Origin of the sequence: Nostoc sp. S13 (genome assembly GCF_029379315.1) — a bacterium.
GTDB lineage: Bacteria > Cyanobacteriota > Cyanobacteriia > Cyanobacteriales > Nostocaceae > Nostoc.
This window is the reverse complement of the sequence record NZ_JAQYWQ010000016.1, coordinates 31098-80664: the sequence shown is the minus strand read 5'-3', so window position 1 is coordinate 80664 and position 49567 is coordinate 31098. Positions and strand designations below refer to the sequence as shown.

Annotated in this window: 47 protein-coding genes and 4 pseudogenes; 23 read left to right on the top strand and 28 right to left on the bottom strand. The window is 40.9% G+C overall.

Features of this window, described 5'->3' with window-relative positions:
- Positions 1–560 precede the first annotated feature (560 nt).
- The 7 genes from PUQ00_RS08300 (at position 561) to PUQ00_RS08270 (ending at position 7214) form a co-directional block, all read left to right on the top strand.
- Entirely contained in the window at positions 561–1163 is a 603-nt protein-coding gene (locus PUQ00_RS08300; protein WP_300415032.1) for a superoxide dismutase, read from the top strand.
- A 365-nt stretch (positions 1164–1528) separates the two neighbouring features.
- Positions 1529–1864, top strand: a complete 336-nt coding sequence (locus PUQ00_RS08295; RefSeq protein WP_300415030.1) for a hypothetical protein — start codon at positions 1529–1531, stop codon at positions 1862–1864.
- 424 nt (positions 1865–2288) lie between these two features.
- Positions 2289–2516 carry a hypothetical protein gene (locus tag PUQ00_RS08290; RefSeq protein ID WP_300415027.1) on the top strand — a complete coding sequence of 76 codons (228 nt, stop codon included), beginning with the start codon at positions 2289–2291 and terminating at the stop codon, positions 2514–2516.
- Positions 2517–2578: 62 nt separating this feature from the next.
- Positions 2579–3715, top strand: a complete 1137-nt coding sequence (locus PUQ00_RS08285; RefSeq protein ID WP_300415025.1) for an AIR synthase related protein — start codon at positions 2579–2581, stop codon at positions 3713–3715.
- 491 nt (positions 3716–4206) lie between these two features.
- Positions 4207–4893, top strand: coding sequence for a PHP domain-containing protein (locus PUQ00_RS08280; protein ID WP_300415022.1), 687 nt, complete (start codon positions 4207–4209; stop codon positions 4891–4893).
- Between the two features lie 165 nt (positions 4894–5058).
- Positions 5059–5637, top strand: a complete 579-nt coding sequence (locus tag PUQ00_RS08275) for a PEP-CTERM sorting domain-containing protein (protein ID WP_300415019.1) — start codon at positions 5059–5061, stop codon at positions 5635–5637.
- Positions 5638–6233: 596 nt separating this feature from the next.
- The gene (locus PUQ00_RS08270; protein WP_300415017.1) at positions 6234–7214 is read left to right on the top strand and encodes a 2-dehydropantoate 2-reductase; all 981 of its coding nucleotides are present in this window, start codon (positions 6234–6236) and stop codon (positions 7212–7214) included.
- A gap of 169 nt (positions 7215–7383) precedes the next feature.
- Here the strand turns inward: PUQ00_RS08270 and PUQ00_RS08265 are convergent.
- The 11 genes and pseudogenes from PUQ00_RS08265 to PUQ00_RS08215 all read right to left on the bottom strand — a co-directional run bounded on the left by PUQ00_RS08265 (position 7384) and on the right by PUQ00_RS08215 (position 16657).
- A pseudogene (locus tag PUQ00_RS08265) lies at positions 7384–7986 on the bottom strand (hypothetical protein).
- A 27-nt stretch (positions 7987–8013) separates the two neighbouring features.
- Positions 8014–9087: an Mrp/NBP35 family ATP-binding protein gene (locus PUQ00_RS08260; protein WP_300415014.1), complete on the bottom strand. Its 1074-nt coding sequence runs from the start codon at positions 9085–9087 to the stop codon at positions 8014–8016.
- Between the two features lie 131 nt (positions 9088–9218).
- Positions 9219–9980 carry a DUF4058 family protein gene (locus PUQ00_RS08255; protein ID WP_300415011.1) on the bottom strand — a complete coding sequence of 254 codons (762 nt, stop codon included), beginning with the start codon at positions 9978–9980 and terminating at the stop codon, positions 9219–9221.
- Between the two features lie 15 nt (positions 9981–9995).
- Positions 9996–10973 carry a HEAT repeat domain-containing protein gene (locus PUQ00_RS08250; protein ID WP_300415009.1) on the bottom strand — a complete coding sequence of 326 codons (978 nt, stop codon included), beginning with the start codon at positions 10971–10973 and terminating at the stop codon, positions 9996–9998.
- 173 nt (positions 10974–11146) lie between these two features.
- Positions 11147–11374, bottom strand: coding sequence for a ferredoxin family protein (locus tag PUQ00_RS08245; RefSeq protein ID WP_053455107.1), 228 nt, complete (start codon positions 11372–11374; stop codon positions 11147–11149).
- A 23-nt stretch (positions 11375–11397) separates the two neighbouring features.
- A complete protein-coding gene (locus PUQ00_RS08240; RefSeq protein ID WP_300415038.1) occupies positions 11398–11874 on the bottom strand; it encodes a GNAT family N-acetyltransferase in 477 nt (158 codons plus the stop codon).
- A 41-nt stretch (positions 11875–11915) separates the two neighbouring features.
- Positions 11916–12377 (bottom strand): GNAT family N-acetyltransferase, encoded by a 462-nt coding sequence (locus tag PUQ00_RS08235; protein ID WP_300415003.1) that lies wholly within the window; start codon positions 12375–12377, stop codon positions 11916–11918.
- Positions 12378–12396: 19 nt separating this feature from the next.
- Entirely contained in the window at positions 12397–13197 is an 801-nt protein-coding gene (locus PUQ00_RS08230) for a class I SAM-dependent methyltransferase (RefSeq protein WP_300415001.1), read from the bottom strand.
- A 59-nt stretch (positions 13198–13256) separates the two neighbouring features.
- Positions 13257–13952, bottom strand: a complete 696-nt coding sequence (locus PUQ00_RS08225; RefSeq protein ID WP_300414999.1) for an HAD-IA family hydrolase — start codon at positions 13950–13952, stop codon at positions 13257–13259.
- A 142-nt stretch (positions 13953–14094) separates the two neighbouring features.
- Positions 14095–15804, bottom strand: coding sequence for a fumarate reductase/succinate dehydrogenase flavoprotein subunit (locus tag PUQ00_RS08220; RefSeq protein WP_300414997.1), 1710 nt, complete (start codon positions 15802–15804; stop codon positions 14095–14097).
- Between the two features lie 214 nt (positions 15805–16018).
- Positions 16019–16657, bottom strand: coding sequence for an NUDIX domain-containing protein (locus tag PUQ00_RS08215; RefSeq protein WP_300414995.1), 639 nt, complete (start codon positions 16655–16657; stop codon positions 16019–16021).
- Between PUQ00_RS08215 and PUQ00_RS08210 the strand changes: the two genes are divergently transcribed.
- On the top strand, positions 16617–17195 hold the full coding sequence (locus PUQ00_RS08210) for an NAD(P)H-dependent oxidoreductase (protein ID WP_300414994.1): 579 nt from the start codon (positions 16617–16619) through the stop codon (positions 17193–17195). The two genes, PUQ00_RS08215 and PUQ00_RS08210, sit on opposite strands and share 41 nt — an antisense overlap.
- An 87-nt stretch (positions 17196–17282) precedes the next feature.
- Here PUQ00_RS08210 and PUQ00_RS08205 read toward each other — a convergent pair whose 3' ends face one another.
- Positions 17283–18248, bottom strand: a complete 966-nt coding sequence (locus PUQ00_RS08205; protein WP_300414992.1) for an acetamidase/formamidase family protein — start codon at positions 18246–18248, stop codon at positions 17283–17285.
- A 431-nt stretch (positions 18249–18679) separates the two neighbouring features.
- Positions 18680–20908, bottom strand: coding sequence for an EAL domain-containing protein (locus tag PUQ00_RS08200; RefSeq protein WP_300414991.1), 2229 nt, complete (start codon positions 20906–20908; stop codon positions 18680–18682).
- A 778-nt stretch (positions 20909–21686) separates the two neighbouring features.
- Here PUQ00_RS08200 and PUQ00_RS08195 point away from each other — a divergent pair.
- A complete protein-coding gene (locus tag PUQ00_RS08195) occupies positions 21687–22046 on the top strand; it encodes a hypothetical protein (RefSeq protein ID WP_300414989.1) in 360 nt (119 codons plus the stop codon).
- A 180-nt stretch (positions 22047–22226) separates the two neighbouring features.
- Here PUQ00_RS08195 and PUQ00_RS08190 read toward each other — a convergent pair whose 3' ends face one another.
- Together PUQ00_RS08190 and PUQ00_RS08185 are read right to left on the bottom strand one after the other, a co-directional pair.
- Positions 22227–23153, bottom strand: coding sequence for a phosphodiester glycosidase family protein (locus PUQ00_RS08190; protein WP_300414987.1), 927 nt, complete (start codon positions 23151–23153; stop codon positions 22227–22229).
- Positions 23154–23403: 250 nt separating this feature from the next.
- Positions 23404–24681, bottom strand: a complete 1278-nt coding sequence (locus PUQ00_RS08185) for a DUF4912 domain-containing protein (RefSeq protein WP_300414985.1) — start codon at positions 24679–24681, stop codon at positions 23404–23406.
- 514 nt (positions 24682–25195) lie between these two features.
- On the opposite strand from PUQ00_RS08185, the gene PUQ00_RS08180 reads away from it, so the two are divergent.
- A complete protein-coding gene (locus PUQ00_RS08180) occupies positions 25196–25357 on the top strand; it encodes a hypothetical protein (protein WP_300414983.1) in 162 nt (53 codons plus the stop codon).
- Between the two features lie 175 nt (positions 25358–25532).
- Here the strand turns inward: PUQ00_RS08180 and PUQ00_RS08175 are convergent, their stop codons facing one another.
- The gene (locus PUQ00_RS08175; protein ID WP_300414981.1) at positions 25533–26807 is read right to left on the bottom strand and encodes a type IV pilus twitching motility protein PilT; all 1275 of its coding nucleotides are present in this window, start codon (positions 26805–26807) and stop codon (positions 25533–25535) included.
- Between the two features lie 729 nt (positions 26808–27536).
- On the opposite strand from PUQ00_RS08175, the gene PUQ00_RS08170 reads away from it, so the two are divergent.
- Positions 27537–27908 carry a hypothetical protein gene (locus PUQ00_RS08170; RefSeq protein ID WP_300414979.1) on the top strand — a complete coding sequence of 124 codons (372 nt, stop codon included), beginning with the start codon at positions 27537–27539 and terminating at the stop codon, positions 27906–27908.
- Between the two features lie 267 nt (positions 27909–28175).
- Positions 28176–29306: a UDP-N-acetylglucosamine 2-epimerase (non-hydrolyzing) gene (wecB, locus tag PUQ00_RS08165; RefSeq protein WP_300414977.1), complete on the top strand. Its 1131-nt coding sequence runs from the start codon at positions 28176–28178 to the stop codon at positions 29304–29306.
- Between the two features lie 294 nt (positions 29307–29600).
- Here the strand turns inward: wecB and PUQ00_RS08160 are convergent, their stop codons facing one another.
- From PUQ00_RS08160 to PUQ00_RS08145, 4 genes and pseudogenes are all read right to left on the bottom strand, one after another.
- A complete protein-coding gene (locus tag PUQ00_RS08160) occupies positions 29601–30254 on the bottom strand; it encodes a peptidoglycan-binding domain-containing protein (RefSeq protein WP_300414975.1) in 654 nt (217 codons plus the stop codon).
- A gap of 418 nt (positions 30255–30672) precedes the next feature.
- The gene (locus PUQ00_RS08155) at positions 30673–31083 is read right to left on the bottom strand and encodes a response regulator (RefSeq protein WP_300414973.1); all 411 of its coding nucleotides are present in this window, start codon (positions 31081–31083) and stop codon (positions 30673–30675) included.
- A 174-nt stretch (positions 31084–31257) separates the two neighbouring features.
- The gene (locus tag PUQ00_RS08150) at positions 31258–31968 is read right to left on the bottom strand and encodes a Crp/Fnr family transcriptional regulator (RefSeq protein ID WP_300414971.1); all 711 of its coding nucleotides are present in this window, start codon (positions 31966–31968) and stop codon (positions 31258–31260) included.
- Between the two features lie 85 nt (positions 31969–32053).
- Positions 32054–32795 (bottom strand): annotated as a pseudogene (locus PUQ00_RS08145) (Crp/Fnr family transcriptional regulator).
- 577 nt (positions 32796–33372) lie between these two features.
- On the opposite strand from PUQ00_RS08145, the gene PUQ00_RS08140 reads away from it, so the two are divergent.
- Positions 33373–34494, top strand: a complete 1122-nt coding sequence (locus tag PUQ00_RS08140) for a metallophosphoesterase (protein ID WP_300414969.1) — start codon at positions 33373–33375, stop codon at positions 34492–34494.
- A gap of 125 nt (positions 34495–34619) precedes the next feature.
- On the opposite strand, the gene PUQ00_RS08135 is transcribed toward PUQ00_RS08140, so the two are convergent.
- Positions 34620–35051 carry a nucleoside deaminase gene (locus PUQ00_RS08135; RefSeq protein ID WP_300414967.1) on the bottom strand — a complete coding sequence of 144 codons (432 nt, stop codon included), beginning with the start codon at positions 35049–35051 and terminating at the stop codon, positions 34620–34622.
- Between the two features lie 15 nt (positions 35052–35066).
- Here PUQ00_RS08135 and PUQ00_RS08130 point away from each other — a divergent pair, with 15 nt between their 5' ends.
- Positions 35067–35990, top strand: a complete 924-nt coding sequence (locus PUQ00_RS08130; protein ID WP_300414965.1) for a nucleoside hydrolase — start codon at positions 35067–35069, stop codon at positions 35988–35990.
- A 113-nt stretch (positions 35991–36103) separates the two neighbouring features.
- Positions 36104–36568 carry a DUF3375 family protein gene (locus PUQ00_RS08125; protein ID WP_300414963.1) on the top strand — a complete coding sequence of 155 codons (465 nt, stop codon included), beginning with the start codon at positions 36104–36106 and terminating at the stop codon, positions 36566–36568.
- On the opposite strand, the gene PUQ00_RS08120 is transcribed toward PUQ00_RS08125, so the two are convergent.
- A protein-coding gene (locus tag PUQ00_RS08120; protein ID WP_300414961.1) for an IS5 family transposase occupies positions 36532–37373 on the bottom strand; the annotation gives its coding sequence in 2 pieces (ribosomal slippage) (positions 36532–36989 and positions 36989–37373; 843 coding nt in all). The genes PUQ00_RS08125 and PUQ00_RS08120 overlap by 37 nt on opposite strands.
- Positions 37374–37375: 2 nt before the next feature.
- Here PUQ00_RS08120 and PUQ00_RS08115 point away from each other — a divergent pair.
- Together PUQ00_RS08115 and PUQ00_RS08110 are read left to right on the top strand one after the other, a co-directional pair.
- Positions 37376–38926, top strand: coding sequence for an SbcC/MukB-like Walker B domain-containing protein (locus tag PUQ00_RS08115; RefSeq protein ID WP_300414959.1), 1551 nt, complete (start codon positions 37376–37378; stop codon positions 38924–38926).
- A complete protein-coding gene (locus PUQ00_RS08110; protein ID WP_300414957.1) occupies positions 38919–40097 on the top strand; it encodes a DUF3322 and DUF2220 domain-containing protein in 1179 nt (392 codons plus the stop codon). Before PUQ00_RS08115 ends, PUQ00_RS08110 begins: the two co-directional genes overlap by 8 nt.
- 51 nt (positions 40098–40148) lie before the next feature.
- Here PUQ00_RS08110 and PUQ00_RS08105 read toward each other — a convergent pair.
- The 6 genes and pseudogenes from PUQ00_RS08105 to PUQ00_RS08080 form a co-directional block, all read right to left on the bottom strand.
- Positions 40149–40322, bottom strand: a pseudogene (locus tag PUQ00_RS08105) (NUDIX hydrolase); the annotation flags it as partial.
- Positions 40323–40437: 115 nt separating this feature from the next.
- The gene (locus PUQ00_RS08100; RefSeq protein ID WP_300414955.1) at positions 40438–40725 is read right to left on the bottom strand and encodes a hypothetical protein; all 288 of its coding nucleotides are present in this window, start codon (positions 40723–40725) and stop codon (positions 40438–40440) included.
- Between the two features lie 192 nt (positions 40726–40917).
- A complete protein-coding gene (chlG, locus tag PUQ00_RS08095) occupies positions 40918–41964 on the bottom strand; it encodes a chlorophyll synthase ChlG (protein ID WP_300414953.1) in 1047 nt (348 codons plus the stop codon).
- On the bottom strand, positions 41930–42094 hold the full coding sequence (locus PUQ00_RS08090) for a hypothetical protein (RefSeq protein ID WP_300414951.1): 165 nt from the start codon (positions 42092–42094) through the stop codon (positions 41930–41932). Before PUQ00_RS08090 ends, chlG begins: the two co-directional genes overlap by 35 nt.
- A 136-nt stretch (positions 42095–42230) precedes the next feature.
- Positions 42231–43331, bottom strand: coding sequence for an ArsA family ATPase (locus tag PUQ00_RS08085; RefSeq protein ID WP_300414949.1), 1101 nt, complete (start codon positions 43329–43331; stop codon positions 42231–42233).
- 120 nt (positions 43332–43451) lie between these two features.
- Positions 43452–43640, bottom strand: a complete 189-nt coding sequence (locus PUQ00_RS08080; protein ID WP_300414947.1) for a DUF2862 domain-containing protein — start codon at positions 43638–43640, stop codon at positions 43452–43454.
- Positions 43641–43797: 157 nt separating this feature from the next.
- On the opposite strand from PUQ00_RS08080, the gene PUQ00_RS08075 reads away from it, so the two are divergent.
- The 6 genes and pseudogenes from PUQ00_RS08075 to PUQ00_RS08050 all read left to right on the top strand — a co-directional run.
- Positions 43798–44568: a Uma2 family endonuclease gene (locus PUQ00_RS08075; protein WP_300414945.1), complete on the top strand. Its 771-nt coding sequence runs from the start codon at positions 43798–43800 to the stop codon at positions 44566–44568.
- Positions 44569–44585: 17 nt separating this feature from the next.
- Positions 44586–45320: pseudogene (locus PUQ00_RS08070) on the top strand (Uma2 family endonuclease).
- A gap of 240 nt (positions 45321–45560) precedes the next feature.
- Positions 45561–46406: an ABC transporter permease gene (locus PUQ00_RS08065; RefSeq protein ID WP_300415036.1), complete on the top strand. Its 846-nt coding sequence runs from the start codon at positions 45561–45563 to the stop codon at positions 46404–46406.
- Between the two features lie 76 nt (positions 46407–46482).
- Entirely contained in the window at positions 46483–47874 is a 1392-nt protein-coding gene (locus PUQ00_RS08060) for an ABC transporter ATP-binding protein (protein WP_300414943.1), read from the top strand.
- A gap of 152 nt (positions 47875–48026) precedes the next feature.
- Complete coding sequence (locus PUQ00_RS08055) at positions 48027–48548, top strand: class I SAM-dependent methyltransferase (RefSeq protein ID WP_300414941.1); 522 nt, start codon at positions 48027–48029, stop codon at positions 48546–48548.
- 22 nt (positions 48549–48570) lie between these two features.
- Positions 48571–49567: class I SAM-dependent methyltransferase (locus PUQ00_RS08050; protein ID WP_300414939.1), on the top strand; the 997-nt coding region annotated here is incomplete at its 3' end.

The following is a 49567-nucleotide window of genomic DNA, read 5'->3' as shown; positions in this document are numbered from 1 at the left end:
ATTAAATATGCGTTATCTAGAACCCTTGTAGAGACGCGAAATTTCGCGTCTCTACATTCTTTTTCGGAGATGTCTTATGAAAATCAAGTGTTGTATTAAAAATATTAGATTATTTAAATATAAAATCATCTCGCTTCCGACTGATTTATCAGATCGCAATTAATCCTACTAAAGGTAGAAGTATGAAAGCTTTAATTGCTAAATGCTAATTAATTATCGGTCTCTGGCGATGGGATATTAGCCAGGTTTATTCATAGTCATTAATTAATTACGATTTTACTTATCATTTAAGGATTTTTTTCTATCTTCACTTAATCTTGACTTTAGTAGTAGAATGACGATGTTAAGTTTTATGTTCGATCATTAATTAAATAGGACTTACGCAAAACTAGACGCTAGGGGCAATTCATGAATTGCCCCTAGCTGAAAATCAGGATTTCGGCTATTGTTTGCGTAAGTCATGATTAAAGACATAAAACTGCCAGAAACAAAAGCTGTTAATTTCCTAAGCTTCTGCAATAGTCTAATACTGGAAACCGATAAAGAGAGGATTTCACACAATGGCATTTGTACAAGAACCACTACCCTTTGAAAAGAATGCTCTAGAGCCATATGGCATGAAAGCTGAGACTTTCGAGTATCACTATGGCAAGCATCACAAAGCTTATGTAGACAACCTGAACAAGCTCACTGAAGGTACTGAACTTGCCGATAAGTCTCTAGAAGAAGTGATCAAAATTTCCTTCAAAGATTCCTCTAAGGCGGGAATATTTAACAACGCTGCTCAAGTTTGGAACCACACCTTCTTTTGGAATTCCTTGAAACCCGCAGGTGGCGGCGCACCCACTGGTGAAGTGGCAGCCAAAATTAATAAAGATTTTGGTAGCTTCGATAAATTCAAGGAAGAGTTCTCTAACGCCGCCGCAACTCAATTCGGGAGCGGATGGTCTTGGTTGATTGATGATGGTGGTACGCTGAAGGTGATTAAGACACCAAATGCAGAGAACCCTCTAGCTCATGGCCAGAAGGCACTCTTAACTTTGGATGTTTGGGAACACGCCTACTACATTGACTACAAAAATGCTCGTCCAGCGTTCATCAAGAATTTCCTAGAACAGTTGGTGAATTGGGACTTTGTTGCTGAAAATTTGGCTAAAGCTTAATTAATTGACAGTTTTGAACTGGCTGCGATGCCTTTTGGCAAGCTGCTTCTCTACGAGAGGCTGCGCCAATGCGTCTACGTGGCTTGTGCCAGATATGTAAAGTAAAAACAATCAGTTAATTGACTAATCTTGTTAGCAGTCACGAACTAGTATCGTGGCTGTTTTTGGTTGGCTGTTGAGGGGATGGGGGAGATTAGGGAGCAGAATCTAACTTTTCTGAGAATTGCGATTCATTATGACTGAGATAATGCTGTTGATTTTGTGTCACGAATCGTAAAAGAGCATTTGGAGCGCAACTGGGACATACTCTATTTATCCTAGTTTATATCTGAAAATTTTCAAAACTGGACTTAGGAGTAAAAACAATGGTGCAAGCTGTACAACAAGAACTGACACTAGAACAGGTAAATAAAGCTATTGAGGCAATCCTCAATGTTTTGGATGTTCCCGAACCCGGAAATGATTTACACGCCAAGGCTTTATCTGCCTTTGTAAATGGCGATTACCAAACTGTAAAGCGGTTAGCCTCGACCAATTTATCTGATTGTTATGTTAAAGCACTGGGTTATTTAGGTGGGGCATTGAAGCTAACGCCAAACACTGACACAATTCTGGCAGAGTCGGCACGGGCAGCAGCTGATTTTGCACGAGAGAGAACATTACGTAAACTTGGGGATGCGTTGGCGAAAGCCTTGTCGTAGACATCGCAGCTGCACTCAACTAATAATTTTTTTTAGAGGAAATGCAGAGGCACAGAGAAGCCAGTGCGTTGGGGGGGTTCCCACGGCAGTCACTCATGGGGGAAACCCCCTGTTCCCGCGCTGCCTCCCCGTTGTAGCAACTGGCGCGGTGCAGAGAGAAAAAACGAGATTTTTCGAGTCACCTTGAAAGGGCTAGTACTAAGATAGTAAATGTCCGTTCGCTGATTGCGATCTGACTTTTCTTTCTTACTGACGATAGAATTGGTGTTTCAGGCTTTCCTAGAATAGCGTCGGCGTAGCCCGTCGTAGACATCGCCACTTAATAGTTCATCTGAACTATGATTTCCAAATAAAAAAGGAGATGAAAAATTGTCTAGGAAAGTTGAAACCCTTATTATATATAGGTTTTATTAAATTAGAGCAAATGTCAAAAAATGAGCGAACGCACACTAGTAAAGAACTAGCGCAATACATCGAAGCAACGAATAGCATCACTAAACCTTGGCTATTAGTACAACTGCGCCTCAAAAAATTGCAAGAGCGTCGAGCCACCCTTACAAACGATGTCTACACCAAAGAATTAGAAGATATTTACCAAGACTTGATGAATTTGGGGGAATGGTGGCGTGGTATTGAAGATGAGGTATTTTAAAGTCAGGAGTTATGAGTTTTCCTAACTTCTAACTTTTGGCTTTTAACTTAAAACACAACCTGATGGCTCAAGCTCTCGATCAAGTCGATTACGATACTCTCGATGCCGCAAAGCGACGCTTCATTGCTGCCGCAAAACGCACACTTGGCTTTGCAAGCGCTTATGGTATCGTGCCCGCGTCGGGTCTCGGAGCAAGCGCTAACGCTTTCAGCTTCAACCTCGCTCCGTTTTTAGAGGTGGGGGCTAAAGAACTTTCTATGACACTTGTCCCCGAAGGACTAGGCACGGCAGATGATACCCGGCCTGATGACCTTTGTGAAGAGGAGCTTCGACGATTCTGGTGGAACATTGGTATCAAGATTATCTCATGTCTTACGAACGACGCGGCAACTTCTGGTATGCAGACTATACTTCTGGGTCTTTATCTGCCGTCGAGTACTCCTGAAACAATCTTTACCCCCGCTTTCCTAGATGGGTTTCTGGATGGAGTGGTTGAGGGGTGCAAACGAGTGGGATGCGTCTATCTCTCAGGGGAAACTCCTCAATTAAAAACTAAGATGATTTCAGGTCGGCTCGACATCGCTGGCTCGGTTTTTGGGGTTATGCCCGTTGGTGTCGCTCCTATTGATAGTTCGCGTCTGGATGCCGGAAATACCATTGTTCTCGTCGAGAGTTCGGGGCCGCACGAGAACGGCTTTACCCCAATGCGAAAACTTGCCGAGTCGCTCCCTGATGGCTATAGAACAAAACTTCCGAGTGGGCAGGAGTTATGGGAAGCGATGAATGCCGCGTCGCATCTCTACACGCCGCTTGTGCAGGCGGTACTTAGTGAGGGAATTCGTCCCACTGCGATGGAGAACATTACCGGACATGGATGGCAAAAGCTGATGCGGTCGGTGAAGCCGCTCCGCTATGTGATCGAAACGATGCTGCCAGTGCCGGAGATATTTACATTTGTCGAGGGTCATCTTGAGGGCGGGGCAATGACGATGCTTTCCGTGTTTAATTACGGTGCAGGATTTGCATTCTATACCGAGTCGGAGCAGGATGCAAAAAGGATCGTTCTGCTGGCAAGAGAACAGGGGCTTTCGGCTGTGATTGCAGGAAGGGTTGAAACGTCCCTTACCCGCGAGGTAGTGGTAACACCGCTTGGAATCACCTTGAAGGGAGATTCTTTTGGAATTGCGCGAGGGGTATAGTGATTTACGAGCGTAGGCATAGCCCGTCGTAGACATCGCCAGTTTTCTTGGAGCTATTTTAGACTCGCAGGATTTTCTTGCTTATGTGATGGCTGCGACGGGCTACGCTAAAGTAATTACTGATTAGATAAAGGTAGTGAAATTACTGAGATAAATAATATTTTTTACACACAATATAGAATTGCATTTTCGGCTGATTCGAGATAATTACTTTATTAAACCTTTAGTATTTAAGTAATTTGACACAGATGCTATCGGCGTATTTTTGACAATCTGGATGCAACATTTATTACTACTTAAATAGAAAGTAGTCTAGATTACTCATGCCTACTTAGGTTAAGATTTGCTAACCTAGTCTTAACATATTGAAAAATTTGCTGAGAAAGCTGAGAAAGTTGCAGCCAACACTAATTTTTATTGTTGGGTCTTTCTTATCTGTAGATGTAGCGTTTTAGTGTGTTAAAAATATACATTTTTGTTCAGAGGGGGTTATGGTTGTAAATTTGGCCCAAACTACTGCTTCGGCAGAACTTTTGAAGCAAGTATTCCATAACATTGATGCACATAGTTGTCCAAGGTTATTCAACTTTCACATGCACACTGTTTACTCGGATGGGAGGTTGCAGCCGAGTGGATTGATGGAGCAGGCGATCGCTATTGGACTAAAAGGGTTAGCGATCACCGATCATCATGGTATTATCGGCTATCAAGCATCACTTGCTTGGTTAGAAGATTGGAAGTGGAATAATCCTGGTGCAAGCACTCCTCACCTCTGGAGTGGCGTAGAAATCAATGCCAACCTTTTGGATATAGAAGTTCACATTTTGGCTTACGCTTTTGGAACAGAACACCCTAGTATGAAACCCTATCTGCTAAGAAGGGCGACTACAGGCCAAGAATATCAGGCAAGTAACGTGATTGCCGCCATTCATGAAGCTGGGGGATTGGCAGTTTTGGCTCATCCAGCTCGTTACAAGCGATCGCATTTCGACTTAATTCCAGCTGCGTCCCAAAAGGGTATTGATGGCGTGGAAACTTTCTACGCCTATAATAACCCTACCCCCTGGAAACCCAGCACCTTGGAATCAGAACAAGTGCAAAAGTTAGCTGATGAATATTTTCTTTTCAATACCTGTGGTACTGATACCCACGGTTTGAGCCTGCTACAACGTTTGTAAAGCAATACCTTGTCCTAAAGGACACGCTACGCGAATGCAAATTTCCGAGGCTTGGGAATCGGGTTTAAGCTGGTCTTAAAGGTCAAACAAGATTAAAAATCCCTTGGCTAAATTAATTGACCGGAAGCGGAGCGTCTCCGGCTCCGCAAAATTCTTATAGGCTGATTGTCTCCTTGGCAGCTTTTTCCTTACGTTCCGTATAATACATGGGAAGCCTCGACAAGAACCGCGATCGCACTCACAACTTCCATGAAAAATCTAGCTCTACTATCTGCGATAGTCCTCGCTACCACATTTGGATTAATTTTCGGTATAATGCCAGCCGCCTCTGCTTTAAGTTGGAACTGGAGTTATTCTGCTACTGGCATTGCGGCAAACGGTACTTTCACTACTAATGACACGCCTAACGATTTGGGTTTTTACCAGATTTCTGGAATTACTGGTACACGAAATGGCGAAATAATTACTGGTTTGCAAGCCGCCGGGACTCCAATACCGGGAAACGAACCTTTTGATATTGATAATTTAATTAGTATTAATACTCAGCAGCTAACGGGTAATGGTTTTGGTTATTCCACTTCGGGAGGAAATTATTCTAGCCTATACTTCGCTAGTTTTTTGCAGACACCAGGTTATTTAGAGGTTTTTTCTGCGCCGCCAATCACACCAGGTTTTGAAAATTTGGGATTGGAAGATAGTGAGTTACCCATTAGTTTTTCTGCAACCATAATTCACCGTTCCTGAATCCACCCCTAGCCTTAGCTTATTCGTCTTCGGCACTGTCAGCGCATCTTCAGTACTCAAACGTAACAAGCTATCCAAACTCACTCACAAGAAGCTCGAAAAAATTTCCTAAAACCATCATTGAAGAAGAATTCAGAAGTCAGAATACATTCGTCAGAATGTAATCAGTGGGGGATTCAGACCCGCCACTTTCTTGTTTTGTGGGGGTGCAAAAACGCCGTTTATTCATCCACCAGTCGCACAAAATACCCAAGTGAATTCTGGTGACTGGCACCTTTATTCTGTTTGATAAAAACTCTCCTTCATTGACTCTATTAAAGGGGTTAATTTTTCTGATTTAATCCAGTCAATCAGTTCGACTTTACCGCTACTGCATACTTGTAAAAAGTATAGCCTACCTGGATTGATAGTAGCTGCCTCAAAATCTGTTTATCAACACCTGCTAGAAGCGATGCAAAGCGTAGCTGTTTGAGTTCAGAAGTGCTGAACCGTTAATAAGAAGTAGTATTGATCAATCTTCCCACTCTCAGCCGAGGCACTCACTACTCGGAACTGAACTGGATACCGTCTTCCACGACTCATATTCTTTTGAGAAAATGAAAATCTGTATTGTTGGCGCGGGTGCGATTGGTGGATATTTAGGGGCAAAACTGGCACTGGCAGGTGAAGCAGTGACGCTGATTGCGCGTGGTTCTCATTTAGAAGCAATTCAAACAAATGGGCTGAAGTTGCTCATGGCAGACGGTTCTAGCCAAATTGCTACTCCATGTTTGGCAACTAGCGATATCCAGTCGGCGGGGCGACAAGATATAGTAATTTTAACTGTCAAGGCTCACAGTGTGCCGGCGATCGCACCTTTTCTCCCTGCACTCTATAATGCTCACACGATGGTGGTGACAGCCCAAAATGGCGTTCCTTGGTGGTACTTTCGTCAGCATGGCGGTGAGTATGAAGGTACACGCATTCAATCTGTTGACCCAGATGGGATTATTGAAGCTAGTATCGGTGCTGAACGTGCCATCGGTTGTGTTGTTTACCCAGCAACTGAAATAGTTGAACCAGGTGTAATTAAACATATTGAAGGCGATCGCTTTACTCTCGGTGAAATCGACGGTAGTAAAACAGAACGCCTCCAATTATTAGCACAGACTTTAAAACAGGCAGGATTCAAAGCACCAATCCGCAATCAAATTCGCACGGAAATTTGGATCAAGTTGTGGGGTAATGTAGCATTTAATCCCATTAGCGCCCTGACTGGTGCTACTCTAGAGGATATTTGTCGCTATCCCCTGACTCGTGAATTAGCGCGGCAAATGATGACTGAAACTCAGGCGATCGCTGAAAACTTGGGTATAAAGTTTGGCATCACTTTGGAACAGCGAATTAATGGGGCAGAAAACGTTGGTGCCCATAAAACCTCAATGCTACAAGATATTGAAGCCGGACGCGCTACGGAGATAGACGCGATCGTTGGCGCGGTAGCAGAATTGGGAAAACTCACTCAAATTCCCACACCTTATATTGATGCTATTTATGCCAGCGTCAAGCTGTTGGAGGCAAATAAAATAAACATTTGATTTGATTCACCCTATCAATTCACCCCAAACTTTATAAATTACTTTCTGCTCTTTATGTCATTGCGAATGGAGCGATGTCTACGACGGGCTAACGCCTACGCAATGACTGTAAATATTTTTATTCATTTACTTACAAATTTGATGTTTTCCTATTCTCCTGTCTTAACGATCAGCTCTCCTGCGCCATCCAAACGAGAAAACCCAAGATTTGCTCAACCGGAGGGAGCGGGTAATCTGTAAGGTCAATGGTTACACATTGCTCTTCCAACTTCAGAAACCGCCAAACCGTCCCACTACTCACCGTTCCGTAAATCGTCGAGATAGGCTGTTGCTTTTGTTAATTAAAGCGTTGAGCTGCAACCATTTCGGCGAGGCATTGCCCTAGCGCTGGTTTCAGGTCTTCCTTTTTGGCTTCCACCAGGATAACCACAGGGGCTTTGATAAATAGCTGCTCTGGGGAACGACTAATGAGAAAGTCAACAAAGCCAGTCAGTTCAGCCTCCGGTTCTACATTGAATTCCTCGCCAGAGAAAACGCTAATCTGTCCTTTGAGTTGGCGTTTGACTTCCAGTAACACAGGATTAATGATCCCCTCAGAACGGGCTTTCTCGCTACTCACCGCGATGGCCCAGGGAATCGTTTCTTTAAGAATATCCTGAAGCAAAGGAGTAGGAGTAATCGAGGGAATTTCTGGCAGGAAGCGGCTTCCTTCAACTATTGTAAGTTGGAAATCCTCTACAGCTTTTTGAAGAGTAAATTTACTATAAGGCATAGATTTATAATTTAAATTCAAAAAATTCTAGGTTGAAAAAGTTGCATTAAGCGCAGTGGCAATTTGGACAAAAACCTCACTTGCAGGCGAAGTGCGATGTCCAGGTTTAGCTACACCTGCGGTGATTGCAATCGGATTTCCACTATCACCACCGTTACATATATCGGGATCAATAGGAATTTGTCCCAACAGTGGCACTTGTAATTCTGCTGCCAGTTGTTCGCCACCACCACTGCCAAAAATGGGCGTGCGTGCGCCACAATCACCACAGATTAAATAGCTCATATTTTCAATGATACCAAGGACGGGAATACCCACTTGGCGAAACATATATATATTGCGTCGTACATCTGCGATCGCTACTTGCTGAGGAGTTGTTACTAGAATAACTCCACAAACAGGGCTTTCTTGGATAATTGTTATTTGAGCATCACCTGTACCCGGAGGTAAATCTATTAATAAATAATCCAATTCGCCCCATTCCACATCTTGCAAAAATTGAGTGATAATTTTATGCAACACAGGGCCACGCCATGCCAAAGGACGATTTTCTTCTACAAGTAAACCAACTGACATCAGTTTTATTCCCTGAACTTCTAAAGGTAAAAACTTATCACCTGTAGGAGTAGGAATTACTTGAATATCAGCTTGTCCTAAACCCAGCATTTGCGGCAGATTAGGGCCATAAACATCAGCATCTAGTAGCCCAACCTTTGCACCTTGTAATCTTAAAGCTGCGGCTATATTTACGGCTGTTGTTGATTTCCCCACGCCACCTTTTCCACTAGAAACTGCTAGGGTTGTTTTAACACCAGGAATTGTACAAATTTGAATATAAGTTTTTTTACACCAAGTTAGAAATGATAATTTAGATTGGATCTCCGTCTGTAATTGGTGCTGATGGGAACCGATATATAAACGCAAGTAAACATAGTCATCAACTATGCGTAGATTTCGCACCATTCCCAAACTAACGATGTCATTTTTTAAGGTAGGTTCGATAACCTCTTTGAGGAGTTGGACTACCTCTTGCTGATGAGGATTAGTATCTGGTTTTTCTTGATCTTCTGGATGCTGAAAGGGAGATTGGTGGTCAGACATAGTTAGGAGAAGCTTAGTTATCAGAAATTTGTCAATTGCAGCAGGATAAAAGCGATCGCTCTCATTTAAGTAATTACGAATTACGTAGCTTGCTTCTCGCCTTTGGTGAGTATTATCAATTACAAATTAATTTAAATCCGCTCCAAAATTTCTCTCACCCAAGCTTCTTCCTGTGGCGAACGCACTATTTTTAAAGGTTGTGAATAATCAATTGCTAAGTCAAATCTAGCACGTTCGGAAACTTCATTTAGTAACCTTTGCAAGTCAACTATTGGCTCAGGTTCCCCCTCACGCAAAGGCACTGGAAAAACAGGAATTGGGTTTTTTAAGTCGAAGGTATATAAATCTGCATCAGGTCTGTTGTAGCTGCGACTGACCAAGATACTATAATCTGTGGCGATCGCTCCTAGAATAGGCATTGACTCTCCTTGTCTCAACAGGTCAATTTCTACCAAATTCGTTGCAGAAGCCAAAATTTTCTGTCGTTTGTTCTCGTAAGCGGCTCTACCTTCTTTTGAGCGTTTATTTTTAGGGGAAAGTATTTCTATCACAGCAACTACTTCTTTACTTTGAGTTGTTCGCACCTCTAAAAATCGCTCAGTTATTTGTTCAGGTATGGGAACTTTCACTTTAGTGGGTTCGGTAAGTTTTGCAGCAGTTAAAGTTGTGCTGTTATCTGTAGTTTTACGCTTGGCAACTGCTACATCAGCAATTCCCACAAGTAAAATATCATCTACACTAGTGTAAACTCGCTCTTCTATGGAAACCCGGTATTTAGGCGCGATTTGAGGAGTCAGGTCATCAGCGATTGCTACAATTAAACGATTGTGAACTTGATGCCAAAGTTCCGGCTGTTCCAAATACGGGTTCATTCCAGAAAATGGATTTCCCATTGCGCTTTCCCTTAGCTATTTCTCCTCGATTGAGACTATTGTATCTGTTTTAATCTTCTGAATTGCCCGTTGTGCTTGGATGGACACTTCTTTGTCAGGGTCATCTAAGGCTTGTTGCAAAGGGTTAATAACGTCGGGATGAGCTAAATTACCAAGTGCGATCGCAGCTTCTTTTCGTACATCTGCATATTCATCTGTTAATGCTTGAATTAATCTCGGCATAACTTGAATATCTGGAGTTTTTTGCAACGCTTGTGCTGCTGATTTCCGCACTTGCCAGTGTTCATCATTTAAAGCGATTTCTAATGCTGAAATTGCTTGATAATTTTCATGAATAGCCAGAGATTTGGCTGCATTACGGCGAACTTGCCAGTCACTATCATTTGTGAGTGCTTGACAAAGTATTGTAATCACTTCTGTATCTTGTAAATGTTCTAAAGTTAAAGCAGCAGCACGACGTACACTTGCTTCTTGATCAAAGATTAAATTTAAAGCTTGTGGACATTTTTCTAGTTGATTGATATATCGCAGTGTCGTAACGGCTGTTTCTCTTAACTCAGGATTTTCTGATTCTAAAAAGGGTAAAATATCGGGTAATGATTGAATGTCATGTATCTTCCGCAAAAGCACCAAAATATTTAATTTAAGATTTAGATCATTCTTTTCTAGTTTATCTAGTAAAAGTAACAATTCATCTTGTGTAATTAACTCGTTTAATGCTGATACAGCTTCAGTGCGAATATCTGCATCTGCTGAACTCAGACATTCAATTAAAGCCGGAATTGCAACAGGATTGGCAATTTCCCAAAGGGCAGCGATCGCTATTTTTTTAACAGTAGTATTTTCATCTTTCAAAGCGATGATTAAAGCATCTATTGTTTCTTCATCGCCTAGATGCTGCAAGGTTTTGACAGCTACTATCCGGTCGTTTATATCAGGCGATCGCAACATTTCTAGCCATTGATTTAATTCTAGATTATTATTTGTAGACATTTTGAATCCTAATACAAATGGTTAATTATTTTAATACTGATTTCCAGTAGTAGTGATTGCAATCTAACGAAAATTTTTGCGGCATGATGACAAAGATTCAGATAAACTTAATTAATGGCAAAGCTTGCAAGCTAAAATCGTTTTTTTTATAGCAAGTCAATAAGCTTATACAACTACCGCAATAAAAAGGGAATCTGGACAGTAATGGCATTCGTTGGACATTCTTTTTCACAAGGCAGACAAAACCAACACTCATCATATTTCATGTAGGCTTTGCCTGTTTCTGGATTTTTTGCCAACACATCCAAAGGGCAAACTTCAATACAGGCTGTGCATTTTTCTAAACATTTCGATTCATCAACGATAACAGGAACATCTACTCTTTGATTGATTAAAGCCATAAAATTGCTCCTTTCTTTTATAATTAAAATGTTAAACGGTAAAATAAATGGGGTAAACCTGCGTGGATAATCTCACGCTCGTATTGAAACCCCAACTTTTCCATAACTCTCTGTGATGCTTTGTTAGTCGTCAGAGTAAAGCAAACTATCTCTGGTAACTTCAGCATTTCAAAACCAATTTTCAATATTTCCTCACCCATTTCTGTCGCTAAACCTTTAGCCCAGAATTTAGCTATTAGAGCATAAGCTAATTCTACTTCTTCATTGCCTTCTACATCAGTATTGCGAAGTCCAGCACGACCAACAAAGTGATGATTAACTTTATCTCGAAACACCCATAAACCAAATCCATAACGCTGCCAATAATTTAAGTTATTTAGGATAAAAAGCCGTGTTTCTTCATCAGAACGAATCCCACCTAAAGTTGCCATAACTTGTTTATTTTGATGCATCCGATAAAGTTCATTCAAATGTTTAAATTGCAGGCGTTCGGCAAACAGGCGATGAGTTGTAAATGTATCAATTCACTGCATATTTTTCACTAAATCAATTTTTTATAAAAAGTTAATGATTGTTTGATATTGGTATAGCCAATTTTTTCATAAAACAAGTGAGCCTCTTTACGTTTAATATTAAAATGTAACAGAATACTATCACATCCAGCCAGAGAAGCCCATTGCTCAATTTGCTGCATTAAACAACGTCCAATTCCACTATGACGATAATCTTTATCTACAACTAAAGCTAAAATAATTGCTGAAGTTGGTATAAGTATTAAGTCAGAAATATGAGCGTGCACCCAACCAATTACATATTCATTTTCGAGAGTTGCAACATACACAATGTGAGAATTACTATTTTGAATTTTAGTAAGACGTTGCTCTATTTGTTGATTTGTTACAGTATATCCAAGTTCTTCGCAAAGAATAGCTATTCTCGCTGCATCTTTAATCTCTGCCTGTTTAATTTTAAATTGCTCACTAATAGCGACTTTATTCGTCATAATTTTAAATTCCAATTATTTAGTTATCCAGCGTTGCACGGATAAAACGATAGCCTATATCAATCTCTGTCAAATTGTGAATATCGCCATATTTTTTTTCCCATTCTCCACTACTTAAATCTGCTGTAAGTAACTGTAATCCTTGCTCAATTAAATCTGGATTAGCTAAAGCAAAAGATGATATACCCGCACGTACTTCAGGATTAAGATACATTTCTGGTCGTTTCCAAGCTGCTGCGGCGAATAAATCAGATAAGTCATGGGGTAATAAAAAAGGTATGGCTTCAACTCGTCTTTTAGTATTCTTCTGAATTAAATTAATCAGTTCGTTAAGTGATAAAAGTCGTAAAGAATCTTCCCACAAAAACGGAAAATAATCATAAAGCCATATCCTTTTAGCTAATCTAATATCAAAAGTTAGCAAAATTATTGTTCCATCTCTGATTATTCTGTGCATTTCTTGAAACGCTTTTTCGAGATCAGAAAAGTGATGAATTGTCAAGATACTTACAACGGCATCAACAGACTTATCTGGTAGAGGTAAATTTTCTGCATAGCCAGAAAACCACTTAACTTGTGGATGCTCTACTGCTTGCTTTTGCATCACTAGAGAAGGTTCAATAGCATTAATAAGAAATCCTTGTTTAGCTAGCTCTATAGTGTAACCACCAGTACCAGCCCCAATATCAGCGATAATGCTACCTTTGGGTAAATTGAGTAAATCAATTAATGTATTGACAATGCGAATATCAGGAATGCGAGTTTTTGAATATTGTTGACCAATTGAATTATAAATAGGCATATTTATGATTAAATCCATCAAAATAATTTAAAACAAACCATTAAGCTTTAACTTGAAATGAATCAATCAAAAATCTGTTAGTTAACCAACTCTAGCAACTTCAAGAGTTCACTTATTATAAATTTGGGTTGCACTTCTTGTGGTAAATTTTGGCTTTTTCTGTTGTAATAGCAAAAATCCATTTTGACTTGTGTTGCTCCCGCATAGTCGTGCTTTAGAGAATCTCCAACATAAAGGACTTGTGCTGGTGTTAAATTTAACCTAAGTAAGGCATGATGAAATATTTCAGGAGATGGTTTAGCAAAACCAATTGCTTCAGAAACTACAACTTCCTCAAAAAAATGCTCAATTCTGACAGCTTGCATTCTCGGTAGTTGTGCTGATACCAAACCGTTCGTGATGACAGCCAAACGATAACTGCGTGCGAGAGCAGTTAGTACTTCATTTACATCAGGTTCCATGACAGCAGAATGATTAAAAATATGCCAAAAACTTTGACTAAGATTGCTGATTTTATCTGTTTGTATATCTAATTGAGCAAGTGTACTTCGGTAAGACATCTGTATCAACTCATCAGGAGAAAAAGTTTCTCGCTGTCTCCAATACTTGGAATTATAAGTTTCATATACTTGAAGAAAACTAGTTTCACTTATTCCATGTAAGTCTAAATAAATTCCACAAGCTTCCAGCGCTCCAAGAATAGCTTGGCGTTCACATAGCTCAAAATTCAATAATGTGTTATCGAGATCAAAAATTATGGCGGCATAACTCATTTTTTACGTTAGCCTCAAGTTATGATTTTACACATCAATCCAATACAGAATGCACAAAAGTATCCATTCTTTCGCTCTCATTCTTGGGTTTTTCATAGGTTCGTTATTCACTAATTTAATATAAAACTTTTAAAACGTTGTTTTACTTCACTGTGACAGTGTAGACTTCTTTGACTACATCTACTTCCACAATGTAAGGATCTACAGGGCGCTTAAACAATACCATGTCATCTAATTCATTTTTCTTTAGATTGACATGACAAAACCATTCATCATCATTCTTTTCTGGATAATCTAAGCGGTAATGATAAAGACCCCAACGAGTTTCTTGACGATATAATGATGCTCTAGCTGCCATTTCTGCACAGTCTCGAATAAAGTGAACTTCTAAACTACGCATCAATTCATGGGGGTCACGAGCGCCCATTAAATCTAATGTTTCTTGATATTGGACAAAATGTTTTAAACCAATCTCGATTTTATTACCTGATTTTGGTGGTTGCAGATAATCATTAACTAAGCGTCTTAATTTGTATTCTACCTGAGTGTGAGGTACACCATTTTGGCGAGTTAAAGGTGCATAAATTCTGGCTTTTTCAGCTTCTAAAAAATCCGTATCTGGTTCGATAAAATCTAAATTCTGGATATATTCAATGGCATGAGTTCCGGCTATGCGACCGAAAACAAATGCCCCAATCATGTAATTATGGGGAACGCTGGCCATGTCTCCGGCTGCATATAAACCTGTGACGGTTGTTTGAGCGTTTTCATTTACCCACACACCAGAGGCACTATGACCACTACATAAGCCAATTTCTGAAATGTGCATCTCTACGCCGTGAGTCCGATAATCTTCATTTCTGCCTTGATGAAAACGTTCTCTACTTGGTCGTTCATTCGCCCACAAAATAGATTCAATCTCAGCAATTGTATCTTCATCAAGATGGGTCATTTTGAGTTGGACTGGCCCTTTTCCAGAATTTAATTCTTTCCAGATTTCCAACATCATTTGACCACTCCAATAGTCACAACTAATGAAGCGATTTCCTTCGGCGTTAGCTGTATGTGCGCCAAAAGGCCCAGCAACATAGGCACAGGCGGGGCCGTTGTAATCTTTGATTAAAGGATTAACTTGAAAACATTCAATATTGCTGAGTTCTGCTCCTGCATGATAAGCCATTGAATAGCCATCTCCAGCATTGGTAGGATTTTCATAAGTGCCGTAGAGATAGCCAGAAGCAGGTAATCCTAATCTGCCACAAGCACCTGTACACAAGATGACTGCTTTCGCTTGAATGACAATATAATCTCCATTTCTGACATCAAATCCCACCGCCCCAATAGCACGTCCTTCTTTGACTAATACACGGGTTGCCATGACGCGATTTGTGACTTTGACTTTGTGGCGTTTAACTTGTCGGGTGAGGATAGGTTTGAGGTCTTTACCTTCTGGCATGGGTAAGACATATTTACCCACACGATGCACTTGTTTTAAGTCATAGTTACCTTGGGCATCTTTTTGAAATTTTACACCCCAGCTTTCTAATTCTTGGATGACTTCGTAACCTAATTTGCCTGTTTGATAAACGGCTTTTTGGTTAACAATGCCATCGTTAGCAAGAGTGATTTCGCGCACGTATTGTTCTGGTGTGGAATGGCCGGGAATGACTGCGGTATTCACTCCATCCATACCCATTGCGATCGCACCACTGCGACGTATGTTAGCCTTTTCTAAAATCAGTACATCTGCATCAGGATTCGCTTGTTTTGCCTTGATACCTGCCATTGTTCCTGCGGTACCACCGCCAATGACAAGTACATCTGTTTTGAACCACTGGGTATTGATATTCATATATAAAGTATTTTTTATAGGTTTGTACACTAAATACGGTAAACTTAGCAAGTTACAGTATTTTATCATTTTTAGCGATTTCCAACAAATGAATTATCCAATCTTGTAGGGTATTTTTTTATTTGGAAGTCCTTTATGGGATGAAAAAAAAGGCGTAGAGGCGCACATCTGTACGCCTCTACAGTGTGTTGCTTGAAATCTGAACGCCAGATTTTTAGAACAACAGAAATTCGCCGCTTTTCTTGTATTCCTGAAACTTTTTCAAAACAGGGTGGTCATTTGGCATTAGCGCAGGTAAGTCCGCCAAATCAAAAAATTCCAGCGCCAGCGATTCTCCATCTAAGCAAGCGAGGCTGCCTTCCCATTCAACAGCTCGCAAAATCAAAATGAAGTTTTGCACGCGATCGCCATTGGGATAGGTTACAGTTTCAAAGGCTGGGTTAGAAGAAAACCCCACAGCTTCAAAGCGCTTAACCGTTAAACCAGTTTCTTCAAAAACCTCTCGTGCTGAACATTCTTCGGCAGATTCGCCGACCTCTGGACAGCCACCAGGTAGCCCCCAAAGTTTGAAATCACTTCGCTTTTGCAACAGAATGCGCCCCAAGTTATCCTCGATAATCACGCGTGCGCCAAATAACAGAAGTAAACGCTCACCTACAACTTGTCGTAACTTGCCCAGATAAGAGTCTGACCAATTTGCCATAATCTTTAAAGAAAGTTTGTAAAGAAAATCTAAAGGTAGCAAATAGCGATCGCCTGAAAACAGGATAATGCAGCTGAACTGGCCAATCCTTCCCATTAAACCTAGAACTATGGCATCTACACCCAAAATCCTCGCCTTTGCTGGTAGCACTCGTATTGATTCTTACAACAAAAAATTGGTAAAAATCGCGGCGGCTGGTGCTAAAGCAGCAGGTGTAGAAGTGACTTATATAGACCTACGCGATTTGCCCCTACCTCTGTTTGATGAAGATTTGGAAGCTCAAGAAGGTCTACCTGCCAACGCCCGGACTTTCAAGGACTTGATGATTTCTCATCAAGGATTGCTGATTGCTTCGCCTGAATATAACAGTTCACTGACAGCAGTTTTGAAGAACGCCATTGACTGGGCATCCCGTCCATCTCCAAATGAAGCACCATTGGCTGCTTTTGCAGGTAAGGTTGCTACTATTATGAGCGCTTCCCCAGGCGCTCTTGGTGGTTTGCGGGGGTTGGTTCACCTGCGGTCTATCTTGGGAAACATCAAAGTTTTGGTACTTCCTGACCAGGTAGCCGTACCCAAAGCTTACGAAGCCTTTAATGGCGATGGCACATTAAAAGATCCTAAACAGCAAGAATCTATTCAAAAGTTAGGCGATGGCTTAACAAAGATATTGCTGAAGCTTAATTAAACTCTTCAATTTGATAGTAAATAACGAATACCCATGATTAACACAAAAATGCTATACAGCTTTTTCATTAACTCGCTGCTAATAAACTTATAAATTAATATTATTGGACAAAATTGATTTAGGTAGCATTCCATGCACACCTTTTTGGGGACTGTTAACAACTTGAGTTATGTGAAAATTCACAGCTAAACTACACAATACATAAGCATCTTCTGGCGACAAATTTATGAAACGTTCCAGAAAATCAATCATGTTTTTTAAAGCTAGTTCTAAAGCTTCATCTAAAGTTTGAGCAAAGCCCATTGTGATGATATGAGTTGGAGTTTCGGCAATTGGTGTTGTCAGCTGTAAATCCTTGCGAAGTTTGAGGGTAATTCTACCGTTCATGGAAGTTTCAATGGCGGTGACATTTACTTCACCATCTCCCTGTGCAGAATGCCCATCACCAAGAGAAAATAATGCACCTGGTACGAAAATTGGCAAAAATAACCGAGAACCAGCTTGTAATTCCCGATTGTCGATATTACCGCCGTAAGAACCTGGTGGGACAGAAGTTCGAGAGTTTTCTGGAGTAGCGACACCAAGAATCCCAAAAAACGGTTTGAGGGGAATTTTTATGCCAGCACCCGCCGGAAATTCCGCGATATTGTTTGCTAAATCTAGAGGAATGAATCTCAAAGCAGGTTGAGGAAACTGATGTGGTAAAGCTCCCCAACCTGTACGAATGGCATTGAAGCCTACAGCTAAACGAGGTGCGATCGCATCTAATTGTACTTCTAAAACATCCCCTGGTTCGGCATCGCGCACATAAATTGGCCCTGTGAGTAAATGCGGCCCCGTAGCAATTTTGCGTTCTGGTAGAAGATTTTGGCAGATGTCGAGAAATTCTGGTGTGAGAAACTCAGGTGGTGCTTTGTCATAAACGTAGTAACCAGTATAAGTTTCTACGTCAACGGTATCGCCAGAGTCAATAATCAGTGCTGGTTCTAGTAGATGGGAGAAACCACCTAAATGCACAGTTTCTTTTGAGGCTTTTAAAATATAGTGAGTCATTGCTGTTGTGTTTTTACTTGCGTGCAATACAGGGGCAAATCGCATCGGCGGGTTAAGAGACTTGAGCAAACTGGCGTACTAATGGCTTTATTAAAACTAGCAATTGCTTGTTGAAAGCGTTCTATTAGATCCATATCCCAAACCCCTTTAAAACCTCATTGCGGCTCTTTTCAAGTTAAGAAGTGGCAGCCCTCCCATTACTCATTTCTAGTCTCTGACTGGGAACGAGACAATCTCTAAGAGCTTGTTCTAAACTGGCTTTTACCTGAAGTTGACATCAATAAGCATTGCTGTGCCCCTACGATAAATTTATATGTATCAGGGTTTGTGTGAAATGGTATCACTTTGGTAAAGTTGTGATTCAGATTAAATAATCATTTTATCTACAATATAATATTCACGATAATTGTCCGAGAAAATGGAGACTGGTGCTAAAGGAGATATCTAACGTCATCATCCTCATAGTCCATGTGCACCACACAATTTCTTCCTTGTGCTTTTGCCTGGTAGAGTCCCTGGTCAGCAGCAGCAATTAAGATTGCAGGAAATAATTGGCTATCAGGAGTGATGGTTGCCACACCAAGACTTAGGGTGATGAATTCACTGACATGAGAATGGGGATGAGGTATTTGTAATGCATTAAGATTGGTCTGAATATCTGTTGCAACTGCAATGGCCTGTTCGATACCAGTATTCGGCAAAATTACTGCAAACTCTTCTCCACCATAACGAGCAACTAAATCAGCAGGGTGTTTAACTGTCTGAGAGATTGCCTTGGCAACCTGTCTGAGTGCATCATCTCCTGCCAGATGTCCATACGTATCGTTGTAAAGCTTAAAGTAATCTACATCACATAAAATCAAAGATAGCGATCCTTGCTCTCGTGCCAACCGTTGCCACTCTGCGTTGAGGGTGTCATCAAAGCAGCGTCGATTTGCCACTTGGGTTAGACCATCCGAAGAGGCAAGGCGCTGTAATTCCTGGTTTGCTTGTTGTAATTGGTGGTAAAGTTCTGATTGTTGTATAGCGATCGCAGCTTGACCTGCTAACTGGTTAAACAAGTTAATCTCCGATTGCTGCCATTGTCTAGGGTTATGGCATTGGTGAGCGATCAATAGTCCCCACAAACGCTCTTGCTGCAAAATGGGCACGACAAGATTTGCCCGAATTTGCAAACTCCGAAGCAGGTTAAGATGACACGGCGATAATCCTGCCGTTTTAGTGTCTTCAATCGTTTTAGTATTGCCTTGTTGGTAGTAAGCTGCACGCGTGGATTTAAAGCACGTATCCATAACGTGAAATCCCAGAATGGATATGCAGCCTTCTGCTAAGGATTCTACAGCAACTAACCCACTCCAGTCTGGCTTAAACTGATAGATCACTACTCGGTCTACCTCAAACAGTTGTCGCACTTCATCTACGGTGGTTTGTAAAATCTCGTCTAACTCCAACGATTGTCGAATGCGCTGCGTTACAGCCGTGACAATTCGCTCGGACTCGCTTTGGTGTTGAACCTGCTGCTCAACCAGCTGATAATTTGCGGATGCTACAGTTAATGCGACCGGATTAAACTGAGGGGTTGTAGTCACAGGCACTGCACTGGGTTTAGCAATCAAATAGCCTTGAGCAAAATTTGCACCTCGTTCTCGCAGCCAATTCAGTTCCTCAATGCACTCAATTCCTTCAGCAACAGTCTGGATGTTTAACTTTTGAGTAATCTCTAAAAGCTTCTCGGTAATCGAGGCTTTGTAAAGGTCTTGATGCACATCTCGAATTAACTCCATGTCCAGCTTGATAAAGTCTGGACGTAACTGATGCAGCAAGTTGAGGCTGGAATAGCCAGAACCGAGGTCATCAAGGGCAACTAAAAACCCAGAATCCCGGTAGTATTTCAGCACCGTCTTCAGATGGTCTAAATCTTGAGGATTGTCTGACTCCACGACTTCAAAAACAACCCGATTATGGGAAATCCCGGCAGCATCAATTGCCTCTACCGTGCTACGTAGGCAAAAAGCTGGGTCATAAAGTGACGTTAGTGCAAAATTGATGAAGATGTGCCCACTTACTTGATAGCGACTGAATTGAGTAATTGCGCTGAGGCGAGCAACTTGGTCGAGTTGTGGTAGGAGTCCAGCTTCGGTTGCTGACTCCAGAATTGGTTTCGGTAGTAGTAAATTGCCTTGTTTATCTAGTCCCCGCAAGAGCGATTCATATCCAAAAATCTGCGATGTATCTTTAATTGAGACAATTGGTTGGAAGTAACTGGTGAATCGTTCCGTTGCCAGCATTTCAACCAGCCAGTCGGATTGGTTTAACTTAATGAAGCGTTGTAACGAGGCTATGTCACTAAAATCGTGGATTTCAGGTTGGCTAGCGCCTCGAATGAAAAGGACTTGCGTCTCTTTTAATTCTCTCGGTGCAAGTAGTTGGGCCAGGTTACGGGCAATTTCTAGTGACTGTCCGGGTCTACATTCCAAAGTCAAACCTGGTCGTTCGTGCATCAGTTCATACTCAACGGCAAACTCCTGTAGGTAGGAGGTGACTTTTTTCAGCGTATGTGGAACGGGGAACCAGAGAAAGAGCTTGCCTGCCTCCTTAGTCCGACAGCGTGCAACATTGCGACAAGCACAGGTTTTGGAGATCGGACATATTTGGCTCATAGCTAACTAATTTACTCAATCCAATTTACTTTATTATTCCCACTATTTTCCCTATAAAAGATAAACTAAACTTCAAATAGATGAAGATTTGATGAGTTCGGCAAACTAAATAATTTAGCTGAACAGGTGGCTGATAAACATATTTCAAACCTGATATTAAATGCTCAATTAATTGACAAAATATTTTGTACGTTAATGCAAATTTAAGGGTAGTTAGCTCAACAATTTAAGTTACAGAATCAAGGCAAAAATTAGCCAGAGTAGGAATAACTTTTAGCTATAGATCAAAGTTCATAAACCACTATATACAGCAGATTTCAAGGAAGGTGAAGTACACAATTGAAGTCTCAAACCCCGGTATAACCGTGTTTTACTTCTGTTAGCGCAGTGGTGCGTAGCCCATTCTGAATTTTGACTCCTAAATTCTGCTGTATCATCAATTTTCACGATAGAGTGTTCTTTTGCGTCTATTACTCCTGAGATAGAGATTGTGAGATCAAGTCAGGGTATCACAACTTTTATGATAAATTTAATTTATCATTTTAAGAAAAAAGACTATTTGATTTTATTCTCAAAGTCGCTTTATCCTGAAATCAGTAGAGATTTAAACTTTGAACAAATACAAACATAGCCTGCGATTAATCCAGCTAAAGGCTAAGTAATTAACTCCCCAAATCTCTATTACTATCAAACTTATGTGAAAAAGAGGTGCAACATGAATCCGGCAAAATCATCAACCAGCAACCTCAACTTTGAGAAAGCAAAGGAGGACAGCTAAATGCTAGAGCAGCAAATTGATTACCCCACCAGACTTAAGACAAGTGCAATGATCATGAAGCTTTTCCAAATCATTCTAGTGGTCTTAGTACTTTTGATCAACTTAGCAATTGCTTTCCCCTCTTGGGCAGAAAGAGCGGTTTCTTTAACTAGCAATCCTAACTACTTTGAAGTAGGGCAAAAAGTCATTTGGCTTTACAAGCCTCGCACGGATTCTAGCGATGTCCAAAGAATTCCCGCCGAAGTAATTAAGTTAAGTTCCAAGCAAGTGCAAATCAAGGTGTACAAACATAACAAGGAATTTGTTAATCGTTGGGTGAATTCAAACAAGCTTGAGAATTCACAAAAAATTAAAGAGTAAGTACTCTCAAATTTAGCCAGATGGAAGTAAATTTAGTCATAGCCAGCTACAAAACTAAAAAAAAGATATTTCTTCCAAAAGGGGATGCTCCCAAGCTGCCCAGTCTAAAGTAGCGTATTGATTGCACAAAAGCCGATGTCTACAACGGGCGTAGCTACAGCACTCAACTCCTCAACTATTTTATTTTTTGTAAATCAAAAAAACTGAGCCAATCGGCCCAAGGTTTTGTACATAAGTTTTCTGGTTGTAATACAATCCTGGAGACATACCTCCATCAAATAAAATTCCTTCTTGAATCTTACCTAAACAGTTATTGTTAGCAATGCCTTCCAAGACATTATCAAACATATCTGGCAGTAACTCTTGATTAACTTGAGATAATTCAATATCTGAATTAGCTTTCAAGTCATTAACTAATAGTATTACATAGCCTTGATTAGTGATAGCTGCCAGAGAGCGATTAGTTGCATTTTTACAGGCAAATTCTCCCAAATCTTGACATATATCTTTAAACTTACCCTGACGATAGAATCTGCCATTACCGCCCACTAAATTGTAATTGAGAATATCGCTTTTTCTTCTGCCAGCTTGGATAGTAGCCTGTCGCTGCTTGGGTGTACCTCCTGATATCCCAAAGGAAGAACGTTTATTTTTAAATGCTCCTGAATACTCTACGCCACGAGAAACATTTAAGCCTTGTGGTTGATCATCAGTACCTATATAGTCGGCATTAATTGCGGCAATGGGTAGCTCTCCATTTAATTTGGCATTCTCATCGCCAATGAGTTCACGAAACTTTTTTGGTACATATTCTTTACGTAGTTTCCCCCTAGCATCTTTGGCGTAGAGTTGATGAGATAGACCAACATTAACTTTGAAATCTAATTCTGCTGATTTGGGATTAAAAATAATCACATTGTTAATACCTCTTTGATTTTTTTTACCTTGATTATTGGTTTTAAAAAAATCAATACTGAACTTAGCATCTTTGCCAGGGCAAGTTTTAGATGCTTTTGAGACTGAATTTGCTTCAATCTCTTGACAACCTGATAAAAAGCTTGCACCAATGATCAAGCTAAATAACAAAAATAATTTTTTTGTATACATATAATGCAAAAAAAACCGCTACAGAATTACTATAGCGGGGAATAATTTAAAATGTCAGGATTCAGAAGCGGAGCTGGAGACGCTCCGCCCTCGGTCAGAATCCAGAATGATTAGAAAATCAAGACTGTTATAGCTTGTTAATTTTATTCAAATTATTAAGCTTGAGTCTCAAAGTCTTCTTAATTCTGACTGCTGGATTCTGAATTCTTCCTTTAAAATTTCAGTCTGGAGTTAATCTCAGAGCAAAAAGTTAAGGGAACCATTCTAAAACAGCTTCTTCTTTGGTGTTAGTATTCCGAGATGGTGTCTCACGATTAAATTTCATCTGAATTGACCGGGTTTGCTCACCATCAGCAGCTACGGCCAAAATCGGATAGTCTATTAAACCATCTTGGAAGGACATTTGAAAACGGAATGTCCCATCTGGATTTAGCTTAATTGAACGGCCACCAATGGTTACGGTAGCATCGGGTTCGGTTGCACCGTAGACTATCAATTCAGCATCGGCAATTAACCAGAACTGGCGCGGACGCACTGGTACGGCGGAAGCCGAGAAACCAACACCTGACATTCCGACACCGGAAGCGGTTAAACCAGACACGGTGGGAACTGCCCACAGACCCACACCAGATGGGAAAATGTAGGAGCTAATGGCTTGTTCAGGACGCGCTGAACCTGGTACTTGCTGCTGGGAACCGAAGATAGAACCAGCAACCCGTTGTGCTTCGGCAGATTCCGCTAAATCAAATATTTGGTCGTAGATCGGGTTGCCGTTGCCATTCACAGCATTACCAGCATTACCAGCATTACCATTGGCGGTAACTGGAATCTTCTTGGCGGGGGGAACCAGTTCGTACTGAGTGTTGGTACGCAAATCTTCTTCAAAGTTGACAGTGATGAACACATCCTCTATCCAGTCAGAAGGATAAACGGGAGGAACGTGTACTCTAGCAGAACGAGCTAGTACCAACCAGCGACCATCAGCAGCACGATAGCCGATATCGATTACATAATCGCGATCGCTTACTGGAACTGGTAGATACCATTCTCTGGCTAGTTCATCAGCAGGATATTCTTGAATGCTGTGGGGGCTTTGGTATTCGATATTGATGTCGGTGACATCATAAATCCGTAGTGCTAGTTGTTGTCCCCCTTGTCGACGCAGTTCCTGTTTGTGTTCATTTGGAACATCCCAGTAAGTGTAAGCCCACTGAGGATCGCGTGGTAAGAGTACAATCCGACTGTCACCATAGCCAGACGGCAAATCTGCGAGTCCTTCATCAACATCAGCCAAAGATCCACCACTACGATCTTCCTGACCTAATTCAAACTTTGCAGCTTCCACGGTTTCCTGTGCCTCCAATGAACGAGATGGACTGAGTAAAGTTTTGCTACGTTGGACTTCTTGTATTGATGCCAACAGTTGTGATTTACGCATTCGGCTATATCGAGAGATGCTATATTCGCTAGCAACTTTGCGTAGTTGCCGTAACGTCATCTCCTCTAGTGGTGGGCGTTCTTTTGCCATTAATTGGGTCTCCAGTAGTTTTAAGTGGTAAATGATTTCCCCTGGTTAAAGAATGCTATGTAAAATCTCATCCACTCCAGATGAATTTCTTATTCCTGACTCTGGTTTTGCCCAGTTTTTAAGTTTTTTAGTCTGTTTTTAAATTGAGCTAACATCCTTTCAATTCCTAGTTATGCCAAAATCAGCATTTCTTTAGGGATCGGAGGAGTTTTATTTCTTAAGTCAATATTAACCACTAAGCATATGTAGGGATCAAGGGGTAATAACTAGGTTTTTTGGCTGTTTCACGAATTTATCAGCCTTTCTGGGATCAATATGTCATACTTTGATAACATTATGGGCGAGTTATCTATTCAGCGATCGCCTTAATATCAAGCTTTTCTGACATTAGGCTGTGGGTTAGCCAAAAATCGCAATCCACTCAAAGGGATTGGGCATTGGGCAGCCCATTAATAGACATCTGACAAGAAAAAAAGTTTTATTATTTTGCCCTGTTCTTTGCGTACATTACCCAATGCCCGACCAAATGATCGATGGCGATGGAGCTAGTCCACTGCGCCTGTGGGCAAACCTGATGATTCTATTTTTGATTTCCAGTAATATTATGATTGCGATTTTTCAATTAGGGTTGCGATCGCTTAACGAAAGATTCAACATTTGTACAGTGATAAATTAAATGACACCGCGACAAATTCGTGTCATCAAGCTGAGTCTTACACACTTTAGGCTTGAAACAATTTGTGTTGATGTAGCCTGTAAGTTCCCCGTGCTGATTCTAGGCTTTATACCCTCAACCACACTAATTTGGCACAGCATCAAATAAAAAGTCACTGTACAGCAGATAGCCAGACTTAAACTCGACCTCGGAGAAACTGCGCCATTTCATTAGGAGTTGGTGACATTTCTAAAGCAGTTTCTTCAGTGATGCGACCATCTTGATAGAGATTGAGCAACGACTGATTCATCGTAATCATGCCATCAAAGCCAGCTTGTTTCATTAACTCGCCAATTTCATCATACTTACCGTCTTTGATCCATTCTTTAATAGCCTCAGTATTGATCAGCACATCGTGGAAAGCAGCCCGCTTACCGTCAGTTGTGCGACACAAACCTTGGGCAATTACTGACACTAAAGACTCAGAAATTGCCACTCGCATTGCATCTTGTTCGTCACCAGAGAAGAGATTGAGAATCCGCTCAATGGTTTTAACAGCGCTATTGGTGTGCAGAGTTCCCATGACTAAGTGACCAGTCTGAGCGGCTTTTAGAGCGGTGTTAACCGTTTCCTTATCCCGCATTTCCCCCACCAGAATCAAATCTGGGTCTTCCCGCAAAGCTGCTTTCAAAGCGTTGTCAAATTTCCGGGTGTGCATTCCCACTTCCCTCTGTTTAACTAAAGATTTGCGGCTTTGATGGACAAATTCTATCGGGTCTTCAATGGTGATGATATGCTTGGACATCTCCTTATTGATGTAGTCAACCATCGCTGCCATTGTGGTGGACTTACCAGAACCAGTAGGCCCAGTCACCAAAATTAAACCTTTGTGGTAATGACAAATATCCCGAAAAATTGGGGGTAAATTCAACTGTTCCATAGTTAAGATTTTCAGGGGAATCAGCCGCAACACCATTGCAGGCCCTTTGAGGGAGCCAAAAACATTAATCCGCACGCGAGCAAAGTCATACTGAGTTGCTCCGTCAAATTCTAAACTTTCTTCAAAGCGCTGAATTTCCCCCTCACTCATCACCTCGCGCAACCAATTCATGAAAATTTCTTTATCTGTTTCTGGATAATCCGTTGATTGAATTTCTCCTCGGCTGCGGAAGCGGGGTACTTCACCTACACCCAGGTGCAAGTCAGAATATCCCTGATCGTAAGCTAACCTGATTAACTGCGCTAAAGTCACTTGTGGAATGCTGTTTTGAGCGCGAACTGAAGTAGGTATTGGCGGTGGACTAACCGGACGATGACCTGCAACAGGTGCGTTGGCGCTCCTATCCATTGACATATCCAATGTTTGTGTCATCTGCCGTTGCGTACTAGAGGGTGGCGGTGGTGGCGGCATTGGTGGCAGGTTACGTCCGGCAGCAGGGTTAGAATTTAACGGAGACTGTGATTCTGTCATATATCTTAAAATTTGGCAGTTAAAAAGTTGAATTACAAGAAGTCAAGTCACTTACTTCGATGACTTTTGGAAGATGCTTGCGTGCAAGCCCCGGCGGTGATGAGAGGCGATTGAAACTCTAGAACCACAGTCAATCCATTTTATCCACCTCCATTTGTATCTTTTTTTACTCTAAGTTTAAGACTTAGAAGATTTAGAGAAATATTTAACCTATCTAACCTGGTTTAACACACACAAGCACTAAAAATGCAGTAGTGAATATACATAGACTATCAGTAGTTGATAATACTTTTATTGGAACATGAATATTCTCAGGACTTAGATGAGAAATTTATCCCAGGCATGGATACGAATTGCCAGCAATTAACAGCACAAACACTAGCAGATCATTTATTCAGCCCATCCATGAATTATGAGAACCACTACTGGTTTTTATAAGAAATGTTAAGTTCAATAAGAGGAATATCCTGGGGATCAAGGTAAAAAACTCATCCTTTTAGGTTATATACCTGAAGACGGATGCAAGAAACAAGTTTTTTTAATAGATGTAAACTTGACTTTAAATTCATAATTAGAAAAAATTAACTGTAAACTTTAGTAAATAAATGCTCATTTTCCTGATTAGTTTTTATATACTGAATTTCACTGAGAAACGAAATCAGTTTACTCGCCAAAAGCGAGATATGACTGATAATTAAAATTTGTTGTGTATTTTTAGGAGGAAAAGTCATGGTTTCTGCTCAAAGCTCTAATCTAGGAAAGACCTACTCCTTGTTGATGATTAAAAGCTTTTTAATATGGACTTTTACATTAGCAGTATGCTTGTTGGTTGTAGGTTTTCCACTAGTTGTCTTAATGGCTACGGTCGGATGTCTGCTATCGATTATCTTGCAATCTGTAATGCCTGTTAGTGCTGTTTTGCTTGTAGCAGGTGCTTTAATCATGTTTAATATCATCGCCGTTGTATTGGCTGCGGGTGTGCTAACTCTTAAAGGAGTTCATCCTAATCAAATCAAATGGTTAAGCTGGCTGCATGGAGAGGCAGACGAAATGCAGACTACTGTTTACGCTGCTTGCCCTTTAACTTGTGAGATTAAGTAGTTATTACAGGTAAATACGACAAACAGTGCGTCTGCCCGGTTAAGCCGGGTTTTTTCATGCTCTTTGGGATTTGAACTTGTGAGATCAAGATGTAGACATTAGAGTTGAATTTAAGAAACAGTGCATTTACCCGGTTAAGCTGGGTTTTTTGATATTTTGTGTCATTTATCGTTTTATATTTATGGTTTATGTGATGATTGACCGCCAACTATTGACTATTAACCATAAACCATTGACTATAGACCTTTGGCAAATGACAGATGACAAATGACTAATCAAAAATGCGTTTGCATTATCTTGGGTACTCGTCCAGAAGCGATTAAACTAGCTCCAGTGATTCAGGTTTTCCAGAAGTGTTCAGGTTTTGAGTTGCAAGTAATTTTAACTGGACAGCATCGGGAGATGGTTGAGCAAGTTATGCAGCTGTTCAACATCAAGGCAGATTATAACTTGGAAATTATGCAGGCTCGACAATCTCTAAATGATATTACCTGCCGCAGTTTACAAGGGTTAGAAGCCTTATTCCAGGAGAAAAAGCCTAATTTAGTGCTGGTGCAGGGAGACACGACCACGGCTTTTGCCGCAGCTTTGGCAGCTTTTTATCAAAAAATCCCTGTGGGTCATGTAGAAGCAGGATTAAGAACTGATGATATATTCAATCCTTATCCAGAAGAAGCTAATCGGCGGTTAATTTCTCAAATTACTCAGTTGCACTTTGCACCAACTCCTTGGGCTGTGGAAAATTTGCACCGTTCTGGTGTTTTGGGTGAAATTCACATGACGGGTAATACGGTAATTGATGCGCTGTTGAATGTAGCTGCAACCCAAGTAGTTTGCAATGTCCCAGGGTTAGACTGGGAATCATATCGCGTTTTGTTGGCAACAGTTCATCGCCGGGAGAATTGGGGAGAACCTCTGCTAGCGATCGCTCAGGGCTTTTTACAAATTTTAGACAAGTTTCCTGATACAGCTTTGCTGCTACCATTGCACCGCAATCCGACAGTGCGAGTCCCGTTGCAGGAACTTTTAAGCAATCATCCCCGAATTTTCTTGACAGAACCTCTAAATTATGGCGAATTGGTGGGAGCAATTGGGCGATCGCATCTTTTGCTTACTGACTCTGGTGGTTTGCAGGAAGAAGCCCCCAGTTTGGGAAAACCAGTACTGGTTTTGAGAGACACCACCGAAAGACCAGAGGCTGTTGCAGCTGGTACAGCTAAACTTGTAGGCACTACGAGTGAGAACATTTTTGCAGCTGCTGCGGAGTTACTCAGTGATCCAGATGCTTATGAAGCAATGGCAAATGCAATCAATCCCTTTGGCGATGGTCATGCAGCAGAGCGCATTTTACAGATTGTGCAAAATTACTTGGGTTTTTCATCAGAAACATCAACTTAGTACTTAAATTTAACAAAATGCAAAATTTCTGTAATCTACAAGTTTAATTTAGCCAGGAGCATCAAAAAACGAACCACAAAGCAGAGGCAGCGCCTTGTGATGAATCCAGCGTTGCCGGTGGGTTTTCCGCCATAGGCGACTGATGAACCCGGAGGGGAGTTGCCCCGGTAGTTCCTTCTCCTGTCGGAGACGCTACGAGTAGCTTGCTTGTATTGCAGGGGTACAAGTCGGGCATTACTCACCCAAGGGACTGCCTCCCCGTTGTAGCGACTACCGTTACAAAGGGAAGAGGATCTAAATACCCAGAGATGATCGAGTTTCGGGGCCTACAACACCATCTACAAGTAGACCTTTACTTGCCTGAAAGCTGCGGACTCGGCTGACAGTTTCTTGACCGTAAATTCCGTCAACTCTGAGATTACCTAAAGCTGTTTGAACGTCTCTCACAAGCAGACCTTTAGAACCAGGGGTAAGAATTACCGAACCGCCAACACCACCAGGTCTAGTCACAGGACGATTGTTAGGTTTATCGCCAATCCATCGGGCAAAAATGTATCTACCCGTAGAAAGTCTAGCAAAACCGTTTTCATACCTTTCAATCGCTGGAAGTGTTGCGCCATTTGGTACACAGTCCACATATGAATAGTTGCTGCTTGGGCCTGTACGGACACGTAAACAACTGCCGTTAGTCTTGACATATGCAGCCGAACTCATTTCAATTTGGGTAACAGCAACAAGTAATACACCAACGCCAGCTAAAGCTAACCAAGCCGAAGATTTAAGCAGTTTTTTCCAATTCCATTGAGATTTGGTGATTCCAGATGCCTTTTCTTGAGCAATAGCTATGTCGGAAGATTTAAAAAGTTTTTTCCAATTCCATTGAGATTTGGTGTTTCCAGATGCCTCTTCTTGAGCAATAAACATGTGAGAATAAGCAAGATATTCCATGATCCGCTCCCTTAGATACAAAAATGAGTATTTCCAGAGAATTACTTGGTTCTTCTCTGTATTTATTCTTAGTATATTTTATATCTTTACCTTTCAACAGGTTTGTACTGGTAGCGAAATTAAGAAAAAATAAAATTAGTCTAGGACTTACGCACTTTACAAATTGAGTATCATGTGCATATCAAGCTTATTAAGATAAAAGTCTTGCCCTGCCTCGTTCCTGGGCTGCTGCCTCCCAGTTTGATAAGAGGCAGCAGCCCTCCCACAAGAGCATTACAAGGCTCTGCCTTGTAATGAGAGGTAAAGCACATTTGGTTATGTCTGTCAATGCGTAAGTCCTATAGTCAAAAGATTTCTGACAAAATAAATAAAATTTAGTTAAAGTTTACTGGCTTCTGCTTTGTCGCATCCAAATATGTCAAGCGTATAGTTCGAGTCTAGCTAAATTAGCAACCACAGAAGCTAACTCGTCTAAGTCTACTGGTTTGCATCGGTATATATCATAACCGGCTAATGATGCACGTTTACGGTCTTCGTCTAAAGCAGATGCCGTTAGAGCAATAGCTGGAATCTTTCTCCCTCGCTTTGCTTCCAGATTTCTGGCTTTCAAGAGCAGTGAGTAGCCGTCTTCATCTGGTAAATAAATGTCACTAATTAGGATGTCTGGTTTAAAAGATGACATTATTTCTAGAGCCTCACCTGCTAAAGCGGCTGTGACTATCTCTGCTCCGTCTAATTCAAACAGGAAAGTAAGTAATGTTCTCGTATCAGGGTCGTCATCCACAACGAGCAATCGCAGACCTTTAAAAGATATCGATTGATTTGACATTATTCTCGCGGCCTTGTAACTCAAACACTTGGAGTAGCAACTACCTCAAAAGGCAGGTATTTGTAAATGCCATTTGATGTCTATTTAACTAAATCTTAAAGGAACTAACTAGCAAGCGTCTGTCCGGTTTCGGACAGAATAACTTAAAATTATTTATTGGCGATCGCGCCTTGGCTAATTGCCCAGCAACCGAGCAAATTCGCCTTGTATGACTCGATAACACTCGCAGGAAGTTGCTTCCAAATCCTCTCGGTTCAGAATGCTAATATAACCACGCTGGTAGCGAATGATTCCGGTTCGGCTCAGGGTATTAGCCGCTACTGTCACACCGGAGCGCCGTACACCCAGCATCTGGGCGATAAATTCTTGCGTGAGCGGAAAATCCTCTGATTCTAGACGGTCAGAGACTGTCAGTAACCAACGAGCCAGCCGCTCCTCTAGGGTATGAAAACGGTTGCAGGCACATCCTTGCACCAGTTCAGTGTATGCAGCTTGTACATAGCGCAGCAGCAGCTTTTGAATAGCTCCGCCCTGATTGAACTCGGTTTTAAGTACACCTGCATCCATCTGCATAGCAGCACCCGAAACCTGCACAAACGCTTTTGTGGTTGTTGTCTTGCCTCCTAAAATTATTGGGATACCTAGCATCCCTTCATTGCTCACTATCCCAACTTCCATCATCGAGCCATCTTTCATATTAGTGACTAAAGAAACTACTCCGTGTTGGGGAAAATAGACCTGTGTGATCGGTTCTTTTGATTCGTAAATGACTTGCCGAGTCGAAAGCGAAACCAACTTCAGGTGCGGAACAAGACGCTGATAATCACTAGTTGACAAAGCCGCGAGTAACTTATTTACTTGCGGCTTAAGAGTGTTTTTGCTCACTGAACATTACATTAAAAGATAAATTTGCTCAATATACTTTAAATCAAGTGACTTTTGCGAGTCTGTTCGGTTTCGGACATATAACTCAAAAAAATTTTTTGGCTCGCTTACTGGGCTTCATGCCCAGTAAGCGAGCAAATTCGTTTTGTATGACTCTATAACACTCGCAAGAAGTTGCTTCCAAATCCTCTCGGTTCAGGATGTTAATATGACCACGGTGATAGCTGATCATTCCGGCTCGGCTGAGGGTGCTAGCCGCAACTGTAACGCCAGAACGACGTACACCTAGCATCTGGGCGATAAATTCTTGCGTGAGGGGAAAATCTTCTGATTCCAAACGCTCAGAGACTGTCAGTAGCCAGCGAGCCAGCCGCTCTTCTAAGGTATGCAGACGGTTGCAGGCAGCTGTTTGCGCCAGTTCAGAGTATACAGCTTGTACGTAGTGCAGCAGCAGGGTTTGAATAGCTCCGCCCGCATTGAACTCGGCTTTAAGTACATCTGCATTCATCTGCATAGCAGCGCCCGAAATCTGCACAAATGATGTTGTGGTTGTGGCCTTGTTTCCTAAAATTACCGGGATACCCACCATAATTGCTTACTATCCCAACTTCCACTGTTGAGCCATCTTCCATAGTAGTAACTATAGAAACCATTGACTTTTCAGGAAAATAGACGTGTGTCATCGGTTCGCCTGCTTGGTAAAGGATTTGCGGAACTTCGAGCGGAACTAGCTTTAGATGGGGGACAAGACGCTGATAATCACTGGCTGGCATAGCTGCGAGCAGCTTATTTGATGGTTGCTGAAAAAGGTTTTTATCTAATGACATTAGAAGTCACTCTTTTTAAAGTAGGTGACTTAAGAATCTAATCCCAATGTCAAAAGGTGTAATCCCTAAAAAAAGTTGTGATTAAAGATTTGAAAACAAGCTACTTAGAGATAAGTAGATTAAAACCTAAGCATTACTCAAGTTTCTAGCAGTTTTTAAATCATTTAAATATATTAACATATTTCATATCTTGCGGGTTCGCTTTTAGCGTTTTCAGAGAGTAACCGCTACGCCTCTATGAAATACAACGCCAAGTAGGAAATCTGTACACGCCCACTGTCTGTATTGCACAGAATTAAAATTGTTGAATCCTCGACTTGTCCTTTGCGCGTCTCCCCTTCTCTACAAGACGCGAAGCGAAGCGAGAAGCAACTGCCGTGTGGTTGCTAACCGCCAATTTACACTTAAGTTGACACGTATGAGCAATGTTCCCTACCGCGTGGTCTATTTAGCTGAAAATTGCTGTAATGTATACAAATGTTAAGTAAACGCACTCCTGAGCAGGGAGAGAGAGTAAGGGTTATACTTTTGGGAAAAGGCTTATTTTAACCCCTGCTTTTAACATTTTCATAAATCAATGGCTCTCAATTTTCGCTTTGCGGTAGTTAGCGACTTACACCTAGCACTTCCTCACACAATCTGGGATCATCCCAGTCGATTTCATTTAGTGGAAGTCAGTATCTCAGCATTTAAAAGTGTATTAGAACATTTAAGACAACTCGATTTAGATTTCTTGTTGTTGCCAGGAGATTTAACCCAGCACGGCGAACCAGAGAACCACGCCTGGTTGCAACAATGTTTAGCCCAGCTACCTTTTCCCGTGTATGTTGTTCCTGGTAATCATGACGTTCCTGTGCTGTTGGCTGATAAGCAATCAATTGGTTTTACAGATTTTCCCTACTATTACACGAAGTTTGGCTATGACGATCCACAGCAGATTTACTACATTCGTCAGTTATTGCCTGGAGTTAAGCTGATTGGACTGAATTCTAACTCTTTTAATGACCAGGGTGAGCAAGTGGGGTGTTTGGATACCAAACAGCTACGGTGGTTAGAAGAGGTGCTGGCGGCGTCTGGTGATGAATTAATTCTGGTGATGGTGCATCATAATGTGGTGGAGCATTTACCGAATCAATCGAGCCATCCACTGGCAAATCGCTATATGTTGTCCAATTCAGCAGAACTTTTGCAGTTGCTGAGGCGCTACGGAGTCAAGCTAGTGTTTACCGGGCATTTGCACATTCAGGATGTTGCTTACTCCCAAGGAGTATATGATATTACCACTGGTTCTTTAGTTAGTTATCCTCACCCTTATCGGGTGCTAGAGTTTCATCGGGATAACCAAGGTAAAGAATGGTTGCAAATTTCATCCCATCGCGTAGAGTCAGTGCCTGAGTTCCCCGACTTGCAACAGTCATCGCGGCAGTGGATGGGCGATCGCTCTTTCCCCTTCCTAGTCAAGTTACTAACTGACTCTCCATTATACTTACCATTATCACAGGCAAAAGAATTAGCTCCTAGTTTGCGCGACTTCTGGGCAACTATTGCCGATGGGGATGCAGTGTTAGATTACCCCGACTTTCCGCTAGAAGTGCGGCGCTACATTCAGACTTATGGTGCATCACAGCCTAACCCAGGCATGGTTACTAATGAAGCTCTTACCCTGATTGATAATAACAGCACACTTTTGCTGAGTTAGGAGTGATGAGTAACCTATTTCCATCAGCCCCTGTACCATCATGTTATTCTGTGTTCCTTTTTAGATAGCGATCGCACCTGCCATAATTCTGCGAGCAAAAGTCACCTTAACAGCGCTACTCCTAACTAATTACCGATATCTTCATTCCAAAGTTTCGGGTTAGTTTCAATAAACTCACTCATCATTTGTTCGCATTCGTCAAGATTAAGATCAATTACTTCCACACCGTGAGATACCATAAATTCTTTAGCACCAGGAAAAGTTTTGGATTCTCCAGCGATGACTTTTTTAATGCCAAATTGTACCACTGCCCCAGCGCACAGATAACACGGCATTAAGGTTGAATAGAGTGTTGTACCTCTGTAGCTGCCAACTCTCCCAGCATTGCGGAGACAATCAATTTCGGCGTGAGTGACAGGATCGGCGTCTTGCACACGTTTATTGTGTCCTCTGCCGAGAATTTTGCCATCCTTGACGAGAACCGAACCAATGGGAATTCCACCTTCTTGTCTGCCTTGTTTTGCTTCTTGAATTGCAGCTTTTATAAACTCATCCATATTAATTCTCCTTTTATGACAAAACAACTTGTATTAATGGATCACGATGGTGGTGTAAATGATTATCTAGCAACTATGCTGCTGTTGACAATGGATCATATTGAACTCCTTGGTGTTGTCGTCACTCCAGCCGATTGTTATGTCCAACCGGCTGTTAGCGCCACACGTAAAATTATCGATTTGATGGGATTTTCTCATATCCCGGTTGCAGAAAGTACTGTGCGCGGTATCAATCCATTTCCTACTCTCTATCGCCGTGATTCATTTATCGTTGACCATCTCCCGATTCTCAATCAAAGCGAAACCATCACTACGCCTCTAGTTGCCGAAACAGGTCAAGATTTTATGATCGAGGTGTTACGTAACGCATCAAGCCCGGTAACGTTGATGGTAACTGGGCCGTTGACGACGGTTGCAGTGGCTTTAGACAAAGCACCGGAAATTGAAGCGAAGATTCATAAGATTGTGTGGATGGGGGGTGCGTTGAATGTTGGTGGTAATGTGGAAAAAAGTTTAGAACCTGGACAAGATGGTTCTGCCGAATGGAATGTTTATTGGGACGCAATTTCAGCAGCGCGGGTATGGCAAACCCAAATTGAAATTATTATGTGTCCTTTGGATTTAACTAACAATGTCCCAGTCACATCAGAATTAGTGCAAAAAATGGGGCGACAACGCCATCATCCCATCTCTGATTTAGCCGGACAATGTTATGCACTAGTTATCCCCCAGGATTATTATTTTTGGGATGTGCTGGCGACAGCTTATTTGGGACACCCCGAATTCTATAAGTTGCGTGAATGGGAAACAGAAATTATCACGACTGGTCTGAGTCAGGGGCGGACTAAAGTTGTCTCTGGTGGTCGGAAAATTTCTGCAATGGATCAGGTAGATAAAGAAGCTTTTTATGCTTACATTTTGCAGCAATGGGCAAGATAAAAAACTAAAAAGTAGAAATTAAACTTCAAAGTTAGCTGTGTTGAGAAATTACGACTATAGTTGTTTGCATTGTCTTTTCTTAACTCTGCTTTACTTCATGATCAAAAACTGCTATGAAATACGAACAAATTAAGCATGAATTAAAAAACTCTCCCACCCTGAAGCTTTTACGAAGCCATAACGATAACAACACTGCTCTAATTCTGAGTTTTTTTTACGAACAGTTTAAGGTAACTCAGCGCATTTCTATCACTCAATCAGACTTAGAAACTAAACTGGATAACTATCTGGAGTTTCTGCAAGACATTTATCCAGATATTGCTCGTCAATCGCCTAAACAGTATCTCAATGAATGGTGTAATGACCAGCTTTTGAGAAAAAGGTTTAACAGCAGTGACGATCCAGAATTTACACTAACTCCGGCTGCTGAAAAAGCGATCGCGTGGTTAGAAGACCTGAAGCGGCGAGAAGAGTTTGTGGGAACTGAATCTCGCTTCTTACAGATTTTCTCACTATTAAAGAGACCTCTTGCAAAAGTCACTCAGGAAGATTTGATTTTGGGGAGAAAAAGCTCGTAATTGTAGAGAGCAGCAATCAGATTAAACCGCAAACTAAATCTTTTTCGGCGATTTCTATAAGTAAGAGACAAAACTTTAAATATCTTTAACCTGCGATTTACATGCGCACATAAAAATCTAATTTTGGCTAATTCTTGATTACTCTTTTTATCTTCATAACTTAATTTACCGCCCCTGGGTTTTTTCTTGGGAATCCGACTATTGCTATGGATTTTTTGAATACCTTGATAACCTTTATCTCCCAAGCACTCAATGTTTTGTCTTAACCTAACTTTACTATTTTTAAATATCCGAAAATCATGCTCTCTACCCTTGCCATGAGCGGTACAGATGATTTGACCATTGGCTTGGTCTACTATTACTTGTGACTTCAGCGTATGCTGTTTCTTTTTACCACTGTAGAAGTTTTTCTGTTTTTTTTAGGACGTTCAATTGGACTTTCTGTCACATCAACCACTACCACTTCTAACTGATAATTAGAACTAGCCAAATTTTTCTTGCCAGGAAGAGTAAAAGTTCTGGATTTAACCAGTGTATCTTCTATTTTTCGGATAATTCGATATGCTGTAGACTCGTTTACTCCCCAACTTTGACCAATATGAAAGTACGTGCGGTATTCTCTCCAATATTCCAATGTCATCAACAATTGGTCTTCCATGCTGAGTTTAGCTGGTCTTCCTGTTTTTTGTTTTGTTTCCTTTTGCGTTCGCACGATCTTTAGCATCTGGTTAAAAGTCTCTGGACGTACACCACACAAGCGTTTGAAGTCTTCCGGCTTTAGGATCTTTACTTGTTCGTAGGTCATTAATGCTACCCAACTCTAACTTATTTGTCCCACGCATCTGGGACTTTTGCAAGAGGTCTATTCTGGGTTGGAATAATGCCAGCAAAATCAACGCGCTAGAAATTGACTTAATTGAGTTTAATAAACAACTTGCTCAGATTGAGAAAGAAATTCAATCGCTAGATAGTCAGCTTAAAAAGCGCCGTCAGCAAACATCCTCGCTGGAAAATTTCATGAGATTTACCGACTCCAGTGAAATTGATTGGCGATCGGCAGAACTTGATTGCCAGAACCTTCAGAAACAAAAGCAGCAGCTAGAAGCCAGTTCTGACCATCTCAAGCAGTTAGAAGCGCAACTTGAGTCAACCAAGGAAGAAATAGCCCAAGCCGATCAACGACGCACAGCTTTGATTGGAGAAATTCGGACTCTTGAAAATCGGCAACGCCAAGCCCAAATTGAGCAAAGGGATTGTGAAATTAAACTTCAATCTGTTACTGCTTCAGCCATTGAGAAATTTGTGACGCGCATGGCAGTAAAACTCAGGCAATACAAGATGACACTAGAAGCGATCGCTCAAGATGAGTCTGACTTGCAAAAATACCTTGAGCAAGAACTTCGCCTAAGAGAGCGACAACAGGATGACTCCCGTAGCGCCTTGACTATACGAATGCACAACTTTAAGAATGCTTTTCCTGAAATAACAGTAGAACTGGCAATAACGCTTGATTTTTTAGACGAATATCTTCAGCTAAAGACTCAAATTGAGCATGATGATTTACCTCGTCACGAAGAACGGTTTAAGCGTTTGATGACTGGCAAAGTTATCGAAGCAATTGTAGGATTTAAGGGGCAATTAGAGAAACAAGAAGAAGAAATACAGGAAAATATTGATGAGTTAAATAAATCTTTACGACAAGTGGATTACACAGATTTAACTTACATTGAGTTGTGCTATGAACCAAGCCATAATCAGGAAATTAAAAATTTTAAGGAAGATTTAAAAATTTGCTTGGGTGATGTTGCTTACCAAAGTGCTGAAGACAACGAGCAACGTTTTCACAATATTAAAACTCGCCTCATTGAAAGGTTCAAATCACAGGAGCAGCGTTGGACATTATTAGTAACAGATGTCCGAAATTGGCTAGGTTTTTCAGTGATTGAACGCTATCGTTCAGACAATATTGAAAAAGAACATCATACTGACTCATCTGGTAAATCTGGTGGGCAAAAAGTTAAATTAGCATACACTATCCTGGCATCTGCGATCGCTTATCAGTTTGATTTAAATCAAGACACTGCAAAAAATAAATCTTTCCGGTTTGTTGTTATTGACGAAGTATTTAGTAAATCAGATGACAATAATGCTCGTTATGCAATGGAACTATTTAAAAACTTGAACGTTCAACTGTTAGTCGTCACTCCCAAGGATAAAATTAATGTAATTGAGTCATACATTTCTAGTCTTCATTTTGTCTCTAATACACTTGAAGGTAACTTCTCTAGTATTACTTCCATTTCAATTGAAAAATATCGACAAAAGCGCCAGCTTACCTTAAGTAAAAGTCATGATTAGTCCTGTTCAAATTATACAAAAAGCTGAACGTCTTTATCCATCCTTTCTCAGTTCAGTAATTACAGGAAATAATTTTTTTCCAATCGACTTTTCAATTGGTTCTCTTCCTAAAGATTATCTTGCTTTACGAGAAGCTGTTACTCAGTTAATCAGCAAGTCTAAACAAGATTTAGGCTATGGCTACACACTTGAACTGGAAACTCGTAAGCTTCATAAGCTTGGACAGCAGTCTTTGCCTCAACGCATTAGTATTGAGACAGAACAGGACTACTTAAAACTACTAAAAAAGGAGAAAGAGTTCTCAAAATTCAAGACAGATATAGAATTAATTCTTTTTGAAGTTCCTGAACTGAATTGCTGGCTTAACCAAAACCCTGTAAAAGTGATTGAATATAGCGATCGCTGGAGTGATTTACTAAAGGTTTGCCGATACTTTCAATCTAATCCCAAACCTCATCTTTATATTCGAGAATTACCTATTCAGGTTCACACTAAATTTATCGAACAGAATAAGGGTATTTTACGCAATCTTTTAGAAGCTATCCTACCTACTGAACTGCTTTCGTCAGTACAAGGTGAGAAACAATATGTTTTTGAAAAGCGATTTTCTCTCAGGTATGGTGAGCCTCTCATCCGATTAAGAATTTTAGATCAAGTATTAAAAGCTAAGTATGACTTTCCATTTGATGACATAAGTAGCACTATTTCCGAGTTCAGACAGCTTAATTTAAAGGTGCATCGTTTCTTTATAGCTGAAAACTTGACGAATTTTCTAACCCTACCTGCTCTAGAAAACAGCTTTGCCCTATTTGGCAGCGGATACGCTATTCAAATATTGAAATCTGTAAACTGGCTTGCGTATTGTCCTATCTTTTACTGGGGTGATTTGGATACCGATGGATTTAAGATCCTCTCTCAACTCCGCTCTTATTTCCCTCAAGCTATTTCCATAATGATGGATGTAAAAACGTTTGAAACTTTTAAAGAATTTGCTGTTACTGTTGCAGAATCAACTGCGGAAAATTTACTTTATCTGACTCCTCAAGAACAAGCTTTATATTCCTATTTATCTATTCACAATAAAAGCTTAGAGCAAGAACGCATTAGTCAAGATTCTGCCTATCGATACATACACAATTCGTGCGTTAGTATAGCTGACTTAAGCAGGTAGCAAAATACCAAAAAGCAACACGGATTATTAATTAAGTAATCAAATTTCAACCTAGAAGAGAGCCGCAACAGTTACCACTACAGAAATTTCACCTTGAATAATTTTATCTAAAACTGATTCTACAGGAATAAATATAACTTCAATCTCTTCTGTAATATCTAGTTGTTGCTTTCCAACTTTGGTCACATTTTCTGCTAAAAATAAATGTATTTGATTCGTATTTTTACAATGTAGGCTAAAGCAGCGTTAATTTGATTGTCTGTGAGATCAAATAGAGCACAGATAAACACTTCATGAATAGTGAAGTAAATGGGTATGCAATTCACCCACTCCCGACTCACTAATACAGATAAGGATTCGTCTTCGGTTGATAGTCAGAACAATTGATCGCTTCTTCTGTATTGGCAATAGATGGGCGTATTGTACATTTAAGACGGTAATTGTCGGTAAAAAATTGGCAACCAGTACAGGGGATTTGATGCATTTGCTTGGCTGTAGTCACACTATCTCGCGCCGCCGTCCAGAGACTCAAAACAACGAGAATAATTATAGTCCAAGCAACGACGAAGCAAATCGGGACTAAAAAAGGTTGAATCCCATGAATGAAGAAAAATATCAGTTTAAACACGGTATGTCGCTATACAAATTAGGAGTTAAAAGTATATTAACTCTTAACCGGAGGGGAACGCCTCCGGCTTTGCTCCTAATTCTTAACTTCTCACTAGATACAGCAGAATTCATAAATAAAACACGCTTTATACCTGCCTTTGAGACTTAACTTGTGTACTTCACCTTCCTTGAAATGTGCTGTAGGTATAACTTAGACGCCAGCATGACCCAGCGCTAAACCTGTTACCAGCATTCCTAAAACAAGGAACGGTTGGGCGCTGGCTTGGTACTTAACATCATTCTTCACGGGGTCACGCAGGAAATACATATCCTGCAAGGTGATTTGCGGGATGATTAACAGTACTAGTATTGCTGCGTACAAATTCTCATGGATGCTGAGGAGATAAGCTGCGATCAATCCTTGAAAGACATCAATCGTCACTACACAAATCCAAGCCGCAGTGGTGATGCCAAACATTACGGGTAGTGACTGTAATCCTAGCTGACGATCGCCTTCTACACTCTTAAAATCATTGACAATGGCAATACCCAATCCAGCCAAGCTGTAAAACATTGTCAAAATCACAATTGTGGAATTGAGATCACCAAATAAAGCGTGTCCTGTAGACCAAGGTAGGGTAATATAGCTTGCACCCAAGGCGTAGCTGCCTAACCAGCCGTTTTGCTTGAGTTTCAGGGGAGGTGCAGAATAAATGTAGGCGATGAAAGAACCGATGATTGCGATCGCTGTAATTGTCGGAAATTCATGACCCGACCACACATCTAGCACAAATGCTAAACTATTGCCAGCAATCAGTAATACCCAAATCTGAATAATTACTTGGGAAAGGGGAATTGCCCCAGAGGGAATGGGGCGATAGGGTTCATTGATCGCATCGATTTCGCGATCGTAGTAATCATTGAGGATTTGGGTGTAACCTGTCATCAATGGCCCAGCCAATAACATACAGGTTGCTACCTTCAAAACATTTTCCAGCGTCCAAGTATAGTTACCAGAAGAAGCCGCACCACAGACTACGCCCCAAATTAGGGGAATCCAGGTAATCGGCTTCATTAGCTGCAAACGAATTTTCCAAATTGAAGTTTCCCCTGCTGCTGCACCTTTCATCCCCAAAAGTTGCCTAGTTTTTGCACTGCGATCAGCAGATGCGTTCGCTTGCTCGTTGCGATTATTTACCACTGAGTCTAGCGCCTCAGATGGGTTAGGGTCTGGGGTAATGGGAGTTGATTCTGACATAATTTTTACTGATTAATAGAGCATTGGGCATTGGGCATTGGGCATTGGGCATTGGTGAGCCAGTGCGTTGGGCGGGCAATGCCCGACTTGTTCGCGTAGCGTTTCCCTTAAAAGAAGCAACTGGCGTCATTGGGCATTAGGTATTGGGTATTGGTTATTGGTTATTAATTTTTTTCCCTCACTCCCTCACTTTCTCACTCCCTTACTCCCTCACTCCCTCATCTCCCATGCCCCATGGCCCATGCCCCATGCCCCATACCCATAACTTAAAACGAAATTATCAAATAATTATTCTGAAACTTTGCTCCAGCAACGGGTCTGCCACTCAGAGCCGGGGGTAAGGCAATATTGCGTCGCTGGTCTCCTGCTTCTACCGTGACTTCTGGCCCATATTGGGTGAGCTTGACCTGCTTTTTGTCAAATCCTGGCAAGAATAAGCGCACTTGACGGTTGTGGAGGTCTATCTCAATTGGTTTGGGAGCCTGTAGAGCTTGTGCTTCAAAGTTGGGTAGGGCATCTATCAGTGGTTGCCAGTCACCTGTTGGCGAGTCGGGAACGACGCTCACTTTTAGGGGTATAAATTCCTCTAACAGCTTGACATTGTTCTCAGTAGACACAAGCAGAACACCACCGACAGTTAAACCGATTTGTTGAGCACTACCCCACAAATAACGGGCATTTGCTACCTCAATGGGATCTCCTGTGGTTACTAAGAATGCAGCGAGACGCTTGGGGTCAGCAAGAGCGGCTCTCCCCTTTTCTAATAAATTATTGACTTGGTTAGTGGGCCCTGCAAAGTTATCTGCTGTCCAGTTGATATTGAAAAAACTGCTAATCACTGGTTGAATCAAGGGCGATTCAGTAATCGTCTTCCCCAAATCGGAGTTGACAAACAATTGCCGAAATCGCCGGACATACCAACTGAGAGATTCTGGTAAACCCAACGTTCGCAACGTTAAAGAGTCACCTGTGCCATCGTAGACGATCGCATCATATTTGCCACTGGCATCATATTCGCGGATAGCATTCAGGGCTAGGGCACTGTCCATCCCCGGCAACACTACCAGTTCTTGACCAAAAACGTCTTTGAAGATGGGCGTGCGGAGATATTGCGCCTCAAGTTTCTTCAGTTCATCCCAGTTGCGTTCTAGTAGTACAGATGCTTGAAACTGGACTGCTTGCAAATTGGGAGCGATTTCCTGGGGATCGGCAGCAATGGGAGTACCGAGCAGAATTGCCAATGTTGGTTCTGCTTGTCCTGCTAGAAGTACGCGCTTGCCTTGACTTGCCAATAATTTGGCGGCGGCGATCGCAATTTTGGTACGAGCGGTGCCGCCTTTGCCCAAAAATGTCAAGATTAGAGCCATTAGTTGATTCCTATTTTCACCGCCGAGCTTTTCAACTCCAACTTAGCACTCAATAAAGACTCTCAACCTCTGATTTCAACTTTATAGTCTAAGAAAAACCCGGATCTGAGTTCTTTACTACTACACAGGTTTGATTTCATCTTCAAAAAACCAACTGGAAGAATTGTCGTCAAACAGCACCACTACACCGATCCCACCATCAGTGACTTTGTAGCCTTGGATGATACCCACTTGTCCGAGTTTTTTCACAATGGGGGGAGAAACGCGATCGCGCAAACGAAAAACCTTAACCTTTTGTCCGATTTCCATGCCTAATTACAATGCAATAAACCAAGTCTCAGTGTAGCGGAATCCGTGACTCTGCTCTCACAAATTCAGGGGAGATGAGAAGAACCATAACTCCTAACTCCAAACTCCTGACCTAACAGCTTAAAATTAAATCAACAACCAAACTCTTATATACCCAATGTTTGTCACAGCGCAAGAGCTAGAACAACAGATGCCCGATGCAACTCGGTTGTTAAGTGATGAGCCGGAGATGGAAACTTCATTGCACTATATGCAGCTACTGCTGCTAGTAACTTCCCTTGAGTGGCTGTGGCGTGACTGTAATGATTTCTTTATAGGTGCGAATTTAACAATCTATTTTAGCCGTCAGCAGTTGCGAAATCGAGATTTTCGAGGCCCAGACTTTTTTTTAGTCAAAGACACCGAAAAGCGATCGCGCAATTCCTGGGTAGTATGGGAGGAAGATGGTCGTTATCCAGATTTGATTATTGAATTACTTTCTGAAAGTACGGCTGATATTGACCGGAATTTGAAGAAAAATCTTTATGAAAATCGATTTCATACACCAGAATATTTTTGGTTTTCGCCGGAGAATTTGGAATTTGTGGGTTTTGAATTGGTAGGTAACAAGTATCAGGAAATTACACCAAATACGCGGGGATGGCGTTGGAGCGATGTGCTTAGGCTGTATTTAGGCATCGAAGGAGGTAAATTACGCTACTTTACACCCGATGGTGATTTAGTTCCAACACCAGAGGAAGCTGCTATTATGGCGCAACAGGTGGCTGTTGAGGCGCAGCAACAGGCATCACAAGCGCAGCAACAAGCATCACAAGCGCAGCAACAGGCATCAGAGGCAGAATTGAAGTTGGAACAAGAACGGCTGCGATCGCAACGGTTGGCGGAACGTTTGCGATCGTTAGGAGTTAATCCAGATAGCTTGAGTTAAGCAACAAAGTAGTAGTGATGTATCAACCAATTCCACCCCGTCCGCCCCAAGAAACCATGCCGACGATGTATGATTTACCTAGCGAATTAGTCGGGGAATCAGGTTTGCCAGATGAATTTCATTGCATTCAGGCAGATTTCCTCAGTGAAACTTGTCAACCTCCCAACTATTCATCTGAGGAAATTTTAGTTGCTAGGGACTTGAACCTTTACTACGACCCCCGCCATAGCTTATGGTACAAGCGTCCTGATTGGTACTTAGTTTTGGGAGTAGCTAGTGCTAGTCAACAAGAAAACCTCCGCTTAAGTTACGTCGTTTGGCAAGAGGGAGTTGATCCATTTTTAATCGTGGAATTACTTTCCCCAAGTACAGAATAAGATGACTTGGGACAAAGATTAAGGGAGGTAAATCAACCCCCGACGAAGTGGGAAGTATACGAAGGGATTTTGCGGGTTCCCTACTACGTTGTTTATGACCGTTATGAAAATAATCTCCGCGCCTTTCGACTCACTGGCACTAGTTATGAGGCAATTTCCCTAACAGAAAACCGTTTCTGGCTGGACAAGTTAGAACTAGGATTGGGGCTATGGCAGGGTACTTATCAGCAAACAACAGGTTTATGGTTACGTTGGTATAATACCGCGGGTTGGGTGCTGACGTTGACGGAACAGGCCCAACAAGAGCGCCAACGTGCTCATAGACTAGCAGAATATTTGCGATCGCAAGGAATTGATTCAGATGGTTTGAATTAAGCAAAAACTCCCGTCCTTAACAATAAAGCCAGCCTTGTCGCCATATTTATGATTTTTAGCAAAAATATACTTAGCAATATCCGATTTATTGTATAATTACCAAGACGATTTGGGTAGAATTTTCTAGTAATAATATAATATTCCCCAAGAAATACAAGGATGCCTTCATAGCTATAAAGCTTTATAGAGAAAAATTGGGTGTGTAAGTAGTGAATGAGGAAGCGGTAATTGTTACGAACAATGCGAGGATTTGTACGTAAAACAGGTAATCTAAGACGCATCCTGCCGATATATGAACCGTTTAGGGCAAAGTTTGACTTGCTGAGAACTTTAGTGCGTCGGGATTTAGAGGCGCGCTACAAGGGTTCTGTTTTAGGCAATTTGTGGCCTTTGTTAAATCAGTTATCACAATTACTGATTTACACTTATGTGTTTTCGATCGTGTTGAAAGTGAAGTTAAGTGTGAAAAGTTTACCAGAAAATAACTTCACCTTTGGTTTATGGCTATTTGCGGGATTAGTGCCTTGGATTGCTTTTAGTGGTGGTTTGAATCAGTCTGCTAGTTCCGTAATCGTACAGCCAAATTTAGTCAAGAAAGTGGTGTTTCCTCTAGGATTGTTACCACTAGTGCCAATTTTCTCAGCTTTTATTGAGAGTTCCTTCGGTTTAATAGCATTGATTTTTTTTGTGGCGATCAGTTCTCATACTATACACACTTCCTTGGCATTATTGCCGTTGGTCTGGATACCGCAGTTATTGCTAACGGCAGGATTAGGCTATTTAGCGGCGGGACTAACAGTATTTTTGCGAGATATCCCGCAGAGTTTAGCGGTAATTTTAAATATTTGGATGTATTTGACACCAATAATTTATCCAGCCTCAGCAATTCCAGAGGAATGGCGGCGATTGGTATTTTGGTTAAATCCGATGACAGCGATCGTTGAAGGATATAGAGATTTAATTTTAGTAGGAGAAATCAAACATTGGAGCGAGTTAGAAGTTTCCTCGTTAATTGCGTTAGTAATTTTTTGTAGCGGATTTTGGTGTTACCGTCGCCTGCGTCCAGCTTTTGCAGATGTATTATAAACACGAATTTTAAAGTGTAGATGCCATAATTGTCTTTGATTTATAGTGTGGTAGTTTTGAGGATTGACAGCAAAATATGGGAGAGAAAATTGTAATTTCCCTGAATAATGTATCTAAGTCTTTTAAACGGTATGCTCGTCCTGTAGATCGACTCAAAGAAATTTTGCTACCAGGAAAAAGTAGAGCAGATGAATTTTGGGCGCTGCGCGATATTAACTTGAATATTCCCAAGGGAGAAACTGTGGGAATTATTGGTAAAAATGGTTCTGGCAAAAGTACACTCCTGCAAATTATTGCCGGGACTATGACTCAAACTAAAGGTAATGTAAAAGTTAATGGTCGAGTTTCGGCATTGCTAGAGTTAGGAAGTGGATTCAACCCAGAGTTTACCGGACAACAAAACGTATTTTTTAATGGACAGATACTCGGCTTAAGTAAAACAGAACTTGAGCAAAAATTTGAAGAAATAGCCGCATTTGCAGATATAGGAGATTTTATTGATCAACCTGTTAAAACTTATTCTAGTGGTATGTTTGTCCGCTTGGCCTTTGCAGTAGCGATTAATGTTAATCCCGAAATTTTGATTGTAGATGAAGCTTTGTCTGTAGGAGATGGCATATTTGTGCATCGCTGTATGGCAAAAATTAAAGACTTTCAAGACTCTGGTGGAACCATTTTATTTGTGTCTCATGATCTAGCATCTGTAAATCGTCTGTGTTCAAGTGCTATTTGGATTAATCATGGTCAAATTGTTGAAAAAGGTACTCCAGTAGATATTAGTAAATCATACCAAGCCTGGGTATATGAAAAAATAAATGATGGAATAAAAAATAAGACAGAACGCTTAAGTGATTCACAACCAGATATAGAAATAATCAAAAATTCCGAAGGAAACATAGAAGTTAAATCGGATAAATATATAGAAAATCTAAATCAAAATTATTTTACTAAAAAAGAATTCCTGTCCTTTCCGACAGTTAAGAGGTTTGGTACGGGACGTTGTGAAATTTTAAGCTTAGAAATTTTCAACGACGAAGGGCAAAAAACAGGTTTTGTTATGCCTAATGATACTTTGATAATCTGCACAAAAATTGTCAGTCACGACCACATTGAAAGTCCCATCTTTGGTATTACAATGTATGACAGATTAAGAGTACCAATTGCTGGATGGAACACACATCAGTATAAGCATCCATTACCCAAATTTGAAAAAGAAAAATTGATTAGTGTGAAATTTAACATAAAATGGCCTCATATTAAAAGTGATACTTATTCACTTGAACCTGCCGTAGCCGATGGTAGCCAGGAAAGCCATGAAATGATGGATTGGTTACAGGCTCCTATCGCTATAGAGTCGGGAGTTACCGATTTAACTTTTGGTTTTATTAGATTTACCAAAGTTACTGTTTCCCATGAAGTCGATATTTTCTTAACAAATCAATTATTAACAAATACCTTAACAAAATGATTTGTTATTGTTGCGGTTCGAGTAACTTAAAAGCTGACGATGTTTTGTGGAGAGAATTAATCGATGAATGGCGTATAGCATCTTATGAAGTCAAATATATTAACAAACAGCAAGGTCTACATTGCATAGACTGTAAGTCTAATTTACGCTCAATGTCACTAGCCAAAGCAATAATGAGATGTTTTGGTTATACGGGGTTTTTTAAAGATTTTGTGAAAGATAAAAAAAACCAAAACTTACAAATACTAGAAGTTAATGAAGCGGGGAGTTTAACAAAGTTTTTAGTCGAAATACCAGGTCATACCTTAAAAGTATATCCAGAAATGGATATGATGAATATGAATATCGCAAATATGACTTTTGATTTAGTTGTTCATTCAGATGTTTTAGAACACATCAAGCATCCAATTCGAGGTTTATCGGAGTGCTACAGGGTATTAAAGCCTGGGGGATATTGTGCTTTTACTATACCGATGATTGTTGATAGGCTAACTATTTATAGAGAAGGTATGCCTGCAAGTTATCATGGTTCTCAAGAAAATCAACCAGATTTTGTAGTTCATACAGAATATGGATGTGACGCGTGGAAGCACGTAATCCAAGCAGGATTTCCAGAGTGTCGGCTGTTCTCTGTTGACTATCCTGCTGCACAAGCATTAGTAGCAGTAAAGTAATTTTATCAAGTTGATAGTAAGTATGGAATTTACAGGTGAGAGATACGTTCCTTCTCTAAATGGTCAAATTAAATATGAGCATCTACATCGATATGCTCTATGTGTTGACTATGTAGCTGGGAAAACTGTATTAGATATCGCTTGCGGTGAAGGATATGGTTGTGCATTGTTCGCAAGTACAGCCAAGTCAGTTGTTGGAGTTGATATAAACTCTGAAGTTGTAGATTATGCCACTAATGAGTATAGTACTCATAATAATGTAAGGTTTATAGTGGGTTCGTGCGACTCAGTACCACTATCCGATAATTCAGTTGACGTAGTAACATCTTTTGAAACAATCGAGCATCACGATAAGCATGAAGAAATGATGCAGGAGATTAAGCGAGTTCTTAAGCCGGATGGAGTCTTAATTATTTCCTCTCCTAATCGCTTAACTTATTCAGATGAACCGAAATATTCTAATCCATTTCATGTCAAAGAGCTTTACCATGATGAATTAGCAGCCTTATTGAGACGTTATTTTGGTTATGTTGAGATTTATGGACAAAGAATAGCTATAGGTTCTTTCATATTTGAATTAGAAAATTCCAAAGCAAATGTTTTTAAAGCTTATACAACAGACGGTAATCAAGTCGAGCAAAAAGTTTCTAGTTTAAATGCACCAATTTATTTTTTTGCAGTATGTTCCAACAAGAGTTTTACTACTAAGCCAAATATTGATTCAGTCTATATTGATAGCCAGGATGATTTCTTGAAGTTGATGGAAATAGGTTTGCATCAAACTCAGACAGAATTAGAGCGATCACAATCTCAATTACAAGAAACTCAGACACAATTTGAGCGCTCGCAATCTCAATTACAAGAAACTCAGACACAATTTGAGCGCTCGCAATCTCAACTGCAAGAAACTCAGACACAATTTGAGCGCTCGCATTCTCAACTGCAAGAAACTCAAGCTGAATTAGAGCGATCGCACTCTCAAGTGCAACAAACTCAGGCTGAATTGGAGCGATCGCAGT

Bases quoted from the DNA above. Each gene is read 5' to 3' on its own strand.
- PUQ00_RS08250 (WP_300415009.1), bottom strand. From the start codon at position 10,973: ATGTCTACAAATAATAATCTAGAATTAAATCAATGGCTAGAAATGTTG.
- PUQ00_RS08200 (WP_300414991.1), bottom strand. From the start codon at position 20,908: ATGAGCCAAATATGTCCGATCTCCAAAACCTGTGCTTGTCGCAATGTT.
- PUQ00_RS08060 (WP_300414943.1), top strand. From the start codon at position 46,483: ATGGGAGAGAAAATTGTAATTTCCCTGAATAATGTATCTAAGTCTTTT.
- PUQ00_RS08245 (WP_053455107.1), bottom strand. From the start codon at position 11,374: ATGGCTTTAATCAATCAAAGAGTAGATGTTCCTGTTATCGTTGATGAA.
- PUQ00_RS08280 (WP_300415022.1), top strand. From the start codon at position 4,207: ATGGTTGTAAATTTGGCCCAAACTACTGCTTCGGCAGAACTTTTGAAG.
- chlG (WP_300414953.1), bottom strand. From the start codon at position 41,964: ATGTCAGAATCAACTCCCATTACCCCAGACCCTAACCCATCTGAGGCG.
- PUQ00_RS08170 (WP_300414979.1), top strand. From the start codon at position 27,537: ATGGTTTCTGCTCAAAGCTCTAATCTAGGAAAGACCTACTCCTTGTTG.
- PUQ00_RS08075 (WP_300414945.1), top strand. From the start codon at position 43,798: ATGTTTGTCACAGCGCAAGAGCTAGAACAACAGATGCCCGATGCAACT.
- PUQ00_RS08185 (WP_300414985.1), bottom strand. From the start codon at position 24,681: ATGGCAAAAGAACGCCCACCACTAGAGGAGATGACGTTACGGCAACTA.
- PUQ00_RS08255 (WP_300415011.1), bottom strand. From the start codon at position 9,980: ATGGGAAATCCATTTTCTGGAATGAACCCGTATTTGGAACAGCCGGAA.
- PUQ00_RS08110 (WP_300414957.1), top strand. From the start codon at position 38,919: ATGATTAGTCCTGTTCAAATTATACAAAAAGCTGAACGTCTTTATCCA.
- PUQ00_RS08080 (WP_300414947.1), bottom strand. From the start codon at position 43,640: ATGGAAATCGGACAAAAGGTTAAGGTTTTTCGTTTGCGCGATCGCGTT.
- PUQ00_RS08160 (WP_300414975.1), bottom strand. From the start codon at position 30,254: ATGGAATATCTTGCTTATTCTCACATGTTTATTGCTCAAGAAGAGGCA.
- PUQ00_RS08225 (WP_300414999.1), bottom strand. From the start codon at position 13,952: ATGAGTTATGCCGCCATAATTTTTGATCTCGATAACACATTATTGAAT.
- PUQ00_RS08205 (WP_300414992.1), bottom strand. From the start codon at position 18,248: ATGACTCACTATATTTTAAAAGCCTCAAAAGAAACTGTGCATTTAGGT.
- PUQ00_RS08270 (WP_300415017.1), top strand. From the start codon at position 6,234: ATGAAAATCTGTATTGTTGGCGCGGGTGCGATTGGTGGATATTTAGGG.
- PUQ00_RS08220 (WP_300414997.1), bottom strand. From the start codon at position 15,804: ATGAATATCAATACCCAGTGGTTCAAAACAGATGTACTTGTCATTGGC.
- PUQ00_RS08085 (WP_300414949.1), bottom strand. From the start codon at position 43,331: ATGGCTCTAATCTTGACATTTTTGGGCAAAGGCGGCACCGCTCGTACC.
- PUQ00_RS08130 (WP_300414965.1), top strand. From the start codon at position 35,067: ATGACAAAACAACTTGTATTAATGGATCACGATGGTGGTGTAAATGAT.
- PUQ00_RS08260 (WP_300415014.1), bottom strand. From the start codon at position 9,087: ATGTCTGACCACCAATCTCCCTTTCAGCATCCAGAAGATCAAGAAAAA.
- PUQ00_RS08140 (WP_300414969.1), top strand. From the start codon at position 33,373: ATGGCTCTCAATTTTCGCTTTGCGGTAGTTAGCGACTTACACCTAGCA.
- PUQ00_RS08180 (WP_300414983.1), top strand. From the start codon at position 25,196: ATGCCCGACCAAATGATCGATGGCGATGGAGCTAGTCCACTGCGCCTG.
- PUQ00_RS08210 (WP_300414994.1), top strand. From the start codon at position 16,617: ATGGCATCTACACCCAAAATCCTCGCCTTTGCTGGTAGCACTCGTATT.
- PUQ00_RS08285 (WP_300415025.1), top strand. From the start codon at position 2,579: ATGGCTCAAGCTCTCGATCAAGTCGATTACGATACTCTCGATGCCGCA.
- PUQ00_RS08055 (WP_300414941.1), top strand. From the start codon at position 48,027: ATGTCACTAGCCAAAGCAATAATGAGATGTTTTGGTTATACGGGGTTT.
- PUQ00_RS08295 (WP_300415030.1), top strand. From the start codon at position 1,529: ATGGTGCAAGCTGTACAACAAGAACTGACACTAGAACAGGTAAATAAA.
- PUQ00_RS08290 (WP_300415027.1), top strand. From the start codon at position 2,289: ATGTCAAAAAATGAGCGAACGCACACTAGTAAAGAACTAGCGCAATAC.
- wecB (WP_300414977.1), top strand. From the start codon at position 28,176: ATGACTAATCAAAAATGCGTTTGCATTATCTTGGGTACTCGTCCAGAA.
- PUQ00_RS08115 (WP_300414959.1), top strand. From the start codon at position 37,376: ATGCTACCCAACTCTAACTTATTTGTCCCACGCATCTGGGACTTTTGC.
- PUQ00_RS08155 (WP_300414973.1), bottom strand. From the start codon at position 31,083: ATGTCAAATCAATCGATATCTTTTAAAGGTCTGCGATTGCTCGTTGTG.
- PUQ00_RS08300 (WP_300415032.1), top strand. From the start codon at position 561: ATGGCATTTGTACAAGAACCACTACCCTTTGAAAAGAATGCTCTAGAG.
- PUQ00_RS08235 (WP_300415003.1), bottom strand. From the start codon at position 12,377: ATGACGAATAAAGTCGCTATTAGTGAGCAATTTAAAATTAAACAGGCA.
- PUQ00_RS08135 (WP_300414967.1), bottom strand. From the start codon at position 35,051: ATGGATGAGTTTATAAAAGCTGCAATTCAAGAAGCAAAACAAGGCAGA.
- PUQ00_RS08090 (WP_300414951.1), bottom strand. From the start codon at position 42,094: ATGACGCCAGTTGCTTCTTTTAAGGGAAACGCTACGCGAACAAGTCGG.
- PUQ00_RS08065 (WP_300415036.1), top strand. From the start codon at position 45,561: ATGCGAGGATTTGTACGTAAAACAGGTAATCTAAGACGCATCCTGCCG.
- PUQ00_RS08195 (WP_300414989.1), top strand. From the start codon at position 21,687: ATGCTAGAGCAGCAAATTGATTACCCCACCAGACTTAAGACAAGTGCA.
- PUQ00_RS08190 (WP_300414987.1), bottom strand. From the start codon at position 23,153: ATGTATACAAAAAAATTATTTTTGTTATTTAGCTTGATCATTGGTGCA.
- PUQ00_RS08230 (WP_300415001.1), bottom strand. From the start codon at position 13,197: ATGGATTTAATCATAAATATGCCTATTTATAATTCAATTGGTCAACAA.
- PUQ00_RS08175 (WP_300414981.1), bottom strand. From the start codon at position 26,807: ATGACAGAATCACAGTCTCCGTTAAATTCTAACCCTGCTGCCGGACGT.
- PUQ00_RS08125 (WP_300414963.1), top strand. From the start codon at position 36,104: ATGAAATACGAACAAATTAAGCATGAATTAAAAAACTCTCCCACCCTG.